Here is a 57,671-nt window from a genome sequence, read left to right on the forward strand (position 1 = left end):
CGGTGTGTGCGAAGGCACGATAGCACGTGCCATGCCGTCATGCGCAGCAGTCGCCATCCTGGTTGCCTGTGCTTGTGTCAGTAAAGCGTCAGTTGCGATGATTGCAATTGTTGTGCTTTCGCCAAGTTTGGCTTCTGGTCTGGGTTCAATGCTGGGATCAAAGTTTTGCACCACCCCAAACCCGCCAAATTCATTATTCATCTCAAAGGGTCCTGCCCAAAACTGCGGCCGGTTGCCAACAGTTGCACTGCCCAGAGCATTGACCGCGACGAGCGCACCAACAGTTACACCACTTTCCAACACCAGCGAAGCAGAGCCAAGCCCGCCTTTCAAAGTCTGGGTGGTTGCCCCGGTACCCGCACCCACTGTTCCAAGCTCAAAGTCCGTGTCAGCCGCTTCAAAAGCTGCATGGCCGAGTGATGAATAGGGGTTTGCAGACCAGTTCTTGTCGCCGCCATTCAGTAGGTCGAACAGGATTGCTGCGGGTACAATCGGCACCTTCTGACCACCCACATCAAAACCCCTGCCTTGCTTGCGCAAGCTATCGACAACGCCCGAAGCCGCATCAAGACCAAAGGCTGAGCCGCCTGAAAGAACAAGCGCATCCACCTCTTGTACCAGCTTGTCGGGTTCAAGAAGGGCCGCCTCTCGTGTGCCAGGGGCGCCCCCCATGATGTGAACGCCTGCGGTAAAGGGTTTGTCGCCCAGCAAAACCGTACAGCCGGTCTTGATTTTCACATCGCTCGCATTGCCAACGCGCAGGCCAGCAACATCGGTGATCAGATTTCTTGCACCGGGCAGAATAACGAAACTCCTTTTTGTTCCTTGTAACTGTTCCAAACTGATGGTGCCCTGTCCAACAAAACCAGTTGATAGGTAGTGTATTTTTTATTCAGTTTCCTAGGTATAACGACGCTTTACCCGTTAACGCGTCTTAAAAAAGCCGCTAGAGATACTCATATCACTCTGAATTCATTTACCAACGAGGAGCAACATGGCCGATTTCGATAACCAAATTCGCGAGTCTCAGGACCAAGTCGCCGAAGCCCAGCAGAAAATCTCGGACCTCACCAGCAGGATCGAAGTTGCCCGCGCCAAGTTGAAATCAGGCGATGATATAACAATCGATATCGAAAATGCCTCGCTCGAAGATGTTCATGCCCACACCGAAGCGATGAACGCCAATATTGCTGAACTCATTATGGGTTTGGATGATGTGACGGCTGGTTTTTCCAAAGATTTTGATGAGATGCGCAACAAAACCGGGATGGAAAGCTTCATTGGCATTTTCTCTGATGTGAAATCTGAATCGATGCGTCAGGAACGGATGCGCAGCGCCAGTGTCGACGACAAATTGCAGGACCTGATTGGTAAGTCCGACGTTATCGTTCAGCTTCTTGAAGGCCAACTCGCAATTCTGAATGAACAAAAGGACAAGGTTGAAGAAAACCTTACAGATACGCTTGATGAACGGGAAATGACGGTGTCAGAACTCGAGGCTATGAAAGCAGATATTCAGGCTCTTGATCCCAAGATTATCGAACTTGAGAACAAGATCAGCGTCGAACAGGATGCCGCAGCGCGTACCAAACTGGAAACCGAACTGGCAGAGCTAAACGCGCGTTACAACGAGATGGTTCAACAGGAACAGGTGCATCTGGCAAAAAGTCAGACACTGGAACGTTATATTGAAAAGGGCAAAACCTGGGTTGACTCTTTGCAAAACCAGGCGGCGACACAGATGGTACTCATCAACAAGCTGCAAACAGATACAAAGCAGCGTGTGGTTTTATATGATGCGCTGACCAAATCTTTGAAGACCGCGCAGCAACAGGATGTGGCTCACCGCATCAACGAGATTGGTGTTGAGACGGATCAGGAAGCGCAAACCGCAATGGCGGCAATCGGCACGGCAACGAACAAGCGGATGGCCGATATGATGGAAGCACACGAGGACCATATGGTTTTCGCGCGCAAAGTGCTGGAGCAGAAAGCAAAGGCCGATGAAAGATTCGCCAGACGCTTTGGAAAGATCATCGAGAAGCATGACAAAAACCTGTATGGCGCCTAAATGAAAGAAGCCCTGACACGGGATCATGCGGAGCTATCAGATGCCCGTCTTGCGCGACGTTACTTCGCGAAGTTTGAGGCGATCACAGGCCATTTGGGCCGCGTCGCTGCGGAAATGCACGAAGAACGCCGGTTTTCCAAGGCGGATATGACAATTGTCGGGCGCTATCTGCAGGGTATTTCGTGGACATTTCAGGCGCTGGCGAACAAGTACTTGTTAAAAGGTCGAGTCGAAGGCCTCCTTGGCGGAGAACTTACCATCGACCGGGTGGAATCCGGGTTTCCGGTGCATGGTGAACTTCTGATAATGGCAAATGACGCGCAGCAAGCCGAACGGCATTTGCGCAATATGCCTGAGGCGTCAGAGTTGAAAGATCATATGATCCGGCAAATTCTGAGCGAACTGACGATACCGACAAAGCTGCAATTTGCGATGTCGCAGCGGCTTTACTACGAGGAACTTCTAACCGGAGAGCTGTTTTGGGCTCAAAACGACCCAGAGGCGCTTTGGCAAGGAACAGTCGGCGACGAACGGCGACATTTTCTTGTTCATTGGGCGGTCTATGATAGCCAGGTTAACCTGCCGACGATTTACCTTATGGATGTTGAAGATTCCGGCCGGACGGCACTACCAAAAGATCAGCGGCGGTGGCCGGAAGCGCAGCGCCATCTGATGGCGCAGGGGATGGGTGGGCTGAAACTTCTGACCATTGCGAAGGGTTTTGATCAAGACTTTGATGATCTGCACCCCAAACGCCTGCGCCGTATTCATATTGGCCCGATGTATTCTTCGACCTTCACCAGCCAATCAGGCCCCATTCGTGAAGTTCTTGAAAAAGCGAACGCGCCTGTGGGGGATGACTGGGCACTGGCCTGGACTGTGGAGGAACTCGAAAGTGAACGCGTCACCGAAGAGCGCAGCGGATGGTTTGGGACGGTTGAACGCGAGATATTTGCACTTGATCCTTTTTCAGGTCGTGGCGTGGATACGGGCGCTACCCGTACTGAACGCGCGATTATCCTTCCGCAACGCCCCTACCAGGTGCTTGATGAAATGTCGCCGCCCGGGTTCCGAAGTGTTCGTAAGTTTGTTGTCAGTCCAAATGGACGGGTGTTGAGCTACAGGTGATCATGTACTTTACCAGTTTCCATAAATATCCCCGCCGGAGGCAAGAAAGTTTTTATGCCTCCGGCGGGGATATTTAGCGGATAAAGAATGAGGAAAAACAATGAGCCTTTCGTCGGATCAGATGGAACTGCGGGAAGAGGATATTCGCAAGCATTATGATGCGGCGGCCTTGATGCTGGAAGGTTTCGATCACACGCCGCGCATTGCGAAACCGAAAGTGGTTTCTGCGTCACCGGAACGATCACCAGGAATTGGGTCGCGCAGACGGTTTCGCAGCACGACGCCGGGGCTGGTAACCCGCTCCACAGCGCGGCCTGAAGGGGTGCGCCTGATTGACCGGATCGAAAGCGCGGATGGGAAAGACCCACTGACGTCTCCCTTGCAGGCAAGTATTTTGCAGGGGTTGCGTCGTGCGCTCGCGATTGCGCTGGCAGTTGGTGAAAACTACGCCGAGCAAACCGGGCTTGCCGCGCTAAAGCGCGAGAACCTGAATGGAAGCCTTGCGAAGTCAAAGTCTGCCGAGTTTAGCGAGATGTTGAGCGGTGAGGCGCTTGTCACCGCCCATGTTTTTGCAAACGGTCTGGTGTTTCTTCTGTCGCCGTATCTTGGCGAAACGAGCGCCGAGATTGGCGAAGTGGAAGAAGTGCTCACTGACAACGGTCAATTGGCGCTGCATGGCGCACTCTGGGAGCTTGATCAGGAAATCGCAACATTCGCGAAAGACGAGCCTACGCTGATTGCAGTGGTAATGGCCTACGGCGAACAGTTGATGGAGAAGGTCGCGTTGCGCGCACAAAACGCCGGGCGTCTGGCGCCATTCAGTGGCGTGAGTTACCGAGTCGAGGCGGATGATTTCACCATTTCCGGCTTCACCCCCGCACGGCGGGGAAAGAGCACGACCCTGACAATGACCTTCAAAAAACCAAACGAGGTCGTGGGGAACCACATCGCCAAATATCAGGCTATGAAGCTTAGCAAAATGATCATGGCCTATGACTTTGAGCGCAAGCTGAACCCTTTTGCTGAAATGGGCGGCTTTATCTTCACCTTCATGGGCGATGGAGCACCGGGCACCGGGAAGACCACGCTGATCCAGATGATGGCCGGCCTGATCAACGCGTATTGTCAGAACGCAGGGTACCCGTTTCGCTATCAGAACCTCAGTACGGACAATATCGACAGCTATCAGGGCAAGTCCGGGCAAAACGCCAAGGCATTTATCAACAACATCATTGATCCCAATGTGATCGGCTTTGGCACGATTGATGACATCGATCAGTTGGCAGGCAAGCGCGGCGACCGCCAGTCAAGCGCAGGACAACTGGAAATCACGGCTGTTCTGATGGAGAGTTTTGCCGGGGCCAACACGGTGGTGCGTGGCAATTGCACTTTTGGGATGTTCTCGAACTATCCTGAGAACGTGGATGACGCGCTGCGCCAAAGGGCCGGGGCACGTTTTCTGGTTGATGGCCCGCAGACCCGGGACGACTATATCGACATTCTGTACCTGCTGATGGGCAAGAACCACGACATCCCTGTTGGCAAGCATGATCTGTTTGCAGCGCAAGAGATCAAAAAGGCGGTTGCGGCAAGCTTTGAGGCGCATGGACGGCCACATGAAGAAGGACTTTTGAAAGTCTTTGAAAAAGTGCATCAAGAAATTGGGACGCTTGATACGATTACCAAGCTCGGTACGTACCTAAGGGGTATTCAGGAGGCTGATCCGCGGTTCACTGGCCGCGCGATCAAGAACATCACAGACGCCGTAAAGGTGCGCGCGATGGATTTTGAATTGCCGGATGAATGGATGGAAAACCCGGACCTGTTTTTGTTCAAACCCTATGACGAAAAGCTGGGTATGATTAACGATATGCGCCAGCCGATAACGGTTGAGATGGTGATACAAGAGATCAACCGCTACGCGGATTCCGAGTTCCGTTATGCAGATAAATCGGATGAGGTTGCAATTGAGAACGCCGTTCGGGAAATGGGCCGAATGGAAGAGGCCAAGCGGCGGTATCTGGAGGGGAAGAGTGGATAAAAAAGCCTTAGTCCATTTGGATGAGATAAGCCTCTCTTGGGAGGAATTGAAAGAATTGCCGAACGATCATCTGGCCGCAATAGCAGTTCTTAGTTATGCAGTGAGCGAAACGAACGCATTGTCTCGCATATATCTTTGCCAATCTCACGAGTATTTGGGCGAAAAGGCGATTGACAGTGCTTCTAACGTACATCGATTCATGATCATTCGTAGCTGGAGTTCACGCCTATTTGAAATCGAACAATTCTTGAGGTTTGGTGGAAAGAAACCTGAGACTTCAGATGAACTGTTGAAAGAGTTAGCTGACGCGGCTCTCGAAAGACTCAAAGAGATTAGCGTCGGTGAAGGATTTGAGGTGGCGCGTGATATTCGGAACGAAGCGACCAATCATTATTCCTTCAAGGCAGCAAAAAAGAACCTTTCTAGTGTTCATAACTCTGCTGACTGTAAAATGTATCTTCACCGGCAAAATGGAAATTGTTTTTACCCCTTTGGCGAAGAGGTCATGTTTCATGCTCGCCTAAACAGAAGGTGGAAGCAAATCTCCACAAAACAGGAGCGAGATCGACTGTTCGGACAATGGCTCGATTGGAACATTGCTGCGAACCGCTGGTTAGCTGAGACGCATGCAAACTTCACAAATTCTCTTGTTTTCAAGCCGCTTGATCGTAACGAGGCAAGAAAGAGAGTTTACTGGGTTCCAATTGAATTCGTCGGCAACTACAGCGAAAGATTAACACCTATTTTTTTTGAAAGCCCTGAAAGCAAATGAAACGCCTCATCGAAAAGGGTCTAATGTTCGGCAACCTCGTTGAGGTGACGTCGCCTGCTTTGGTGGAGCGGTACAACCGCGCGCTCGAAAGCCTGACGGGAAAGCGCACAAAGCTGGTCGACTTTCACATCGATATCTCCGGTTATTCGCCGGAAGTCGGGGATGAGTTGGGCGATCATCTTTACCTCAATCAAGGCGGCTGCAACCGGCAGTTCATTTTACTGACGACGGAGCAGAAAACGGCGCCACTGCTCAATGCGCAATTCTCTACCTCGCGTGGGATATTGCGACAGTTTATTGAAGATAATCAGCCACAGCTATTTGCACTGACGGCACGTGACGCGGTTGCAGGGGAATTGTTGAACTCTGTCTATGACGTCTCTGAACCTGCAAAACTGTTTGATATTCGCCAGATTGCGATTGAGGCGGATACCACCAAGGCACATGTTGCTGGTGCGAAAAAGCTGACCAAACTGATTGAGCGATTCAGGCGCGAAGACGAGGCATGGTGGGACGATCTGCTGATTGCCGAGATGATCGGGCTTGCCAAGAAAACGGGTGACGTAACACGCCAACCGATCCGCCTGAAGTCAGTAACATTTCGGCAGGATAATTTCTGGACCAAACATTTTGGCGGGCTATATGTTTTTCGCGCTGTTGAGCATCCGGCGGCAATTGCTGCGGGGAAAAAAGCGGAACTTGGAAAGTTACCGATCGACTATGTTTTCAGCTTTGAAGACCGGAACCAGATTGCCAGATTTCTTGAAATCAATGAATTGGTTGAACCAATTGTAAAGGCGCCGGGAATCAACGCCGCCGCGATTTTGCAGCAAAAGATGGATTTTATCATTGTCGCTGTCGCGTCCGAAAAGGGCGAAGACCTGAACCGCGCCAGCCGCCGTGATTTGCGCGCCCTTGCGCGCGCCTACAGTAAAGACCTGCCAGAGGAGTTTCATGGATTGGCAGCCCTTCAGCGCTGGGCAGAGGGCGGAGGGAAATGGCCGCGCATTAATTCTGCCCATCCGGCATATTTCTATACGCTCCGGGCAAAGCCGCATGCGGACCGTGATCTTGTGAACCGGTTGCTTGCGGATTTGTCGCCTTTGGATGTCCGGCAATTGTTTATCTGCCACAAGGAGAAATTTTACTCGGCTTATGCTGACTGGTCTGACGCCAAGAAAACCTATGTCGCGAATTTTCTGGAAACGGAGTATCAGGTAGATAAGGCGGGTGCGCGCGAGGCATTGTTCGGCACCGACGCCACGATGGAAGAGGAACAGCCAACGGTTGATGTTGTAGATCTGGTCGGTCCTTGGGGCGCAGTGATGAAAGAGAGACGCTGATGTTTTTTCAAATCGCCCGTCTGGCGTTTTTCGGCTTTATCGTTCTGACGGTGCTTTATGTGATCCTATCGTGGTACTCGCGGTCTATCCGGCGCGGAAAGCTGGAGACGGAATTTGATGAAGAGGTTAAAACCGGCGACCGGGATGCTTTTATCAAAGAAGGGTTGGCGCGATACGATAGTTCGCTTCGGCGCAAGCTGATCCTTGGGGTTTACGTCGTGCCTGTTATCGTTGTCGCGGCCCTTATCTACGTTACGAATTTTATGTGAGGATATGATGCGATATATTAAATGGGGTATATTCCTCCTTCTGGCGTTACTGACGTTCGGCTTCTTTCACTACACCCTGCCACAACATGACGTCGTGCGGATTGTTGATACCGAGGTCCGGCGCGTGGATTTTGGTGAAAACTCGATTTTCTGGGCCTCACCTGACACTGGTACGGATACGGCTGCGAACCGTGATGTGCGTTTTATCAATGCTGTCTATGAAAATGGCCGGGTCATGGTCTACCGGAATGAAGATACCGGTTGGGGATGGCCACCCTACTTTAAGCTCGACAGCAGCAATTTGCAGACCGAGGCAAGGGATTTGGCTTCGACGTCGGCTGCGCCGCAGTGGGTTGTAATCAGACACTACGGCTGGCGAAATGAATTTATGACGATCTACCCAAATGCAGTCTCTGTTCGTGCCATTGCTGGGCCGGATGTGCAGATTATTCCGTGGCTCAACATAATAATTCTAACGCTTTTGGTGTTGTTCATATTCTGGCTGTGGCGTGTCTGGCGGCGTTTCAAGGAAAGGCGTATTGATCCGGTTCTTGATGACGCGGCTGAGGCTTGGGATTCCGTTGATGAACGGGCAGACGCAGCTCGGGATAGCGCACGTGGGTTCTGGGGCAGGATGATGGCGTGGATCGGAACATGGCGCTCAAAACCACGCGAGTAAGATTTTAGTCTGAGATACCGCCAAGCCCGGCAGAGAGTTCTGCTGCAGCAATGCGCACCAGTTCCCCGATATGCGCGATCTGGTCTTTTGTCATGCGGCTTGTGGGGCCGGAAACGGATATTCCGGCAATCGCTTCGCCTGACGCGTCGATGATTGGGGCCGCAATACATCGCATACCACTTGTGCGTTCTTCGTCGTCAAAGGAAAATCCCTGCGCACGAATGCACGCGAGTTCTTCCAACAGACCTTCCTGGGTTGTGATGGTTTGGGGCGTGAAACGCTCAAGCGTACTGTTACGTAGTATCTTTTGCATTTGCTGGTCGCTGTACTGGCTCAACAGGGCTTTGCCGATGCCTGAAGCATGAAAAGGCGAACGGGTGCCCGGTGGGAAAAACGCGCGGATGGTTTCGTTCGTCTCGACCTGACTGACAAATAAAATGCTGTTTTCCCGCGCAATCCCCAGATTTGCGGTTTCTCCTGTCGCTTCCATCAAACTGCGCATAACCGGGCGGCTCCGCTCAACAAGGCCAGTGCGTCTCAGGAATGCAGAACCAAGCCGAAACGCGGTTGGCCCGATGTGCCACGTCTGCGTATTAGCGTCGGCTTCGACAACGCCGCGTTTTTCCAGTGTCATCAGCACGCGGTAGGCCGTAGCGGGCGACTGATCCAGATCGTTCGCAATTTCGGTAAGCGTCAGCCCGGAGGAGCGTGCAAGCAGCTCCAGAATATCCAACGCGCGATCAAGCGACTGAATGGTGGATTGGGTCTTTGGTTCGTTGAAACCACGTGGGCGCCCACGCGCGCGTTTTTCTGCCATTTTTGATGATTCCTCCGAGAAATTTTATTTCTGCTAAATTAATTGAAAAATTATTTCTCACAACGAAAAAAGATAAATATCTGAATTATATTAATAAAATAAGATAAAGACAATTTTGAAAAACTATTTCAAAAAAATTGTTATATCAGCAGGCCGCGCTTATGGTTGTGACAGCCTAATAGATAGGAGGGCGCGATATGAGCTTCCAGAACCCTGTTTTCATTCCCGGTCCAACCAATATGCCAGAAGTTCTGCGTAAAGCAGTTGATATGCCGACGCTTGACCACCGGTCGTCGCTGTTTGGAGAAATTCTGCATCCGGCACTCAAGGGTGTAAAAAAAATCCTGAAAAGTGAAACTGCTGAAGTTTTCATTTTCCCGTCGTCAGGGACCGGAGGTTGGGAAACAGCGATCAGCAATACGCTGTCGGCGGGTGACAAAGTTCTTGCCGCACGCAATGGCATGTTCAGCCAGCGTTGGATTGATATGTGTCAGCGTCACAATCTGGATGTCGAGATTGTCGAAACGCCTTGGGGCGAGGGTCTGCCAGCAGATCGCTACGAAGAGATTTTAACGGCGGATAAAGCCCACGAAATAAAAGTTGTTCTGGCAACACACAATGAAACCGCGACTGGGGTTCGCTCTGACATAGCTGCGGTACGCCGCGCACTTGATGCTGCAGGCCACCCGGCAATGCTGTTTGTTGATGGTGTCAGTTCGATCGCATCAATGGACTTCCGGATGGAAGAATGGGGCGTAGATGTCGCAATTACGGGCAGCCAAAAGGGTTTCATGCTGCCTGCGGGACTCGCAATTGTTGGTTTTAGCCCACGTGCGATGGCTGCACTGGAAACGGCAACCTTACCAAGAACATTCTTTGACGTTCGCGATATGCGTAAAGGCTATGCCAACAATGGATATCCCTACACGCCATCTGTAGGTCTATTGAACGGCCTGAAACTTTCAACCGAAATGTTGTTAGGCGAAGGGCTAGAAGCAGTTTTCGCGCGCCACAACCGGATTGCGAACGGGGTGCGTGCTGCGGTTAACGCGTGGGGCCTGGATTTGTGTGCCGCAAGCCCAGACCTCTATTCTGATACGGTCAGTGCAATCCGGACCCCCGAAGGCTTTGACTCAACCCGGATTGTTACTCATGCTGCTGACGAATACGGCGTCGCCTTCGGCGTTGGTCTGGGTGAGGTCGCGGGCAAGGTTTTCCGTATCGGCCACTTGGGCAGCCTGACTGATGTTATGATGCTCTCCGGTTTGGCAACAGCCGAAATGTGCATGGCCGATTTGGGTTTGGGTATCGAGCTTGGCTCAGGCGTTGCAGCGGCTCAAGAGGTTTTCCGCAGCAGCAAAGGCAATGCCGCGAAGGCAGCAGCGTGATGAAGGATCTGGATCAGATGTATATTCCCACGATTGACGACATGCTGACCGCACACGAGCGGATCAAACCCTACATTCACCGCACACCTGTGCTGACATCATCTTTTTTGAATGATCTCACAGGAGCGGAATTGTTCTTTAAGTGTGAAAACTTTCAGAAAGCTGGTGCATTCAAAGTGCGCGGTGCATCGAACGCGGTGTTTGGTCTTTCAGACGACATGCTTGAAAAAGGCGTTGCCTCGCATTCATCGGGCAACCACGCTTTGAGTTTGTCTTACGCAGCAGGCCGACGGGGAATACCCTGTACTGTGGTTATGCCGCGCACCGCACCGCAGGCGAAAAAAGATGCGGTTATCGGCTATGGCGGACGGATTGTAGAATGTGAACCATCGACTTCCAGCCGCGAGGCGACTTTTGCCGAAGTGGTCAAGGAAACCGGGGCAGAATTTGTACACCCATATAACGATCCGCGCGTTATTGCTGGGCAGGGTACTTGTTCCCGGGAGTTGACGGAACAAGTGCACGGCCTTGACGCAGTGATCGCACCAATAGGTGGTGGGGGTATGATATCCGGCACCTGTTTAACGCTGTCGAACATTGCGCCAGAGGTGAAAATTTATGCGGCGGAACCCGAGCAAGCAGATGACGCCTATCGCAGTCTCAAAGCTGGCCACATCATCGCTGATGATGCTCCGGAAACGGTAGCGGATGGCTTGAAGGTGCCACTCAAGGAACTGACCTGGCACTTCGTTTCTAACCACGTCACCGACATTTTGACAGCGAGCGAGCAGGAAATTGTCGATGCAATGAAACTTATCTGGAAGCGAATGAAAATCGTTATGGAACCCAGCAGCGCTGTGCCGCTGGCGACCATCCTGAAAAATAATGACACCTTCGCGGGGAAACGTGTGGGCGTCATCATTACCGGTGGAAATGTCGATCTCGACAATTTGCCCTGGATGAACAGCTGAATAGGGAGAGATCAAATGAACGCGCCTACAAATTTCAAAGACCTTGAGGTTGGTTTTGACGTTCCCGCCCTTCCGGGCATGGATGAAGCAGATATTCAGACGCCTTGTCTGGTGGTCGACCTCGACGCACTTGAACGCAACATCAAAAAGATGGGGCAGTTCGCCAAGGAAATGGGTGTGCGGCACCGTGTTCATGGGAAAATGCACAAATCGGTGGATATCGCGAAGCTGCAGGAAAAGCTGGGCAATTCTTGCGGTGTTTGTTGCCAAAAAGTGTCAGAGGCAGAGGTGTTCGCCCGTGGCGGTATCAAGGACATATTGGTAAGCAATCAGGTGCGTGATCCTGCAAAGATTGATCGTTTGGCGCGGATGCCAAAGCTCGGTGCACGTACCATTTGCTGTGTCGATGATTTGGCAAATGTCGCGGATCTGTCAGCGGCAGCGCAAAAACATGGTACCCAAATTGAATGCCTTGTTGAAATTGACTGTGGTGCAGGTCGCTGTGGCGTGCAGGCAGGTCAGCCAGTGGTCGATCTGGCAAAAGCAATTGACGCTGCACCGGGCCTTAAGTTTTCGGGCATTCAGGCCTATCAGGGCGCAATGCAACACATGCAAAACTTTGAGGACCGGAAAGCGAAGATCGACATCGCAGTTGATATGGTGCGCCGATCTGTAGGCATGCTGAAAGCCGAGGGACTGGAGTGTGACATTGTCGGCGGTGGTGGTACCGGTAGTTACTATTTCGAAGGTACCTCAGGCGTTTTTAACGAACTTCAGTGTGGCTCTTACGCGTTCATGGACGCGGATTATCAAACGATCCACGACGAAAACGGGGAGCGGATTTCAGAATTTGAAAACGCACTTTTTATTCTGACAAGCGTGATGAGCCACGCAAAAGCGGACAAGGCAATATGTGACGCTGGTCTGAAAGCGCAATCCGTAGATAGCGGGCTGCCCTACATCTATGGCCGCGATGATGTGGAATACATTAAATGCTCGGACGAACATGGCGTGATTTCGGACCCGAACGGAGCGCTCAAAGTCAATGACAAGCTGAAACTCGTACCCGGTCACTGTGATCCAACCTGCAATGTGCATGACTGGTATGTTGGCGTGCGTGACGGGAAGGTCGAGGTGCTCTGGCCAGTTTCTGCGCGTGGAAAAGCATATTAAGAAGTCTCCCGGATTGGCGGGGCAGAGCGATCTGGCCTCGCCGATTTTCCTTCGATGAAAAGAGAAACCAAATGATTATTGTTCCAGAGAAAGAAATTGCTGGTCTACTTGGCAGGGCCGAAGCTTTTGATGCGGTAGAAGCGGTCTTTGCTGCAATGTCACGCGGAGACGCTTACAACTTTCCGGTCATCCGAGAAGCCATAGGTCATGCCGATGCGCTTTACGGTTTTAAATCCGGCTTTGACCGGGCCGGGTTGTCCCTGGGTCTTAAATCTGGCGGATATTGGCCGGGAAACGAAGCCAAGGGTCTGACAAATCACCAATCGACCGTGTTTTTGTTTGATGCCGACACCGGGCAAGCAAAAGCGGTTGTTGGTGGTAATCTTTTAACAGCGTTGCGCACGGCAGCCGCGTCGTCAGTGTCGATCAAACATCTGGCGCGTGCCGATGCCAAGGTTTTGGGGATGATCGGTGCAGGTCACCAATCGGCCTTTCAGATGCGCGCAGCGGTAGAGCAACGTAATTTTGAAAAGGTGATAGGCTGGAACCTGCATCCTGAAATGCTGTCACGTCTTGCGGAAACAGCAACAGAGTTAGACCTGCCCTTTGAAGCTGTTGATCTGAACAGACTAGGAGCGGAAGCGGATGTCATCATTTCAATTACCTCAAGCTTTGACGCAATCCTGATGGATGCTCAGGTCACACCAGGAACGCACATCGCCTGCATGGGGACCGACACCAAAGGCAAGCAAGAGGTCGAGGCAGCACTTGTCGCACGTGCCACGGTTTTCACTGATGAGATTGCGCAGGCAGTGACAATTGGAGAGTGTCAGCACGCTGTTTCTGCGGGGACGAAAAGTGAAGGTGATATTGTCGAAATTGGTGCGGTGATCAACGGTACCCATCCGGGCCGATCATCACAGGATGAAGTGACCTTGTTTGACGGAACTGGTGTTGGGTTGCAGGACCTCGCCGTTGCGTCCAAGGTTGTTGATCTTGCGGTTGAGAAGGGCGTTGCCACTGTCGTTGATTTTTAATTCTGGATCTGTGTGCATTTTGCGCTGGTAATGCCCTGAAGAATCCCGTGAATTGCGGCGAAGACCGAGACCAGCAAAGAAGGCAGGCCCAGAATGGCGCAGCGGCTACGCATTGCGATAAACGGATTTGGCCGGATTGGCCGGACCATTTTGCGAATTGTCGAACAAGGCAAGGCAGGGCAGGACTTTGAAGTTGTTTGCATTAACGAACTCGAGCCGTTGGATATTTGCGCATATCTGTTTCAATACGATAGCGTTTTTGGTCCCTTTGACGGAACGGTAAGTTCCGAGCCGGGTGTTTTGTGTGTGAATGGCCGTGCGATCCCGTTCCGCGCGGAATCAGACATCAGCAAACTTGACCTGACTGGTGTTGATCTTGTGCTGGAATGCACAGGCATGGCCAATACACGTGAGGTTGCCGAACGCGGTCTTAAAGCAGGCGCTAAGACCGTTCTGATTTCCGGACCCTCTGATGCCGCGGACCGAACTGTTGTTCTTGGCGCAAACGAAGGTCAGATTGGTGACCACAAGATCATTTCAAACGCATCCTGCACAACAAATGCGCTCGCGCCGCTTATGAAAATTCTGGATGAAGCATTTGGCATTGTTAGTGGTCATATGACGACTATCCATTGTTACACCGGAAGCCAGCCGACAATTGATAAACCACGCGGCGACCTTGCGCGAAGCCGCGCTGGCGCGTTGTCCATGGTGCCAACAACGACGAGTGCGCAGCGTCTGATCGATGAAGTTTTGCCGCATCTCGCCGGACGTCTGGAGGGGCGTGCCGTTCGGGTGCCGACAGCCAGTGTTTCCGCGATTGACCTGACGATTCAAACCCGCGAACCAGCAAGTGTTGCAGCGGTGAATAAGCTGCTTTCCGAGGCGGCACAAAACTCTGAAATCATCGGATGGATCGAGCAACCTTTAGTCTCGACCGATTTGCGTGCAAGACCTGAATCGATTGTCATGTCAGGACTTGAAACGTCTGTTTCAGTCGGCGGGCTGCTCCGGGTCTTTGGTTGGTATGACAACGAATGGGGTTTTTCCACCCGAATGCTTGATATGGCGCGGCTAATGGGCGGGCAATAGAAAGTCCTGATATCAAAGTTGGGACTTTCAGGGGCTCTGTCACACAATTGCATTTGTCAAAGAACACGCAGAAACGGGATTTCAAAAATCCTGTTGCAACCTTCTAAGTATTTCCCTTAAACAATCTTAAGTAGTAATTGAGATTAGATTGTTTTAATCGATTTTTGAGAGGTTGCAGAGAGAACCAATCCAAAGTCCACGGACACTATTACCGTCTTTTCGATTGGAAAACTTTCGCGCTCAGATATCGAAGATGTTTTGATCTTCACCTGGAAACCAATTTATTATGGAGCCCGATGAATGATGGGATACAAATTTCTAGCCCTGCTAATTTTCGCGAGTCTTGTATCAGGTTGCGGAATGTCAGAAGAAGAAATTGAAGCTTGGAATAACCGTTTTAAAGGGCAGACAGTTGCCGAGGTTTCCAAACATATTGGACCACCCGTTTCACGAACCAGAGATAGCGCAGTTTGGGAACACCGAAGCTCTTTCATTAGTAGACGATCACGAAAACAATATTCTTCTTATACAGGTGGCCAGGTTTCAACTGGCTATACCGCAGAAAGTGATGGCGGTAATTGTACCTTCAGAGCTGCACTTGTTGGTGGTCGTGTCGATACAAGTGTTTTTGAGGGGTCTGGATGTGATTTTGTAGCGCCTCGCCGATAGTGGTTGTAAGGTTTCCTTTTTTGTCGTTTTGGATGTCTCCTAGATTCTGTGCGTCAACCAGAGTCCCTATCTCTTTTTAGTATTCGAGATCCCGTTCACTTTAGAAATCATCTAAAACGTGTGTTAAGTTTCAAATAAAAAAATATTAATAATAAATATTAAACGCTTGTCAAAATCTTCTACATAGGCGAATTGAGTTGATATCAGCTTAAAGAAGAAAAAGGGTGGGTTTAACAATATGAAAATTTTTTCGCGACGTGCCATGCTTGGTTTTGTTTGTGCATTTGCCTTGTCTAGTTGCGGCGCCGCGCAAGAGACGGGAGCAGAACCGGAGCCAGAGCCAAAGGCCTTTACGATCAATGATGTTCAGTTGACTGTAATTGAAGGTGCTGCTCAAGGTCGATTTGAAGAGGACGATACTCGAATTGCAGCTTTGGAAGCGGAACTTGAGAAAACTTTGGGCGCTGTTCAGGGTGGTGATATTTCAGCTACCGCACTTATAAGTATTTCGTCAATGCGTCTCAAAACCGCAGGTGCTCGTACATTCGGAGGCAGTAACCAAATCGAAGCTACGGTGCGTATTGTTGACGCCAGTGGAAACTTACTTCAACCAAACGGATCTGTCGGTTACTGGGATCAGGCTAAGAACACGGAATTTTCTATTGGTGGTAACCCAATAATTGGAAACCTTATAAGTTTAGGCCGAAATGCCGCGCATTCGGAAAACGGAAAAGACGTGGGCCAGCTCCTGAGTGGATTTTCGGATGCAATGGTAGATTGGCTGAAAAGTTAGGATCGAAATATCTAACCAAATCTGGCCACTGTAATTCAAGCCCCGCAAAGGAAACTTTGCGGGGCTTCGCTTTCATTCACTCCAGAGTAGATTCAATCATGGGGCGAAAATTTACAGGTTTCAAAACCTTATTCCCCCAAAGACCCTTCTCCATGACCGGTCATGCCGCCGGAGACTTCCTCTGTCGCTTCATCTGACAGGTGTTCTGGCAAGATGAGGTTCAGGATGATCGCGATCAGCGCCGCTGGAAGGATGCCCGAGGCCCCCAGAATGCGGATGGCATCCGGAAGTTGTTGCAGCGCATTCGGCGCGCCCGGCGCAAGGTTCATCGCTTCAAGCTGAAAGCCAAGGCCGATCGAAATTGCGACTGCAAAGATAACCATATTGCGGCGGTTCCAGTGAACGTCAGACAACATCGAAATACCGGCTGCAACCACCATGCCAAACATGACTATCACACCACCACCTAACACCTCGATCGGAACAGTCAGGATCAACGCGCCAACCTTGGGGATCAGCCCGCAGATGATCAGGAAGAAAGCACCGATTGTCACAACCGTGCGGCTCATCACGCCGGTCATGGCAATCAGGCCAACATTCTGGCTGAACGAAGTGTTCGGAAGACCGCTAAAAATACCGGCAAACGCAGTGCCGAAACCGTCAGCATAGGTAGCGCCCTGTATTTCCCTATCTGTTGCCTCGCGTCCGGCGCCACCTTTGGTGATCCCGGAAACGTCGCCTACGGTTTCAATGGCAGAGACAAACGCCATGAGGCAGAACCCGATGATCGCCGCAAACGAAAACTCGAACCCGTATTTGAAAGGGCTGGGGAATGCGATTGCCTGCGCGTGCCCCCATGATGTGGAAATACCCTCAAAGGTCACCATGCCCATCATAAGCGCATAGAGGTAGCCGATGAAGATACCAATCAGCACCGCTGACACGGCGAGCATTCCGCGTGCGTAGAATTTGAGGGCCAGCGTTACAAAGATAACAACGCTGGCAGCGCTCCAATTCAGCAGGCTGCCATACTCGGGCTTGTCAAACTGTTTGGCAGGTACGCCGCCTGCTGCATATTCGATGCCAACTTTTACCAGGGCCAGACCAATCATCATAACGACAAGGCCCGTCACAAGCGGAGGCAGCGCAAAGCGGATTTTACCGATGACCGTGCCTAGCATTGCGTGAAACAGCCCTCCGACGACAACCCCTCCAAATAGCGCGGCAAGCCCTTCCGTACCTTTCCCCGCAACAAGTGGGATCATGATGGGAATAAAGGCAAAGGACGTTCCCTGAACAATGGGCAAAGCAGCACCAACAGGCCCCAGAGTGATGGTCTGCAACAGGGTCGCTATGCCCGCAAACAGCATCGACATCTGGATCAGATAGGTCATGTCCGGAAAGCCGAGCGCGCCAGCGTCTGAACCATAACCAAAACCGGCGAAGCCCGAGATTATGATCGCAGGTGTGACGTTTGAAACAAACATCGCCAGCACATGCTGAATACCCAGAGGTATCGCTTTTATAAGTGGTGGGGTGTAGTTCGGGTCGCGTAGCTGTGCTGCGGTTCCGAGTGACGTGTCAGCCATTGGTTTTCCTCCCTATAGACTGTCCCTTTTTCCTGCCGCTTCTTGTTCTGGCGGCTCGGATCTATCGTTCAACAAGCCAGGGCTTTTCGAACCAGTGTTCCTGTAGGTTTGCGCCATCTCCAATTCTGTCGACGACAGCAAACAAACCAGGCTCAGACAACGGGGTCAGGACCCCATGCCAGATGTTTCGGTGAATATTCACACCCTGACCGGGTGCCGTGATAAAAGCGCGGGGGGTGCCGGGTTTGTCGCCCTCGTCAGGTGCAACGATAACCAAGAACGGGTCAAGACTCATGGGCAGGAATGCCTGTGAACCCTCAGGGTGGCGTTCAACCACATCAAGCAGATGGGGCAGGCTGCGCGGGTTTGCCTTAAACACACTGATACCGGCGCGGCCATTTAAAATATCAAGCTGTGCCCGGTCATGATAGCGCCCGCAGTTGCCTTGATTGATTACTATATCGGCTTCGCCCGAAGCGTCCAGAACATCACCAAATTTGGCAAATGCCTTTTGCGTAAGACGCTCTGTTCGAAGAGTTTGGTGTACGGCGTTCATTCTGGATACAGCGACTTCAGACGCAGCAGCGCAATCCGTTCGACCTGTTTGCACGCTTCTGCAAATTCGGTTTCGCTATCGTTTCCCAAGCGGCGCTTAAAAGCTGCAAGGATGCTCGCCTTGGTATTGTCGCGGACCGCGATGATGAAGGGAAACCCATGTTTCGATGTATACGCGTTGTTCAATTCGGTGAAGGTTGCTTTTTCCTCATCGGTCAGCATGTTTAAACCGGCCCCGGCTTGTTCCTCGGTTGACTCTTCAGTCAGGCGTCTTGCTTCGGCCAGTTTACCGGCAAGGTCAGGATGGGCTTTCAAAACGCCAAGGCGTTCAGTGTCACTGGCGGATCGGAACATGCGTGCAAGCGCACTGTGTATGCCTACCGCGGTGTCGTGGGCCGGGCCAAGTTCCAGATCATGGGCACGTTCTGCAATCCACGGGGAATGCTCAAAGATACTCCCAAAAGCGGTGACAAAGGAGTTACGATCCATGTCCGACGGGCGTGTGATGGGGGTGGGTGCCGGGTGGTGGGTATGCCAATGCTGCGCAATATCGAGGCGGCGTGCGAACCAGACATCGGTGTGACCCTTGACATAGTCGATAAATTTTCTCAGTGCCTGAATGCGGCCTGGTCGGCCCAACAGTCGACAATGGATACCAACAGATAACATCTTTGCTTGACCGGCTTCGCCTTCGGCATAAAGAGCATCGAAACTGTCGCACAGATAGGCAAAGAACTGATCGCCAGAGTTGAAGCCCTGTGGTGTCGCGAACCGCATGTCATTGGTATCAAGGGTATAGGGGACGATAAGCTGATCCCGCTCGCCGACACGTACCCAATAGGGCAGGTCATCTGCATAGCTGTCGGCGATGTAGTCGAACCCACCTTCCTCGGCAACGATATCCACGGTGTTGATCGAACAGCGGCCAGTGTACCAACCGTGTGGGCGCTCTCCGGTCACTTCGGTATGAAGGCGTATCGCCTCTATCATATCTGCCCGTTCTACTTCGGGACTCGCATCTTTGTATTCGATCCATTTTAAACCGTGGCTGGCAATTTCCCAACCGGCGTCCTGCATCGCAGCGACCTGCGCGGGAGAGCGGGCAAGCGCGCTTGCAACACCGTAAACAGTTACCGGAATCGCCGTCTCGGTGAACAGGCGGTGAAGACGCCAGAATCCGGCACGTGCACCGTATTCGTAGATGGATTCCATGTTCCAGTGGCGCTGTCCGGGCCATGGGGCTGCGCCGACAATTTCAGAAAGGAACGCCTCGGAGGCAGGATCGTCATGAAGGATGTTGTTCTCTCCGCCCTCTTCATAGTTCACAACAAACTGGACAGCGATTTTTGCGCCATCAGGCCATTTCGGGTCTGGTGGGGTTTGGCCATAGCCATGCATGTCACGCGGGTATCTGTTCACTCGGTTTGTCCCCAATGCGGAGTTAGATATTTATTTCTCTATATATCAAAAGAATAACCCTGATCTTCAAAAAATACACTAAACAGTTTCCGCATTTCATGGCTTTCCGAAAGCTACTGACTTAGACAAAAAACAATGATGATGAGTTCAGAAATGGCGAGGTCGGAATGTCAGGCTATTTGACAACACATGTTTTGGATACTGCACTTGGGTGTCCGGCGGCGGGGATGAAGATTGAACTTTATCACATCGAAGGCGAGGCGCGTTCTTTGTTGAAGTCCGTCGTAACAAATGACGACGGGCGCACCGATAGTCAGATTTTGCCAGCTGATGAGTTCCAAAAAGGTACCTATGAACTGGTGTTCCACGCAGGTGCATATCTGGATGCCTGTGGCACGCCCCCGGAAAACCCGCGGTTTCTTGATCTGATCCCAATTCGGTTTGGCATGTCAGAAGCCGCGCACTACCACGTGCCGCTATTGCTTTCGCCTTTCAGTTTCTCAACCTATCGCGGCAGTTAACTAGACAGCGTGCGCGTGTTCTATTCGCCGTAGGGTATCCAGACGTTCTTAACGTCGGTAGCCTGTCGCAGGAATTCACGCCCTTCACCGTCAGTGCTGAACCAATCTCGTGCTTGGCCATTGTTGACCCAAGTGCGTTTCAGGTTGCCCGCTGAGCGTTTTTCAATATCGGCTGAAAGATCGGTCGAGGAAAAGCTCCAGACTGCATCGACATCCAGATGATCAGAGAGCGTTTTGGAAAGCTCTACATGGTCGCCAGTTAAAATGCTTACGACTCCGTCTGGTACATCCGATGTTTCCAAAACCTGATAGAAATCTGTTGATGCTAGTGGAAAAGGTTGTGATGCAACCAGCACCGATGTGTTGCCCATGGCCATAGCTGGCGCCATGGCGGAAATCAGGCCCAGCAAGGGTGTTTCGTCTGCGCATAGTGCACCGATGACCCCTACGGGTTCATGCATCGCCAATGCGACCCCCCGGATCGGAACGCCATGTACCTGACCATCGTATTTATCGGCCCAGGCAGCATAGGTGAACAGACGGCTGATAGAAGCCTCAACTTCTTTGTTACCGCTACGTTTACCGGTCATTGCGTCGATCCGGTCAGCAAATTCTTTTGCACGAGCCGAGAGATTCTCAGCGATGTAGTAAAGGATTTGCGCTCGTAGATGCCCCGTTGTCTTTCCCCATCCGCTGGCCTTGTGCGCGGCTTCGACCGCGTTTCGCACATCTTTCCGGTTGGCGATACCTACGTGACCCAGAAGCCCGCCTTGCCGTGTCCAGATTGCTTGCATATAGCCGCCGTCAGGCCGGGCCTGTTTGCCGCCGATGAAGAGTTTTGCTGTTCGGTCTAGACCATCGGAAGGTGCTAAATCCTTACCCTCAGCAAAAGGTGAAATAGGAGCGAGGGTCTTCGTTTTTGTCTTCGGACGGGTGTAAGCCGTAAGGCCTTCCCAGCCACCTTCGCGACCAAAGCCGCTTTCACGAACCCCGCCAAAACCTGCAGCAGCGTCAAACAGATTGGTCGCGTTCACCCAGACAACGCCAGCGGCAAGTTTTGGGGCGATATCAAGCGCGAGGTTTATATTCTCGGTCCAGACAGTCGCGGCAAGGCCGTAGCGGGTGTTGTTGGCCAATTCGACAGCTTCTTTCGGCGTTCTGAAAGTTGTGCCGACCAATACAGGCCCAAATATTTCCTCCTGCATAAGCCACGCTGAGGTGTGAAGCCCGGTAATCAGTGTTGGACGGTAGAAACACCCCGTTTCAGGAAGGGCACTGTTGGCGTGATACACCTCGCCCTCACCCCCGTGTTCATCGACCAGTCTGGTAATTGTCTCAAGCTGGATCGGATCAACGATCGCACCGATGTCGATACATTTATCAAGCGGGTCACCAATGCGAAGCCCATCCATACGGGTCTTCAACTTTGCATAGAATCGGTCAGCGATTCCTTCCTGCACCAAAAGGCGTGATCCGGCGCAACAAACCTGTCCCTGATTAAACCAAATCGCATCAACCAACCCTTCAATAGCAGAGTCGATGTCGGCGTCGTCAAAAACGATGTAGGGTGATTTACCACCAAGCTCTAACGTCAACGCCTTGCCAGACCCGGCTGTCGCCTCGCGAATTTTGCGCCCAACAGAGGTGGAGCCGGTAAAGGCGATTTTGTCGATGTCGGGATGATTGACAATCATTTCGCCAACAGCACCGTCACCGGTTACGACATTGACAACACCTTTTGGTAGCCCGGCCTCCTGACAGATTTCAGCAAACAACAGCGCTGTGAGCGAGGTATATTCAGCCGGCTTCAGCACAACCGTGTTGCCCATTGCAATCGCTGGAGCAATTTTCCACGACAGCATCAGCAACGGGAAGTTCCACGGAATGATCTGGCCGCACACACCAAGCGGTTCGGCATCGGGCAGTTCGGCCTCCATCAATTGGGCCATGCCCGCATGGTAATAGAAATGCCGCGCGACCAGCGGAATGTCGATGTCGCGGCTTTCACGGATTGGCTTGCCGTTGTCCAGCGTTTCCAAAACGGCAAACAGGCGGCTGTATTTTTGCACGAGCCGCGCAATTGCATAGAGGTAGCGCGCGCGTTCATGCCCCGAAAGCCGCGTCCATTTTCTCTGTGCTTTGCGGGCGGCAGAAACGGCGGCATCAACGTCATCGGCACTTGCCTGCGATAGCATGGCAAGTGTTTCACCTGTCGCCGGATTGCGGCTTTCAAACCCTTTGCCAGGCGCGGTCCACGAACCGTTGATGAAATGGCCAAAGGTATCGCCACGATCTACCAGCCATGCCAGCGCTTCACCTGCTGCTTCGGGGGCAGGGCCGTAGTCCATGCTTTCGAAAATATCCTGAATGCTCATGTGATTATCCAATCGCGTGGCGGTGGGCTGCGGAATAGCGGCCGGTGGCAAAGTGTTCGAGCTGGCGTTCGATATCACCAAGAAGCGACGAGGCCCCAAATCTAAAAAGATCGGGCTGCAACCAGCGAGTTCCGAGCTCGTCCTTAATAAGGGTCAGGTAGGTCACTGCGTCCTTGGCTTTTGAAATGCCGCCTGCAGGTTTGTAACCGACGCGAAAACCCGTGCGGTCAAAATAGTCCCGGATCGCGCGGATCATAACAAGGCTGACAGGCAGGGTGGCATTGACGCTTTCCTTGCCGGTTGAGGTTTTGATGAAATCAGCGCCGGCCATCATGCAGACGAGCGAGGCGCGCACGACATTGCGCAATGTGCCAAGCTCACCCGTCGCCAAAATGGCTTTGACATGCGCGTTTCCACAAGCTTGGCGAAATGTGCGCATCTCATCGTAAAGCGCCTGCCAGTTTCCGGTCAGCACATGCCGACGCGAAATCACAATATCGATCTCTGCCGCCCCGGCCTTAACGCTCTCTTCAATTTCGGCGACGCGCAGGTGAAAGGGCGACAGTCCTGCGGGAAATCCGGTAGAGACCGCAGCAACCGGAATGCCGGATCCCTTAAGCGCCTTAACCGCTGTTTCGATCATTTCGTGATAAACGCATACTGCGCCTGTCGTGATGGGTTCAACACCAAGCCTTTTGACTATTTCGGCGCTTAAAGGTTGGCGCGCTTTTGCACATAGTCTGCGAACGCGCCCTTTTGTATCGTCGCCAGAGAGCGTCGTGAGGTCTATCAAAGAAATCGCCTTCAGCAACCATGCGGCCTGATATTCTTTTTTGACCGAGCGGCGGCCGGGTAATGTTTTTGCGCGTCTTTCGATCGCAGATGTGTTAATCTGAACGCTAGAAACCCAATCCAGATCAAGTGCTGTGCCTGGATTGCGTGGTTCTTGAACCTGCGGCAGTTGTGTAGTGCCCTCATGCGCCACATCTGCTTGGGTATTCAGGTTTGCCGAGCCGGGTTGGGTTTCGCTATTCATCGCAGCTCTCCGTTGCGGGAAACCAAAAGGTCTCATGGGTTTTGTGCTATTGCAAGTTTGATCAAACGGTCAAGTACGATAAGTTTCGTGTAGAAGAGGTTTTCAATAGCTTTGAACCGCGTTAACAGGGCTCATCTGCCAAGGAGAGCTGCGCCATGTCCTTTGATCGTTCCATTAAGATAGCCCCGTCAATCCTTTCTGCTGACTTTGCGAACTTCGGTTTGGAGTGTGAAGCCATCGAAGCCGAAGGTGCCGATTGGGTGCATGTTGATGTTATGGACGGGCATTTTGTACCGAATATCACCTTTGGCCCATCAACCTGCAAGGCGATCCGCCCACATGTTAAGGGCGTCATGGATGTTCATCTGATGATTGCGCCGGTTGACCCATATATCGAAGCATTTGCCGAGGCAGGTGCCGATGTGATTTCAGCGCATATCGAAGCCGGTCCGCATATTCACAGAACGGTTCAGGCCATTCGTGCAGCAGGTGCAAAAGCAGGTGTTGCGCTAAACCCGGGCACGCCAGCAGAATCGGTCGAGTATCTGCTTGATATGGTCGATCTGATCTGCGTAATGACAGTGAACCCCGGATTTGGCGGGCAGAAATTTATTCACTCGCAGGTCGAAAAAGTCCGCAAGCTTCGGGCGATGATTGGGGATCGACCTATTCACATTGAAATTGACGGTGGTGTCACCCCCGAAACCGCACCATTGGTTGTCAAAGCTGGTGCAGATGTGCTTGTTGCCGGGTCAGCCGTTTTCAAAGGCGGATCGGTCCAGAACCCAGCGCCCTATGGTGAAAACATCAGGGCGATCCGGGCTGCTGTCAGCTAACTGCTTAGGATCTTTGGGTATCGTTTGTTTGTCATACTCACCTGATTTTTTGACGACTGCACTGTTACCAGCTCCCGGTTGGAACATCGCCTATACATACTGCTGGCAAAGCGGTAAAAGCGGGCAAAATCCATCGTGTCTGGGGAATATTCAATGTCCAAATCTTCTGCCCTTGCTCAATTGCGAGAAATGACCACCGTCGTTGGCGATACCGGCGATATCGCGGCGATCCGGCGGCTTTCGCCAATTGACGCCACGACAAATCCCTCACTCATCCTTAAAGCGGCGCAAATGCCCGAATACGCAGACATGATCAAAGCTGCGATTGCAAGGGTGGACCGCTCGGGCAAATCTGATGCTGAGGTTATAGATGATGTTGTCGATCAGATCAGTGTCGGGTTTGGCAGCGAGATTGTGAAACTGGTTCCCGGTCGTGTCTCGATCGAGGTGGATGCGCGGTTGTCTTTTGATACGGAAGCATCAATTGCGAAGGCCCGCAAGATCATCAGCCTGTTCAAAGAAGCAGGTGTTGAAAAAGAACGGCTGCTCATCAAAGTCGCGGCTACCTGGGAAGGCATCCGGGCGGCGGAAGTTTTGGAAGCTGAAGGTATAAACTGTAACCTGACCCTGATTTTCGGATTTGCGCAGGCGCGCGCCTGCGCCGAGGCTGGAGTGTTTCTGATTTCGCCTTTCGTTGGACGTATTCTTGATTGGTACAAGAAGGCCAATCCGGGCACTGAATATACCGCCGAGACTGATCCAGGCGTATTGTCTGTGACGAGCATCTACAACTATTTCAAAGATCATGGCTTCAAGACTGTGGTTATGGGAGCAAGCTTTCGGAATACCGGAGAGATTAAAGCGTTGGCAGGGTGTGATCGGCTTACGATCAGCCCAGCACTGCTTGATGAACTAGCAGCCGATATGATTAACCTGCCACGTAAACTTGAAGATAAAGGTGCGACGCAAAACCAAGAGCCAAAGCTTGATGAGAAAGCTTTTCGCTGGGATATGAATGCCGATGCAATGGCCACGGAAAAGCTCGCAGAAGGTATTCGTGGGTTTGCTGCGGATAGCGAAAAACTCGAAGCAATCTTGCGCGATATGATCTGCAAGCAAGACTTTGCAGATTTTTAGAGGCGCTGTTGTTACAGCGCCTTTTTTCTGGGTCTAGTGTCTGAACGTGACTCAGCCTTCGCTCTGGAACCCTTCGCGCCCGATTGTGGCGAAATGTGTAAACCCTGCATTTTTCACGTCTTTCGTGCTGTATATATTGCGCAAATCTGCCATTCGCGGTTGTGCCATTCGTTTGGCAAGCCGTTTCAGATCGAGTGCGCGAAATTCGTTCCATTCTGTCAACAAAACCAGCGCGTCTGCGTTTTGGGCAGCTTTATACGCGTCGTCGCACCAGTTTACACCGGGTAGAAGCTTTGTGCCTTCGTGTTTGCCTTGAGGGTCGACAACGCGCACTTTGGCCCCGCCACCGACAAGGGCTGGCACAATCGTGAGCGAAGGCGCATCACGCATGTCGTCAGTATTTGGCTTGAACGTAACGCCCAGTATCGCGATAGTTTTTCCATTCACAGAGCCATCGCAAAGGTCCATTACCTTGTCGATCATCCGGCGCTTGATCTCTTCGTTCACCTTTATAACGGCCTCGGTGATTTGCATGGGCATAGCGTGTTCCTGGCCAATGCGTGCCAGCGCTTTGGTATCTTTCGGGAAACACGATCCGCCGTAACCCGGACCGGCGTGCAAGAACTTGTTGCCGATCCGCCCATCCAGACCGATACCTTTTGAGACTTGCTTAACGTCAGCGCCGACCTTTTCGCAAAGTGCGGCGATCTCGTTGATAAAAGTGATCTTGGTCGCAAGAAATGCATTGGCTGCGTATTTGATCATTTCCGCGGACTCGAGGTCTGTCACTACCACCGGAAAATCGCGCAGAAAAAGTGGGCGGTAGACGTCGGCCATAACATCTTCGGCCCTGTCGGATTGCACACCGACAACAACTCTGTCGGGGCGCATGAAGTCGTCAATCGCCGCCCCTTCACGGAGGAATTCAGGATTGGAGGCGACATCAAAATCAGCGTCCGGATTTGTTTTGCGGATGATTTGCTTAACTTGCCGGTTAGTGCCCAGAGGTACAGTCGATTTGGTTACGACAACCGTGTAATCTTGCAGCGCGCCGGCAATTTCCTCAGCGGCGGCATAAACATACGTTAGATCTGCGTGACCATCGCCCCGCCGTGTTGGTGTTCCAACTGCTATGAATACCGCATCGGCGTCACCAACGGCATTTGCAAGATCACCGGTAAAACTTAGCCGCCCTGCGGCGACATTTTTTGCCATTAAATCTTCTAAGCCGGGCTCGTAGATCGGAATGTTACCCGCTTCGAGCATCGAAATTTTTCCAGGGTCTTTGTCGACACAAACAACCTCGTGACCAAAATCAGAAAAGCAAACCCCTGAGACGAGGCCGACATATCCTGTGCCAATCATAGCTATCTTCAAATGACCGTCCTCGGTTTGTGCCAATGTTTCCAAAGGCATGCGGCATCACACCCGTGTTGTCAACGAAACGCTCCATCAGAGCGTCATTTTTAGAAAAGGTTACATGAAAACCGCGTGTTATCGTAGTTTGGCTTTCAACAAACCTCACTTTAGATGCGGATTGTTTTTCAGGACTTTCAAATAATGCCACTAGATGCTGTGTGAATTTACGAACGCATTAACCATTGGGTTTTGAGGCCTGGCCGGGTTTGATAGAGGCGTAATTCTACCGGTTATAAAGGATTCGAAAATGCCAAAAAGCCGCTACTTCGCGCCAACCGGAGGCTTGCCTGCACAAACAGATCTTCTGACAGATCGCGCCGTTTTTACAAATGCTTATGCGGTCATACCCAAGGGTACGATGCGTGATATCGTGACGAGTTTCCTCCCATTTTGGGATGCCACACGGGTCTGGGTGATTGCGCGTCCTCTAAGCGGGTTTGCAGAAACATTTTCTCACTACATCATGGAAGTTTCCACTGGTGGTGGCAGCGATAAGCCAGAACTCGACCCATCGGCCGAAGGTGTTCTGTTTGTTGTGGAAGGCCAGATAAATCTGTGTTTTGAGGGGGCGGATCATGCCTTGCAAGAAGGTGGGTATGCCTATCTTCCACCGGGTTCAAAGTGGACTGTTAAAAACAACGAACAGTCGCCAGCGCGATTCCATTGGATTCGTAAAACTTATGAAACTGTCGAAGGGATTGAGGCACCATCCTTTTTTGTCACCAGTGATCAGGATGTTTTACCAACCGCGATGCCGGGGACAGAAGGGAAATGGGCAACAACCCGGTTCGTGGACCCTGCGGATATGCGCCATGATATGCACGTTACCATAGTAACATTTGAACCCGGGGCCGTTATCCCGTTTGCCGAGACGCATGTGATGGAACACGGGCTATATGTTTTAGAAGGAAAAGCTGTCTACCGGCTCAACCAAGACTGGGTTGAAGTCGAAGCTGGCGACTATATGTGGCTACGCGCCTTTTGCCCACAAGCGTGTTACGCGGGCGGGCCGGGAAAGTTTCGCTATCTGCTCTATAAAGACGTGAACCGGCATATGAATTTGAGCCTCCGATAATATTCGAGACTTGCAACATTCAAGGTTTTTGACGGTTTTGCTTTAACACTCTTTAAGAGCGGCAGACATTTTTGCAGCCATAAAGTCGATGAACAGCCGTGTTTTCGGGTCCTGATGGCGGCGATGTGCGTAAAGGCAAACAAGCTGAACGGGCAAGGGCGGGGTGTCTTCGGCAACCGGGACTAACGCACCGGATCGCAGGTGTTCTGCAACCTCAAACATCGGTTTTAAAATGACACCCTGACCATCCAGTGCCCAGGCGGTCAGAACGTCACCATCATCGCTTTCAAACGGACCTTCGACGGCATAACGTTTGGGCCCGTCCTCTGTCATAAGCTCCCATTGAAACTCGGGCGCACCGGGGAATCTCAGAGCCAGGCAATCATGCTTTTTAGCAACAAGCTCTGCGCCGGACATCGGGTGCCCGCGACGGGAAATATAAGAAGGAGACGCACAAACGACACGTTCGCAGGTCGTTATCTTGCGCATTTTCAGGTTGCTGTCTTCTGGATTGCCAAGAAAAAATGCAACATCCAAACCTTCAGCCGTCAGGTCGATTTTGCGGTCCGACAACCGCAATCTAACGTCAACTTCAGGGTATTCCTTTTTAAAGCTGGGTAAGGTCGGCGCGACAAATCTTCGCCCAATGCCAAGTGGTGCCGCAACAAAAAGCGACCCGCGCGGATTATCCGTAATGTCGCTGACCCCCGCTTCCGCCGCCTCGACGGCTTCTATTACACGGCAAGCGCCTTCATAAAAAATTCGCCCTTGCTCCGTGGGCTGAAGCGATCTTGTTGTTCTGATAAACAGTCGAACGTCCAGATGGGATTCAAGCTGAGATATCCGCGAAGATGCAACCGCCGGGGAAATACGCTGGTCCCGCGCTGCTGCAGACATGCTTCCCAGTTCAAAAACACGTACAAAGGTGCGAATGTTGTCGAGATAAGACATGACGGACCCTCATCTTACGGTTTTATTTGAAAGTTCTTGGTTCATTTCGGTAATACAAGAAAAAGGGGTAATCGGCTAGCCTGTCGTCAAATCGGCTTAAGGGAAGAATACAATGCAGGATCTTGCAATAATGTGGGACTGGCTGGCATTCGCGGTAAGGTGGTTACACGTCATTACCGCGATCGCCTGGATCGGATCATCGTTCTATTTTATCGCGCTTGATCTGGGGCTGCGTAAAGCGCCAGACCTGCCCGCCGGTGCGCATGGCGAGGAATGGCAGGTTCACGGCGGCGGGTTCTACCATATTCGCAAATATCTGGTCGCACCTGAAGCGATGCCAGAGCATCTGACATGGTTTAAATGGGAAAGTTACGCAACGTGGCTTAGTGGTGTTGCCTTGCTGATGATCGTTTACTGGGCCGGGGCAGAGTTATTTCTGATTGATCCGAACAAAGCCGATCTTGCAGTCTGGCAGGCGATTTTGATTTCCGCCGGATCGCTGACAATTGGCTGGCTGGTTTACGACACGCTGTGCAAGTCGGGCTTGGGCGAGAAACCAACCTTTCTGATGGTGTTGCTGTTCATCTTGCTGGTGGCAATGGCCTGGGGCTACAATCAGGTCTTTTCAGGTCGGGCAATGATGCTTCACCTTGGTGCGTTTACCGCGACGATCATGACGGCGAATGTGTTCCTTATTATCATGCCGAACCAGCGTATCGTTGTAAAAGACTTGCAGGAAGGCCGGGTGCCGGATGCGAAATATGGCAAGATTGCCAAGCTACGTTCAACTCACAACAACTACCTGACATTGCCGGTGTTGTTTCTGATGCTGTCGAACCATTACCCGCTGGCATTTGCGACAGAATACAACTGGATCATCGCAGGTCTTGTGTTCCTGATGGGTGTCACGATCCGTCACTATTTCAACAGCGTGCACGCGAGGAAAGGTAACCCAACGTGGACATGGGCGCTAACGACTATTCTGTTCATCTTTATCATGTGGCTTTCAACGGCACCTCTGATGCAAGACACGCTGGAAGAATCCGAAGCGCGCCGGTTGAGCGAAACAGAGCAGGTTTTTGCAAACACCGCTGGTTTTGAAGACGTAACGAGTGTTGTTCTTGGCCGCTGTTCGATGTGTCATGCACGCGAGCCGTTTTGGGACGGGATTCATCGTGCCCCAAAAGGCATCCACCTTGAAACGCCTGCGGATATCGCGCGAAGTGCGCGTCAGATTTATCTGCAATCAGGGGTCACCCACGCCATGCCGCCTGCAAATGTGAGCTGGATGGAAGAAAGCGAACGGGCAACCATTGTACGATGGTACCGGGCCGCGGCAGAGGAGCTGCCGTTCAGGCTGGCCAGCGGAGACTGACATACTCGCCTCTTGCGCCCGGCCTGAAACTCGTCAGGATGCGGCCGAGTGGTTGAGGGAACGGCACGATGCCAGAAACGCATTGCATCCTGCAAATTTCAATAGAATTTCAGGACTTCCATGAGCGTTGAATTTCGCATTTGGCTTAGTGCAATCCTGACGCTTGTTCTGGGTGCTGGTGGGGCGGGTTTGTTCAACATCCTAGGTTTTCCAGCCGCGTTCCTGACCGGGCCAGCCTTGGTTGTGACATTTGCCAGCTTGTTAGGGTTGCCCGCTGTCGTGCCCAATTTGCTGCGCAATACCAGTTTTTTGGTTCTTGGGTTGGGAATTGGGGCCGGAGTGACGCCTGAAGTGCTGGAGACCGCCGCGCGCTGGCCTGTCAGTTTTGTTGCACTATTGATTACGTCAGTTGCCACAATCTATTTTTGCGCACTTGTTTTGCGCAGATCGTTCGGTTTCGACAGGGCGTCCGCGATGCTTGCTGCCATTCCGGGGTTGCTCAGCTATGTTCTGAGCCTCGGCACCGAAAAGAATGTGGATCTTGTTCGCGTCAGCGTGGTGCAAAGTTTACGGGTTTTGTTGTTGACGCTGCTGGTGCCGCTTGCGATGGGTTTGTTTGAGATCAAGACCCAGATGTTGCCGCGCGCCGCCACATTGATGACGCCTGAATTGTTGTTACTAGTCGGCGTCACAAGTGTTGTCGCTGGCTTTGTTTTGATCCGGCTGCGTGCCCCGGCTGCATTTTTTCTGGCTGGAATGGCTGTTTCCACAATCGGGCATCTGAGTGGACTGACACCAGGTCAACTGCCCCGCTGGATGACGTTGGTTGCGTTTGTTGTTGTTGGCTCACTTATCGGAAGCAGGTTTCGGGGGCAGACATTGGCAACACTTGGTGCGTCCTTTCTGGCGGGCGTCGGAAGCACGGCTGTTGCAATGCTAATTGCCGTTGCTGGCGCTGCATTTGCGTCTTGGATGATCGGGTTGCCTATGGCGCTGTTGGTCATTGCCTTTGCGCCCGGCGCGCTTGAGGTAATGATTGCGATGTCGGTTCAGATGGGTGTTGATTCCACGTTCGTCGCCGCGCATCACGTTGCGCGACTATTGATCCTTATCGCTGTTGTACCTTTGATGATGGCCAGAAAGCCGACCTCGGGTCAGGACCTGTAAACCTAAAAAGAAATTAGGTTAGCTACGCGGGACTTTCTGGTTATTCGCAACAATCGCCTATCGCGTCTCCTCGATAAACGGTTATCATCTCTCAAATGCTTGATATCCGTAGGGGTAATATGGAAAGAGGATCCTTTGATGATCCGTTTTACAAACGTTTGCTTACATTTCTTCACGCATCGAATAGTGAAACGGATAGAGACCGCGCTCTTGTTGCTGCTTCATTGATAGAAGAAATGCTTGATGAGGTTACGCGGGTTTCTGTTGGAAAATGCCGCCACGAAGAACCTTTTTGACAAGCCAAACGCCCCGTTTTGGTCATTCTCAGCAAAAGCCTCTGCAAGCCGCGCTCTCGAGTTGATTTCCTTTGCGGAATTTCGAGATGTTGAGTTAGTTTGAAATATCCGCAACGCTTTCGCACACAGTGTAATGTGTTCTTTTGATGATGAAAAAATCAGGAGTTGGGCGTCTGCGCTCGAGGTAGGGATGTCCGATCTCGATGCGTTGGAAAAGGGATATAAGTCCCGAGTGGATGCCCCTAAACAACGATTTGTAATGGTAACGACGAGCTTAGTCACCTCGCTTTATAACCGCGCCCACTATGTAAAGAGAGAAAGATTGATGGAACGCAACTGGCCGCAATAGTCGGAGAAACAGCGCCAACGAATAGCCAAATGGCCGCTCATAGCTGTCATCTGTCTCTTTCAATCAGTCTATAGGCTCTGACCCTAGGCTCTGACCAGAGTGTTCTCAGGGTCATAGAGGCAAGGCTGTGTCACTTTAGACGGGACAGCGGTGCCAATCACATCTACAAAAAGTTCGTTTCCTTCAACCGCAAATTCGGGCTCCACAAACCCCATTGCAATATTTTTGCCAATCCTGTGGCCCCAATCGGCCGAGGTGACAGTGCCAACGACTTTTCCATCTTTCAAGATACTGGCACCGGCATGCGCAGGGGCATGCGTGCAATTAAGAACCAATGAAACAAACAGGCGGCGGGGTTCGGATTTTATTGCTTCGACCAGCGCATCTTTGCCCAAAAACTCTGCCTTATCGAGTTTCACAAACCGGTCCAGCGCGGATTCAAACGGGTTATATTCGGTGATCAGATCGGACTTCCAATGACGGTAACCTTTTTCGAGCCGCATCGATTCAACGGCGCGGCTTCCGAACAACCGCATTCCATGCGCCTCGCCCGCCTGCCGCAACGCCAAATACGCGGCGTAGAGTTGATTGTTTGGAACGTGAATTTCATAAGCCAATTCGCCGGAGAAACTGACAGACATCACAATAGCCGGGGCGATACCGATGAATGCATCGCGAACTGACAGCCAAGGGAAGGCTTCGGATGACCAGTCTTCACGCGAAACCGAACTCAAAACATCACGCGCGCGCGGGCCTGCGAGAACCAAAATTGTGTGATCGTTCGTCAGGGATCGGACGCTGACGGACCCATCGTCTGGAAGATGCGAACGCAGCCAATCCATATCATGGAACTCAGCCGCAGCAGCAGAGCCATACCAGATACGCCCATCCGGCAGATTAGCAATCGTAGCTTCGCCTTTCACATTTCCTGTGTGGTTCAGGAGGTAACCCAAACCAACTTTTCCAGTCTTGCGGGTAACTCGCCCGCAGAACATTTTATCAAGCCAGTCCTTTGCGCTGACGCCTGAAATCTCATACCGGTTGAAACCATCTACTTCGGCCAGGCCGACGGCGTTTTGCACGGCGTCAACTTCTGCAGCGATAACATCAAAGGTTTCGTTGAACCGGAAGCTGTGGGTTTCGGTGAAATCCGGTGAAGGCTTTATGTACGCCATGCGTTCCCAGCCGTTCACAACATCAAACTTGGCCCCTTCAGCGACCAGAATTGGTGTCAGTGGCGTTGTCTTGGCTGGTCGACCTGCCGGGCGGTGTTCGTGCGGGAAATGAAAGCGGAATTCGTTTTGATAGTCTTCGATGGCTTTTAGCGCTGTCAGCTCCACGTTGCCGTGGCCCGCGAAACGACGTGGATCCAGACACCAGGTGTCATAACAAGCCTCGCCCTGCACGATCTGCTGTGCGAGCAGCCAGCCGTGACCACCGCCTTCGCCAAGCCCTGCACGCAGGCCGATAATGCAAAACGCGTTCCGCTTTCCGGGTATCCGCCCGACCAATGGCGCGCCGTCGATCGTGTATGTAATGGGTCCGTTAACAACCGTATGAATGCCAACATCCATCAATACAGGCATACGCTCAAAGGCCCCTTCCAGAACATCGGTGATCCGGTCCAGGTCATCCGGGCAAAGCGCGTTCACAAAGTTCGGGTCGATCCCGTCCATGCCCCATGTTTTGCAATCCTGCTCGTAAAATCCGACGAGCAGACCCTGCTTTTCCTGACGGCAGTAATAGTCGCTGATCGGGCAGCGGAGCAGCGGCATTCTGTGGCCAGCTTCAACAATTTGCTGGATTGGCTCGGTCAGCATGTACTGGTGTTCCATCGACATGACAGGGTGATGTACCCCCATCATCGCGCCAACCTCGTTCACGCGGTACCCACAGGCGTTTACGACGATTTCGCAATTGATGTCACCTTTTTCGGTGTGAACGGTCCAACTGTCGTCTTTTTGTTGGGTGAGGCCGGTAACGGGCGTGTTGCGATAAACCTCTGCCCCCGCTTTGCGCGCGCGCCGCGCCAGCGCCTGACACAACTGGGCCGGGTCAATATCGCCATCAAGCGGGTCCCACAGCCCGCCAAGCAGGTTTTCGGTTGAAATGAGCGGGTGCCGCCGCGCGCATTCTGCGGCATCAATTACCTCAAATTCCACTCCCATGCCTCGTGCCACGGAGGTGAAGTGGCGGTAACCTTCCAACTGTTCTTCGGTATTGGCAAGACGAATGCCACCGTCCGCATGGTGGTAGTTGATGGGATAGTCCGGATCTTCTGAAAGTTCCTTGTAAAGCGCGATGGAATGGCTTTTCAGGCCGACCATCGTCTGGTTCATGCCAAAGTTCGTGACCTGCGCTGCTGAATGCCAGGTCGTGCCGCTGGTCAATTCATTCCGCTCGACCAATACAACATCGCTCCAGCCTTCTTGGGTCAGATGATACAGAGTCGAACATCCGGCAATCCCGCCGCCAATAACCACTACCTTTGTTTGGCTCTTCATAACATTATCCGATCATTTTTCGCATAGGGAGACAAGCATTCGCATGGGTCAAGTTAAAGTCACGACCTTCCATTTTTTGAAATTGAAAGTGCGCTTTTAATAAATACCGATAGATTAAATTGCGCGCCCTATTGTGTTTGGGTCAACTGCGTCGAAAAACTGGAGCGAAACGAAGTGACTAGGGTAAAATCAAAACGACGCATGGGCGGACGAGCCGAAAGGGTTGCTGCGCGATCAGCGCCGCCGGTGATAAACCCGTGCCCGCCGGGGCAGGTTGGTGGGCAATATAGGCCGCTTAGCGAATCCGAAATTCGCGCGATTTACGGGACGGCTTTGCGATTGCTGGAAGATTTGGGAATGGGTGACGTTCCCGAAATTCTAGAGAAACAACTGATCGCCCATGGAGCAAAGAAAAATGATCGTGGACGTATCGTGTTTCCGGCATCCATGGTTGAGGGCATCATAACGAACGCGGCCATGATTTTTACGCTTCACGGGCGTGATCCGGCACGTTCAATCGAAGTTGGTGGTGACAAGGTGTATTTCGGAACCGGCGGTGCAGCGGTTCAGACACTTGACCTCGACATGCAGGTTTACCGGCCATCGACGCTGCGTGACCTTTATGACTTCACGCGATTGCAGGACACACTGACCAATGTCAGCTGGTTCACGCGCTGCTGTGTCGCGACCGACGTCCCCAGAGTGATCGATCTTGATGTAAACACGGCCTATGCCTTGCTGCGCGGTACAACGAAACCCGTGGCGACCTCTTTCACTGTTGCCGAAACCATTGCCCCGATTGTTAAGATGTTCGACATGGCGCTGGGTGCAGACGGGGCGTTTTCCAAGCGACCCTTCGTTAAGGCCCATATCAGCCCTGTGATTTCACCAATGCGCTTTGGCGAAGATGCGGTGGAGGTTGCGCTTGAATGCATGAAGCACAACATTCCGATTTCATGCATCACGGCGGCGCAATCCGGGGCAACGGCCCCGGCGACGCTTGCCGGATTTCTGGCGCAGTCACTGGCCGAAACGCTGGGCAGTCTGATCATGGTCAATGTGTTTGAGCCGGGCTACCCGATGGTGTTTTCGAACTGGCCCCTGGTGATTGACCTGCGCAGCGGCGCTTTCTGCGGCGGCGGTGGCGAAATTTCGGTACTAAATGCCGCGTCGGCGCAAATATCAAACTGGCTTGGTTTGCCATCGGGTGTAGCCAGTTCGATGACAGACGCCAAGGCGATTGATGCGCAATATGGAATGGAAAAGGGAATTTCCGCGCTTGCTGCGGGGTTGGCGGGCGGCAATCTGATCTATGAAAGCTCTGGTATGACAGCGTCGCTGCTTGGCGTGTCCTTCGAGGCGTTTTTACTGGATGACGAAATGCATTCGCATATTTATCGGGTACTACGCGGTGTTGAGGTGAGTGACGAAACACTTGGCTATGACACAATTTGTGCGGCAGTGCTGGGCGTGGGGCATTTCCTGGGTGAGAAAAATACACTCGGTGCGATGGAGCGGGACTATTTCTATCCTAGTCTGGCTGATCGCGACGACCCTAGGACCTGGGCCGAAAAGGGCGGCACTGATGCATGGAGCAGGGCGCGGGAACGGGTGCGCGATATTTTGGCAAACCATGAGCCTGAATATGTTGAAGCGTCCGTCGACAGAGATATTCGCGAGGCCTTTAACATCCTTCTTTAATCAGGCAGCATCCGGAGGTTTTCGCCCAGCCAAGGCAGTTTCTTGTGGCCCGCGTCTATAATTTGAGTGTCAATTAACACCCTTAAGGTTGCCGCAATGTCAAAGCTTGCTGCATCTTGCCAGTCTTTCTGCGTAAACAGTGAAATGCGACGGGCAAAAGGTGTAAAGGGCAGGGGATGCACAGTCACATCCCTATGAAACCTTTGAGCGCGAAGATACCCCAGCGGCGTTGTGATCGCCCAGCCAAGGCCGCCAGCAACGAGCGCCATAAGGGCTTGCTGACTGCCGATTTCGTAACGCGCTGGTAGATCAAGTTTCAACCGGGACAGATGGGCATCTATCTGGCGCCTAATGATCATGTCACGTTCGTAACGGATCATCGGAAGGCTTGTCAGCGCTGTAAGTTCAATTTGAGCAGGCAACTCCATTGCGGCAGGGGCGACAAGCAAGAATGGATCACGCAGCAATGGGTGTTCCGTTACTTCGGCGGGTGGTTCACCCGTCGAAGCGGCGATCCCAAGATCAAGCTTGCGGTTTTTGAGCATTTGCAGAATCTCACGGCTTGGCGCGGTAATCAGACGAAAGTGGCATTTCGACAGATTCTGGGCGAGCGCAGTCACAAACTGCGGTGTTACATCATTTTCGAAATCGTCAATCATACCAAGTTGCAGATCGGCGAGATGCGACAGATCCAAGGCTGTCAGTTCGGTTTGCGCCTGACGTAGCTGGCTTAGCGCTTCTTTGGTCCGGGTAAGAAACCTGACTCCGGCTGGGGTCAATGTCATCGGACGTTTGCCGTGATTGAGAAGTTCGGCTCCAAGTCCGTCTTCCAAATTGCGAAGCTGCTGAGACACGGCGGGCTGGCTCATCCCCAAATGACGCGCACTGTCGGCGACAGAGCCCGTTCTGGCTAGCGTTTCAAAAACTTCGAGACCGCGCAATGTCAGAGGTTTCTGCTTCAAGCTCACAACTCCAGCGATACCCAAAGAACCAACGCATCTGCCTCGCTCAGGGAAATACAGCAATGTCCCATGCCGCTATCATAATAAACCGAGTCACCTTTGGTCAGGGTTAGTGGACGATAGTGCTCCGTATGTAATTCGAGCGTTCCTTCCAGAACATACATGAACTCTTCACCGCTATGACGAATCCACTCGTCATACTCTGTCATATCGCGGGCTTTGATGTGGCTGATGTAGGGGACCATGGCTTTGCTGGTGAGTTCCGTGCAGAGCAATTCATGATCATACGTTTTGGTGGATCGTGGCTCACCCTTTCCTTTGAAGGTCACATCACGCCGACCTGTCACACCCCGGTTTCGGGATTGAATGAATAGCTGCGGCGTCTGTAAGTCCAATGCTTGGGTGAGGCGGCGGATAATATCGAACCCGGCCTTGGTCTGATCATTTTCGATTTTCGACAGGGTTGATCGACCAATGCCGGCGCGCTGGGCTGTTTCCTCTAGCGTCCAGTTCTTTTTGCGCCGCGCTTCTCGGATCAGCTTTGCAAGAGAGGAGCTGTCTTGCGCCTCTGGTGGCAGACTTTCCGCTGTAAGCGGTTGAAGTTCTTCCATTTCAGCCATCAGGAACCTCCGTAGCCGCGTTCTTGCGGTCAACTTGGCGCGAATTTGGTCCTATCATCCACGCAAAGTTTACCAGTTCACAGCAAGAATCTGTTGATTTAGCGATATTATACGCATATTAGAGAAAAATGACACTAAAGGAAAATAGTTTCTTATAAGAAACATTGCCGAAAAGGGGGAATCAGACGTATGGTGAAATTTAACCTGCCCTTCGCGAAAAGCGTTACTGCCCAAGCTTCCCCTCATACTTGTTCAGCTGCCATCGAAACCTTTTTTAAACGGATTACGCATCATGTCTGACACAGAATCCACTGCTCCGCGCCGAACCCCGCTTTATGACCTGCACGTCGAACTTGGCGGTAAGATGGTTGATTTCGCCGGTTGGGAAATGCCGGTTCAGTATTCAGCTGGCATTATGGCAGAGCATGCACAATGCCGCGAAAAGGCCGGTGTCTTTGATGTGTCTCACATGGGGCAGGTCGAACTGCGTGGGGAAGGTGCTGCCCGGAAGCTTGAAAGCATCGTACCAGCTAGCATTGAACCCTTGGCTGAGGGCAAGGCGCGCTACACCTTTTTTACCAATCCCGAAGGCGGGATCATGGATGATCTGATCGTATCAAACGCAGGGGACCACCTATTTTTAGTGGTGAATGCTTCGATGCGGGATCAGGATATCGGTCATATGCGCGCCAATCTTGATGGGGTCGACATTGTGGAACTTACCGATCGCGCATTGGTGGCTGTGCAGGGCCCTAAGGCGGTCGAAGTTGTTGGTGCGTTGTGCCCAGACGCCATTGAGATGAAATTCATGGAAACGATCGTCGCGGATATTATGGGTGCTTCTTGTCGTATTTCCCGTTTGGGATATACCGGCGAAGATGGCTATGAAATCTCGATTCCCGACGAACATGCTGTTTCGATCACACGTGCCTTTCTGGCGCATGATGACTGCGATGTCGCGGGTCTCGGGGCGCGTGACAGCCTTCGGCTTGAGGCAGGTTTGTGTCTCTATGGAAATGACATCGACAATGACACCTCGCCAATTGAAGCGCAGTTGAACTGGGCAATCCAGAAACGCCGTCGCGAAGAGGGTGGCTTTCCAGGCGCAGACCGGATTTTGCGCGAATTGGCTGATGGGCCGTCGCGAAAATTGGTCGGAATTAAACCACAAGGTCGTGCGCCAGCACGACAAGGCGTTGAAATCCAGGATACTGACGGTAATACTCTTGGTCATATCACATCTGGCGGGTTTGGGCCTACGGTCCAAGGCCCGGTTTCGATGGGGTATGTCGCGGTGAACCATGCCAATGTTGGCGAAGTGGTAAACCTAATCGTGCGTGGCAAGGCCCTGCCCGCAGAAATAATCGCTCTGCCTTTCGTGCAGCAAAACTACAAACGCTAACCGGAGCTTCTAACATGACCACCTATTATTCCGAAGACCACGAATGGATCACCGTTGACGGCGATACCGCAACCATTGGCATTACCGCGCACGCTGCAGACCAACTTGGCGAAGTTGTTTTCATTGAGCTGAAAGATGTAGAGGACGAATTTGAAAAAGGCGACGAAATTGGCGTGATTGAATCCGTCAAAGCCGCTTCAGAAATTTATGCGCCTGTAGATTGTGAAATCATCGAAGCCAACAATATGTTGGAAGGCGCGCCTGGTAGCATGAACGAATTCGCTGAAACTGACGCCTGGATTTACAAAATCAAAATCACGGACGCCAAGCAGCTTGAAGACCTGCTGGACGAAGAAGGTTACAAAGCGTTTATCGGCTAGGGGGCCCGCAAATGGGATTTAAACTCACGGACTACGAGGCCTATGATTTTGCCAACAGGCGCCACATAGGTCCAACGACACGCGAAATGGCGGATATGCTCAAGGTGATCGGTTTTAAAAAACTTGATGAGCTGATTGATGATACCGTCCCCGAGGCGATCCGGCAAAAAACGCCGCTCGACTGGGGTCCGGCGATGACAGAGCGCGACGCGCTGTATCATATGAAAGAGGTCGCTAAAAAGAACAAGGTTCTGACTTCGCTGATTGGTCAGGGCTATTACGGCACCACGACTCCGCCTGTTATCTTGCGCAATATTCTGGAGAATCCCGCTTGGTATACGGCCTATACACCGTATCAACCTGAAATCTCGCAAGGCCGATTGGAAGCGTTGCTAAACTTCCAGACTATGGTCAGCGATTTGACCGGGCTCGATATTGCGAATGCGTCTCTGCTGGATGAATCCACTGCTGCGGCCGAAGCAATGACGATGGCGAAACGGTCAGCGAAATCAAAATCTGACATTTTCTTTGTAGATGAAAACTGCCACCCACAAAACATCGCTGTTATTCAGACTCGTGCAGAGCCTCTTGGCATCGAAGTGATCGTTGGCGCACCGGATGATCTGGTCGCCGAAGATGTTTTTGGTGCTATATTTCAGTATCCTGGTACGTATGGCCATGTACGCGATTTTACGGATCTGATCGAAAATCTGCATGATGCCAAAGCGCTTGCAGTGGTTGCCGCTGATCCTCTGGCGCTGGCTTTGTTGAAGTCACCCGGTGAAATGGGCGCTGATATTGCGATCGGGTCTACGCAGCGTTTTGGTGTGCCACTGGGATACGGCGGCCCACACGCTGCCTATATGGCAACACGCGATGCGTTCAAACGGTCTATGCCCGGGCGGATTATCGGCGTGTCGATCGATAGCCACGGCAACAAGGCCTACCGTTTGGCATTGCAGACCCGTGAACAGCATATCCGTCGCGAAAAAGCCAATTCGAACGTCTGTACGGCGCAGGCACTGCTTGCGGTTATCGCATCCATGTATGCGGTCTATCATGGCCCGGATGGGATTAAGGCGATCGCACAATCTGTTCATCGGAAAACTGCGCGTTTGGCGAAGGGCCTTGAAAGCCTTGGCTACAAGGTTGAGCCCGAAGTTTTCTTTGACACCATAACGGTCAATGTTGGCCCGCTTCAGGGCGTTGTCATGAATGCCGCTGTCACGGGCGGCATCAACCTTCGTAAGATTGACGATGACCGTGTCGGTATCAGTCTTGATGAACAGACACGTCCGGAAACAATCGAAGCAGTCTGGCGCGCCTTTGGTGGCGATATGGAAGACGACAGCGAGAAAAATCGCGAGTATCGTCTGCCCGAAGCGAACTTGCGAGACAGCGAGTTTCTGACACATCCGATTTTTCATCTCAATCGAGCTGAGGCAGAGATTACACGGTATATGCGTCGACTGGCAGACCGCGACCTTGCGTTGGATCGTGCAATGATCCCGCTTGGGTCTTGCACCATGAAGCTGAACGCGACGATTGAAATGATTCCGGTCACATGGCCCGAGTTCAGCAATCTGCATCCTTTTGTTCCGGCTGACCAGGCCGAGGGCTACACGCAGATGATTGACGATCTGAACGATAAACTCTGCCAGATCACCGGGTATGACGCTATATCTCAGCAGCCAAACTCCGGAGCTCAGGGCGAATATGCCGGATTGCTAACAATTCGCGGCTATCATGCTTCACGCGGGGAAGGGCATCGCAATATCTGCCTGATTCCGACCTCGGCACATGGAACGAACCCTGCTTCGGCTCAAATGGTTGGCTGGAAGGTTGTGCCGGTTCGTGCGGATGAAAACGGCAATATCGATGTTGCTGATTTCCGTGAAAAGGCCGAAACACATAGCGAGAATCTGGCAGCCTGCATGATTACCTATCCTTCGACACATGGCGTGTTCGAGGAAACGGTGAACGAGGTTTGCGAAGTAACGCACAAGCACGGCGGGCAGGTTTACATTGATGGTGCGAATATGAACGCCATGGTGGGCCTTTCGCGTCCCGGTGACATTGGAGGTGACGTCAGCCACCTGAACCTGCATAAAACCTTTTGCATTCCACACGGTGGTGGTGGCCCTGGTATGGGGCCAATTGGTGTGAAAGCGCATCTGGCACCTTACCTGCCAGGCCATCCTGAGCGTGCGCATGTAATGGGCCCTGTTTCATCGGCACCCTTCGGCTCGCCATCAATTCTTCCAGTGAGTTGGGCTTATTGCCTGCTGATGGGGGGGGCTGGTCTCACGCAAGCAACCAAAGTGGCGATCCTGAATGCCAATTACATCGCGGCACGGCTAAAGGGCGCGTTCGATACGCTGTATACGTCAGATCACGGGCGTGTCGCACACGAGTGTATTCTTGACACACGCCCGGTCGCCGAAAGTGCTGGTGTGACTGTTGACGATATCGCCAAGCGCTTGATTGATAACGGCTTTCATGCCCCAACGATGAGCTGGCCTGTCGCCGGAACCCTGATGGTTGAGCCGACAGAATCTGAGCCCAAGGCCGAGATTGACCGTTTTTGCGAGGCGATGCTGTCCATCCGGGCAGAGGCAAAGGATATAGCGGATGGTAAAATCGATGCGGAAAATAACCCATTGAAGAACGCCCCGCACACTGTTGCAGACCTCGTGGGTGACTGGGACCGTCCCTACACCAGAAAAGAGGCTTGCTATCCGCCGGGTGCTTTTGCCGTTGATAAATACTGGCCGCCGGTCAACCGGGTTGATAACGCATATGGCGATAGAAATCTCGTATGCACCTGCCCACCGATGAGCGATTACGTCGACGAATAAATGAACGTTTTCCGGCGGTGGCACCAGTTGCCGTCGGAAAGACCATGCAACGCCTCTGGCCAAGCCCTCCGGTTTCATTTAGCTGCTACTTTCAGCGCGAAATTGGTGCTGCTGGCAAAAAATGAGAGGCCCAGATGTCTGAAACTTCATCAGTTTGTGAATTCTGCAGCGCGTCAGAGGCTCTTTTGGGGCTAGCAGTTGAACCGCGTGACGAGAGTGTGACACTTTGCGTGACCTGTCGCGAGGGTATGACGGGTAACATCAGCGATGCGCCTCACTGGAAATGCCTGTCTGATGCGATCTGGTCAGAGGTGCCTGCGGTTCAGGTACTGGCCTATCGTCAGTTGAAACGACTGGAAAGTGAAGCCTGGGCACGTGATCTACTTGAAATAGCTTATTTGGATCCGGAATTGCTGGAATGGGCTGAGGCAGGATTAAGTACAAGCCGCGCGGGCGATCTGGTTCACAGAGACTGTAATGGTGTTGTACTTGCCGCCGGAGATACGGTTACCCTTATCAAGGACCTCAACGTAAAAGGGGCAGGGTTCACAGCGAAACGAGGTACCGCAGTGCGCGGCATTTCTCTGGTCGCTGATAACGAAGGCCACATCGAAGGCCGGGTAAACGGCCAACGGATTGTTATCTTAACTGAGTTTGCAAAGAAATCAGGCTGAACGACGCTCTGAACTTTCTTTATTCCTAAAATATCCCCGCCGGAGGCATTTAGTTTTCTTGCCTCCGGCGGGGATATTTAGAGGAAAAAGAAAACCCAATCGGGGGTTAAACCTCCAGCCAAATCGTGACCGGGCCGTCATTGACAAGCGCGACCGACATATCGGCCCCGAAGCGCCCCATGGCGACCTCTATCCCTAATTTGCGTATCTCAGCGGCGAAGTGTTCATAAAGTATTTCACCCTGTTCTGGTTTCGCGGCGGATGAAAACCCGGGTCTGTTGCCGCGCGAAGTATCTGCAGCCAGAGTGAACTGGCTGACAACCAGTGCCGCGCCGCTCGTGTCGAGGAGTGATTTGTTCATTTTGCCTGTGTCGTCTTTGAAGATGCGCAGTTTGCTGATCTTCGCAGCAAGCCGGTTTGCCTGAATTTCGCTGTCACCTTCCATGGCGCAAACAAGAATCAAAAGGCCGGTACCAATTTCTCCGACGATTGAATCATCAACGGTTACAGAGGCGGCTTTTACGCGTTGTATCAAGGCGCGCATCAGGGCAATTCCTTTCTCCAGGGTGGGTTAGCACCCGCTCGGGATACGGTGATAGCTGCGGCGAGTACACCAAGCGTTAGTGCAGCTTCTATTTCCGCGGGTTTTAGATTGGCGATGTTCTTTTTCGTCAACGCGCCGGAAGATTGCAGTTCGGCAAGCATACCAGCATTAAAAGTATCGCCGGCGCCAACCGTGTCTGCAACCGCAACATTCTGGGAAGGTACATGAATTTTTCCGTTTTTTCTGTAGGCTGTTACGCCTTTGTCGCCTTGTGTGAGGCAGACAAGTTCTGGGCCTTTTTCAAGCAGGGATCTTGCAAAAATTTCGCTGTCGGTATTGTCGTCCAGCCATTGCAGGTCTTCGTCAGATACTTTCACTATGTCAGCCATAGAGACCATGCGGTCGATACGCATTCGATAGGCGTGTTCATCCTGAATAAACGAAGGTCGTATGTTTAGATCAATCATCGTGACATGGCGTGAAGATTCGTGTTGCATCAAGGCTTCGAATGTTGACCCACAAGGTTCTTCGACGAGCGAAATGCCACCCAACAATAGGGCATCCACATCATTCAAATTTGGTAGATTATCTGGTGCTAGCATACGGCCTGCCGTGTTTTCATCGTAGAAGGCGTATTGCGCGTTACCGTTTGATAGTTCCACGAATGCAAGGGTTGTGGGCCTGTCAGAGCGCACGAGGTAATTCTGAGTGACGTGGCTATCATCTAGTGCGCAGGTCAACTTTTTACCAAAAAGGTCGTTTGAAACTCCGGCAAACAAACCAACTGTGGCGCCAAGTCGCCCGAGCGCGATGGCTGTATTCAAGGCGGCCCCACCTGGATGAGCCGCAAAGCCGATGTTTCCGTCTGCCAGAGCACCGGGCAGCATGTCGATCAGCGCTTCACCGCAGCATAAAATCATAGGACCTCGGAACGTGACGTTACTGATTACTGGCTATTACATACCCGACAGCACCAAAAACAACAGCGCCAACGATGATCGCGATCGCGATTTTCCAGGCCGACCAAGGGCGTTCCCCCTGCACACGACCTGACTGGCCGTTTACGACGAAGCGGTAGGTTTTGCCCCGGTATTTGTAGGCGGCAAGCCAGACAGGCAGCAGGATGTGTTTAAAGGTTATGTCCTTAACTGCTGTATCGATCGACTGTATGCGCTGCCGGTCACCCCCGATGTCAAACTTTACATCACGCTCAATAACCCGGTTCATGCGCACGCGTGCTTCGCTATACCCTTCATCTAGTTCAACTGTGTATGCTTCGGCCCGAAAACCCGCCAGGTATTCAGGTTGGTAAGGTATCATTTCCGAAAGATCCCACGGTTCGAGCGCGTCAGTATAGCGTTTGGGTAGGGACCGGGACGCCAGAACAAGTACATCATCGAACCAACGCACAACGCGACCAGAAACTGACGCCCAGCGAACTTTCTGAACTTGGCGTGTCTCGGTTTTGCCATTCACCCTAACGGTGTGTGTTTCGTAATAAACGGTACCGCGTTGGCCGCTGTACTTGCTCTTGGTATCTGCGTCAAAAGTCCAGTAGGGTACGTAGATTCCCTGCATTATCCTGCCCTTACGGGCGTAGTCCTGCAGGCCGTTAGGTGCGAACCACAATCGTCCAAGCCATTTGGACATCGCATTGCGCGCTTCCGTTTCTTCCAGCACGAAAGGCAAAACACCTTTGGGTTTGATAAGTCGGTGGGCACCTGTGTCTGTCACAACCGGCGTTGCGCAGAACGGGCATTCAGCTGCATGACTTGTCTGATCAAATTCGACCTGCGCCCCGCAATTCGGGCATGTCAGAGTGCGAATTTCTTCAATTTCAGCTTCAGGCAACTGCGCGTCAAGCGCGCGCCTGAAATCCAGTTCCCGGATTGCAGCAGTTTTGCTTTCGAGGGGGCCCAGCGGTTGGGTGTTGCCACAGTGATCGCAAACCAACTGTTTAGAGTCCGGCGCAAACCGAAGGTCGGATCCGCAGGTTTCACAAGGGAAACGATGCTCTTCAATCTGCTTTGTCATGGTCGGGACATTTTGTTTACGTGTGAAGCGAGACTATTACACCTTGTCAGAAGCGGGTGGCGGTGGGGGTAACACTGTGAAAAGTTGGGCCAATTCACTGATGTCTTCGGCTTTTTGCCAGCCGTCCTGCCCGGCGGTCCAGACGTAGGTTTCCCGGCTTAAGCTACCCGCACCAACCATGCGGCCAAGCGCTGCCCGCGAAAACGGTCCTTTGGTTTCACCGTCTTCAGCAATATGCCAGACCTTTTCAACAGGTGGTGGTGGTGGCGGCGAGGCGGGTTGTTGTTGCGCACCCCAAGGGCCAGCCTGTGCCATCTGCCCTGCCATCGCTATGCCCATTCCCATTCCTAACCCAGCGCCCATTCCACCTCCGCCAGAAGGGTTGCGCGCGGCTGCAGTCATGGCTTCGGCCGCTGAATATTGTGTGAATTTGCCAAGATCGCCCGCAAGCCCCATTGACGAACGTTTATCAAGCGCCTCTTCAACGGAGGCAGGCAGGCTGATGTTTTCGATGTAAAGCTCGGGCATCGACAGGCCGTAGTTTTCCAGCGTTCCCGATATTTCTGCGGCGACCAGTTTGCCGAGGTCCGCAGTGTTTGCGGCCATGTCGAGAACCGGGATACCGGATGACGCAATCACGCGCGAAAATTCCTGAACGATAATATTGCGGATCTGGTAGCTGATTTCATCCATGGTGAATTCACCGTCCGTCCCAACGATTTCAGTCAGAAACTTTGCCGGGTCCGAGACACGAATTGTATAGGTGCCATATGAACGAATTCGCACGGGTCCAAATTCAGGATCACGCAGAATTATCGGATTCTTTGTGCCCCATTTCAGGTCGTTAAACCGGGTGGTGTTGACGTAGTAGATTTCGGATTTAAACGGGGATTGAAAGCCATGATCCCAGTGGTTCAGCGTTGTAAGAATTGGCATATTGTTGGTCTCTAACATGTAAAGACCGGGGGTAAAGACGTCAGCAATTTGGCCTTCGTGAACAAAGACAGCTGCTTGCCCTTCGCGAACCGTTAGCTTTGCGCCATACTTTATTTCGTGTTCTTCGCGCTCAAAACGCCAGACCATCGTATCGCGGGTATCATCGACCCAATGGATTACATCGATGAATTCGCCGATCAGAAAATCAAGAATTCCCATGGTTATCTCCGTCTTTGTACTAAGTATTTCCGCCCATTAACTTTGCCGCGATGGTTTCAACTGTTTCGCGGGCTTCGTCTGGTGTCATCCCGGTGCGAAGCCGGGGGTCGTATAAAATCTTAAGCAAAAGTTCATCATGTCGCGTCAGCAAAGCAAACTCTTCGTCATCGTTGAAAATTGAAGGACGTGCGTCGCGGCTATCATTGGCGAGCCCAAGACCCTGCGCAATTTCCTCGTGAATGCACGCCAGACGCGTCAGGTCAGGATGTTCCCCTCTGATAACGGCAACTGCCGTGTTGTATATGTTATCGCCTGCACCACCTGAAAATGCGAATACATGGCAAAGTGTCGGGCGTGGCATTGTCAGGATAGATGTGATGATCCGGTCGCTCGTTCCGGGGATAAGAGCTTTTAGTTGGGGCGCATAACTTTTTCGCTCATCCTCGTTCAGGATCAAGACGTGGAAATTGGCGTCTTCTGCGATGCGAATGGAATGGCCACTGACCCTGGAAAGACGCTGGGAATAACGGTCTATGCTTGACTGGTCTTTTTCAAGTTGTGCGGCAGGAATGCTTGCGCCGAAGTGAAGGCCAATCCGAACCTGTGCTTCCCAACGGCGCAGGCGGCTGGCGGATTCTCGGGCAATCAGGCGCCCGTTTGTAAAAACATACTCATCGTAGAGAGCGATCCGCAGGAAGTTTTCAACGAGATCTTCTTGAGTGAAGCGCGCATCCGGGCCGCCACCATCTGTTCGCATTAACCCCTGTGCAAGCAAATCGTTCTGCAGGTATGCATAGTGACGAACGAGCCGCTCACTTTCTTCGGATCGTTCGGGTATGCCCTCACCCGTCTCGTCAGGTCTGGGTAAAGGCAAGGGAGATGACTGCACCCCTAATGGTTGACAACCCATCAGACCTAACAGGCCGATTGTCAAAAGCGCGGCTAGCAAGGGGCGCAGTTGCATCAAGTATCCTTAGGAAGGCACGGCAGAGCCGGCGTTGTGGCCCACACCATCGCCGCGTGCTTTCGCAGAGGCAAGGGTGTCGCGCAATTCTGCTTCCATCTTTTTCAGATCCTCTTCTGCGGCGACACGTCGTGCCTTGCCTTCATCGGCGATTTGCAGGCTTTCCTCGATCGTTGCAATCAACTCTGCATTGGCTGTTTTTACTGCTTCTATGTCAAATACACCACGTTCCATTTCTTCGCGCACAGCTTTGTTCGCAATCCGAAGGTTTTTCGCGTTTGCGGTTAATAATTCATTAGTAAGATCATTGGCACCGCGAACAGCTTCCGCAGCTTCTGAAGACCGCTGTATCGTGACCGCTTGCGCCAATTGGGTTTCCCACAATGGCACGGTGTTAACGAGTGTCGAGTTGATCTTGGTAACCAGAGATTTATCGTTTTCCTGCACCAGACGGATCGAAGGCAGCGATTGCATCGTCACCTGACGCGTCAGTTTTAGGTCATGCACACGGCGTTCCAGATCATCGCGTGCAGCACGCAGGTCGCGCAATTGTTGTGCAACCATCACCTGATCTTTCTCAAGTGCTGCTTTGACTTCCTTTTCCTTGGCAGGGATTGTTGTTTCGTCCAAATCGCGCAGTTTTTCTTCGCCAGCCGCAATGTAAAGCGCAAGCTCGTCGTAGAAATCCAGTGTCTTTTCGTAAAGTTGGTCGAGCGATTTTATGTCTTTCAACAGCTTGTGCTCGTGGTTCAAAAGCGTGTCGGTGATCTTATCAATCTGCCCCTGAACTTTTTCAAACCGCGCAAGAAACTTGGCAAAAGGTGCAGTTCGCCCCAAAAGCCTTTCCCACCAGCTTGCTTTACGCCGCACGTCCAGTTCCGAAACTGAAAAGCCGCGAATAGTTGTTACCATGTCGCGCAAGCCGTCGCCTGCCGGACCAACGTCTTTGTTGCGAACATCTGTCAACATCGCCTGGCTGATCTGTTGTAGTTCCGCTTGCGCGCCCGAACCAAAACGAACGATAGAACCGGTATCTGTCATGTCGATTTCTGCCATGCGCTTCTTGATTTGCGCAGCGACAGGTTTCTTGGCCTCACTGATTGGCACAATCGCTGTCGACGGTTCAGGCAGGATAACCGCGGTGACTTCTTCAATCTCACGCAGTGTTTGTTCAGCCTTCTGGCGTATGGTCTCGGACATTAACAATTCTCCCTCACTACAGGTAAACAGGGTGGCTCTCAGGCGCGTATGCCTTCGCGGGCCAGTCGTTCGCGCAGCACTTCAATTTCTACATCAAGATCGCTGCGGTCATCGAGCAATAGTGCGCGTGTGCGCGCGGCGAAATTTTCTTCAAGATCGGTAAGTAAAGCCTCGTAGTCAGCGCGGGCTTTCATATCACTGGAACGGGCGTAAATATCCGCAAATTTGGCAGTCGCATCGCGCGCACCCAGCAGGTAGACGCCCAAATATTTGCGGGCTGCTGTCAGGTCTCGGGGGTCTTCTTCGACTGTCCGAAACATGTCGCGTGCGGTTGCCTGAAATTGCGCGACACGGGCTTCAAGCTCGCGATCACCTGCGCGTTTTATCGCGTCAGACATAGCGGCCAGATGTTTTTCGGCACCCTCGATGACACGTGCGACGCGGTCAGACTGAAAGGTATCGATCCCCTCCATTCCTTTGTCGCGTAGCGGGTCAATACCGAATGAAAACCCGTGCAACAATGTTCCGACAATCGCCAACAACATCGGGCTGGCTATGCTGCCCGTTCCTGCATACCCAGTGATAAACAAGCCGATGCCAGTCAGAGCAGAGCCAAACATTTTTCGAGGGATGGCTGGTCGGCGTGCAATTTTACGCGCTTCATAGGCTTCTTGTGCCAAGAGCCCGTCGCGCGTTAGCCACGCCGCGAGGATCAACGTGCCAAAAGCCAATAAATTAAGCGCAAGCCCTGTCGGATCCTGAAAAAAGGCGCGAAATGCCAGGGGAAGTGGTGCAAGAAATAGAAAATTGACCCGCCCACCTACACGGCTTCTGCGTTGGCCGTGAAATGGGGATTTCTGCGGGGCGCCGGAAATATCCGGCGCGTCATCAGGGCTGTATTTTCCACCAAACCGTTGTGCCACTAAACGCCTCCCGTAACAGAGACATAGAGGATCAACGCAACAAGCAGAACAAATGCAAGTTTTTGCAAACCAGTTCCGCTCATAAAACAACCTCCCCTACAATAAATCAGGCGCTAACAAGCTATAGGCCATGCGTTAGATTCGATCCAGCGTTACGCTGCGGGGAATTATCACCGGGAAGCAGCAGAGCGCTCTGCTGCAAGCTTGCGAGAATAGCCCGATTGCACAACCTCAACTGCAACAAGAACGATGATCGCAAAATAGAAGGTCGATTTTGACATCGGGATTATTGCTTGGCCAAATACTTTTATCTGCAAAGTATCATCATGCATCGCATGGGCGGCTGCGGGACCAGATTCACCCAAAAGCACAACGCCGACGATGAGCAATATAAACAGACCCAGAACCTCGTACATTCGGTTCTTTTCAAGAAATTTTGTAACGCCGTCAGCCAATACCAGCATTGCAAAACCAGATGCAAGAATTGCACAGGCCAGAACCGGAAAAACATCTGTAATCGCCAGTGATGAAAGGATTGAATCAAAACTGAACATGAGATTCATCATCACGATTACAGCAATCACCTGCGCTGCAGATTTACCGCGCTTATGCTCTACATCTGTATCAAGGCGGTCAATCGTCAGCATATGGCCGATTTCTTTTACGGCGGTATAGATGATGAACACGCCGCCCAATATGAACACCAGGGTAGCAAAATTAACACCACCTTCAAGGACACCAGTCCAGTCGAAAACAAAAAACGGTTCAGACATCGAGTCGATTAGCTGGATCATCGTGAAAAGCAGAACAACGCGCAGCAAAACTGCGATTATGATACCCCAAAAACGCACGGCTTTCTGATGTTCAATCGGTGCGCGCTGGCTTTCGATTGTGATGTAGAGAAGGTTGTCAAACCCAAGCACTGCCTGAAGAAAGCAAAGAACTAATAGGTTACTAAGGTTTTCAATCGTTAAAATATCTGCCATCGCGCATGCCCCAACTGAATTTTCTGGGGCTTAGAACTAGCGAAGCGGCGCGCAAGGTCAAGCTTTCGCGGGATTCGCTTTATTGTCGGCGGCGGGTGGGTTGGCCTTTACGCTGCACTGTCGGTTTTGGATTTTCACGCAGACCTAGCTGGTCGCGTACCACCCGTTGCTTGACCTCTTCAACCGCGCCGGCCTCTAGATTTCCAAGTTGAAACGGCCCATAGCTGATGCGGATCAGACGGTTTACGTCCAGTTGCACTGCATCCATCGCGCGGCGAACCTCGCGGTTCTTTCCTTCGCGTATTGCAACTGTCAGCCAGGCATTGGCGCCTTGCTGGCGGTCGATTGTTACTTCCATTGGCTGGAAGCGTTCGCCGTCTATCACGATGCCCTTTCTTAGCGGCGCAAGCATATCATCTGTTGGTCTGCCTTTGATCCGCACCCGGTAACGCCGCAGCCAACCTGTTGAAGGTAGCTCCATTTTTCGCTTCATTTCGCCATCGTTCGTCAGCAGAAGCAGACCTTCGGAATTTATATCGAGCCGACCAACACTCAGCACCCGGGGCATGTTGTCCGGCAAAGATTCAAAAACCGTTTTGCGGCCTTTTTCGTCGCGCTCCGTTGTCACAAGGCCTAACGGCTTATGGTACAGCCAAACACGCGGTGGCTCAGGCTCACCAACAGATTTGCCATCGACAGTAACTTTGTCCGCTGTTGTAATGTTCAGCGCAGGGCTGCTGATCTTTTTTCCGTTAACAGTAACACGACCAGATTCGATCATGCGTTCAACTTCGCGCCGCGAGGCTATGCCCGCACGGGCCAGAACTTTTGCAATGCGTTCGCCGGGTCTTGCGACGTCTTTTTGGGGTTCTTTGCTCATGAAATAGGCTCTAGCCTGTCTTAGCTAAAAGGGAAAGCGACTTGGCAATTCAATATTCGCAGGGCAGAGAGAGCATATGAGCGATTTTACAAGTCACATGAGCCTTGCGCTGGAGGAAGCCTGTGCTGCTGGCGAAAGAGGTGAGGTTCCTGTTGGCGCCGTGCTGGTGGACGCAAAAGGACATGTGATTGCCAAAGCAGGAAACCGAACACGTGAATTGTCCGATCCAACAGCGCATGCCGAAATTCTGGTGATCCGTGAAGCCTGCAAAGACGCAGACACCGAGCGCCTGATGGGCTACAGCCTTTATGTAACGTTGGAGCCATGTCCCATGTGCGCAATGGCAATTTCTGCGGCACGTATCGCGCGTTTGTATTATGGTGCCGCGGACCCAAAATCAGGCGGAATAGCGCAGGGTCCAAGAATCTTTGACCATTCCCAGGCGCATCACGTACCAGAGGTTTACGATGGTATATCCGCCAGGGAATCAGAATCCTTGCTGAAGGGGTTTTTCGCGAACCGGCGTTAGTTTTTCCAGGCTCTGCAAATATCCCCGCCGGAGACATTAAACTTTCTTGCCTCCGGCGGGGATATTTTTGGAAAAAGATTAAGCGGAATCAAAGGGTAATGGCTTTCATGACCTCGGGTTCCAATACGTCAACGCCCGTGAGGGACTTTGCAAGCACGTCTGCCGACTGCTCAAGCAGCGGGAAGGTTCTGTAGTGGCAGGGAATCACGATTTTGAAATTGAAGAATGTTTTTGCAGCATAGGCCGCGCGCTTCATATCCATTGTAAAATGCCCACCCGCGCAAAGAATCCCGATATCAGGTGCGTGCAGATCGTTGAATATTTTCATGTCGGCCATCACGTCAGTGTCGCCGCTAAAATAGATGGTTTTCCCTTCACCCGATATGATGAAACCAGCTTCAGCGCCGGCGTATGTTGGTTTTCCGTCAACCAGAAAAGAAGAGGAATGTGTCGCGTTAACAAGTGTGACGTCAACATCGCCAAGCGCGACGGTGCCCCCTTTGTTGAAGCCAACGACATTAATTTCTTCCGCTTCTTCCCAGTAGCTCATCAAATCGTAGGTTCCGACGCTGGGAATGCCCAGTTCTTTAGAAATGGCGACGGCGTCGGCGGAATGATCACCATGTCCGTGAGACACGAGAATATGTGTGGCTCCCGCAATTGCGTCAGCGCGTTCACTTTCTTCAAACATCGGGTTTCCGGTGAGCCAGGGATCGATCAGCAATATCTGATCACCGATCTCTATGCGAAAGCCCGAGTGTCCAAGCCAGATGATTTTCATAGCGTCCTCCGTTTTCTAGCAAAAATCTTAGCAGGATTGGCGCCTATGTCACCTGCGAGGTTCCCCATAGTCTTGCGGCTAGGAGGACAGGACGCTAAAGGCTAATCAACAAATCACGGAGACCCCGATGTCGATTGACAAGGATACCGCGCGCCGCGTCGCGCATCTGGCGCGCATCAGAGTGGAAGAGGATGCTCTTCCTGCACTGGCAGAAGAATTCAATGCCATCCTCGGATTCATCGAACAATTGAATGAAGTGGATATCGAAGGTGTTGAACCTATGACCTCTGTCACACCGATGCCTCTGAAGCGTAGGGCTGATGTGGTGACCGACGGGGGTCAGCAAGACAAGATTCTGAAAAACGCACCCGATGCGCGCGAAGGATTTTTTGCTGTGCCTAAAGTTGTGGAATAAGCGATGTCTGAACTGAACAAACTCACAATTTCTGATGCGCGCGCGAAACTGCGTGCGGGCGATGTGACTTCGGTTGAACTGACCGAGGCCTGTCTGAAGACAATTGAAGACGCAGGTACGTTGAACGCGTTTGTGCACCATACGCCGGAAATTGCCTTAGATCAGGCCAAGGCCGCCGATGCGCGTATTGCAGCCGGAAATGCACCAGATATGTGCGGCATTCCGCTGGGTATCAAAGACCTGTTTTGCACCAAGGGTGTTCCTAGCCAGGCAGGCTCTGCGATTCTGAGTGGTTTCAGACCTGAGTATGAATCAACCATTACCCTGCAACTCTGGGATTCGGGGTCCATTATGTTGGGCAAGCTCAACATGGACGAATTCGCCATGGGTAGCTCAAACGAGACTTCGACCTATGGAAATGTCGTAAACCCCTGGCGTCGTGGCAATGACGACGCCGCTCTGACACCGGGAGGGTCTTCTGGTGGATCGGCGTCAGCAGTTGCCGCTGATCTTTGCCTTGCGGCAACCGGAACAGACACAGGCGGTTCGATCCGTCAGCCAGCCGCTTTCGTTGGAATAACAGGTATAAAGCCGACCTACGGGCGGTGCTCTCGCTGGGGTGTTGTCGCTTTTGCCTCATCGCTTGATCAGGCTGGCCCGATGACAAAATCTGTACGGGATGCAGCGATCATGCTTGCGGCGATGTCGGGGCACGACCCGAAAGACTCAACAAGTGCTGATCTTGCCGTCCCAGATTTTGAAGCGGCGCTGACCGGCGATATCCGAGGTAAGAAAATCGGTATTCCAAAGGAATATCGGATGGATGGAATGCCTGACGAGATTGAAAAGCTTTGGGCGGATGGTACGGCAATGCTGCGTGATGCCGGGGCCGAAATTGTTGATATTTCGCTACCCCACACGAAGTATGCGCTGCCTGCATACTATGTGATTGCACCTGCTGAAGCGTCCTCAAACCTCGCCCGGTATGATGGCGTGCGCTATGGCCACCGGGCCAAGCTCGCCAAAGGCGAGGGTATTGATGACATGTACGAAAAAACCCGTGCTGAAGGGTTTGGCCCAGAGGTGCAGCGCCGGGTGATGATCGGGACCTATGTGCTTTCTGCCGGCTTCTACGATGCGTATTACCGCCGGGCGCAAAGGGTGCGTACGCTGATCAAGAAAGACTTCGAAAATGTCTTTGATGCTGGGATCGAGGCAATTTTGACACCGGCGACGCCGTCAGCGGCTTTCGGCCTTGGTGAAATGGCGGATGCCGATCCAGTGCAGATGTATCTGAATGATGTTTTTACTGTCACCGTCAACCTGGCTGGATTGCCGGGTATTGCGGTTCCGGCCGGTCTCGACAAGCAAGGTCTTCCCCTTGGGCTACAACTGATCGGGCGGCCATGGGAAGAAGGTGATCTGCTAAATTCTGCTTATGTTTTGGAGCAGGCCGCCGGTTTTGTTTCCAAACCGGGCAAATGGTGGTAAAAACGCGCCAAAATAACAAAGGCAGGTAAATAGGTAATGCGGATTTTTGTCCCCGTTTCGTTGCTCATCATGACTTTTGCGCTTGTTGCATGTGCGCCAGCCGTGCCTGATAGCGCAGCCGGTGTTGGCTTTGGTGACTATGAAGACTACGAACGCCAGCGCGCGGCGCGTGAAGCCGCTATACGAGGCTCTGCCATGCCAGACCCAGGTGTAATTTCGTCCGAGGCACCAACTGGATACAATGCAGATGTCGTTGTTGCGGGGAACGATACCTCGCCACAAACCAGAGCTGATGCAACGAGCTCGACCCGGCGCAACTCCGGTATTTCTGACGAGCAGGAATTCGACGCTGTCGCCGAACGTGAAACGATTGAAAGTGACCGGGAACGTCTTGCTGCCAACAGACAGCAATATGTCGAAATTGCCCCGACTGCTGTGCCAACACGTTCAGGTTCTAACCGACCCAATATTGTTGAGTTTGCATTAAAGACAACCAACAACGTAGGGCAGGGAATTTATAGCCGCTCTGTCGTTTTTGCTGAAAGCCGGTTTCAGCGGAATTGTGCGAACTATGCGTCGTCTGATCTTGCGCAAGAGGCATTTCTGGACGCAGGCGGGCCGAGGCACGACAGGCGCGGCCTTGACCCGGATGGAGACGGGTTCGCATGTTACTGGGATCCGGCACCGTTTCGCAACGCACGCAGGCAAGTGCAGCGGAGCAATTCAACAGCGCAACCGACCGAGAACTAGATGCGGCTAAGACAGGTTTCTTCACCAAACTTTGGCGAACGCCGGGGTGGTGCGAAACCTGATATGGTTGTGATCCATTACACAGCAATGGAAAGCGCAGATGCCGCGTGCGCGCGTCTTTGCGACCCGCAGTATGAAGTATCAGCACATTATTTGATTGATGAGTTTGGTGAAGTTTCGCAACTCGTTGCTGAAGAAATGCGCGCTTGGCACGCCGGCTCTGGAAGTTGGGGGGCGGTTTCAGACGTAAACTCGCGCTCTATAGGGATAGAGCTTGCCAATTCGGGGTTTGCCCCATTTTCAGAAGGGCAGATGCAATCGTTAGAAAATGTGCTTACGGGCGTTATGGCGCGGTGGAGCATTCCGCCAGAACGCATCATTGGCCATTCTGATATGTCACCCGAACGCAAAAATGATCCGGGCAGGCGTTTTGATTGGCGGCGGTTTGCGCGATTGGGTCTTTCAGTCTGGCCAGATGAAGAAGAATGTAACTCACCAAGCGAAAGCGCGTTCGTTTCTGCATTGCAGGGCTTTGGCTATCCCGATGTTGAGTTTGGTCCGTTGTGCACGGCCTTCCGTATGCGGTTTCGCCCCTGGGTGACGGGTGCGCTTACGGCTGAGGATGTTGGTGCGGCATTGAACCTCGCCCGGCGCTTCCCCGTTGACCGCGCACCACAGACCACCTAACTACCCAATTGCGCGGATGGCTGGATGGCTGCACGGGATTTGGCGAAAGCCTTCTTCGTGAGGAAAGTCCGGACTCCGAGAAGTGACGGTGCCGGGTAACGCCCGGCCGGGGCAACCCGAGGGAAAGCGCCACAGAGAACAAACCGCCAGTCGCCGGGTCGGGCAACCGAAACCAGCAGCAGGTAAGGGTGAAACGGTGGAGTAAGAGCCCACCGCGGCCTTGGCAACAAGGCTGGCACGGCAAGCCCCACCGGGAGCAATGCCGAATAGGGACCGCGTGCGGCGCTTGCGTCGCGGGGTGACTTCGCTCCAGCAGGTCCGGGTAGGCAGCATCAGCGCGCCGGTAACGGCGCGCGCAGAAGAATGGTCATCCATGGATGGGGAAACCCATCCGGGACAGAATCCGGCTTACAGGCCATCCGCGCAATCATAACCTGTCTTATTCAATAACCGCAGCATTTCCGTTTGGCTGCGCCTCAGTTCTTTTTCTGGCAAAAAGCCAGACGAGCGCAGTTGTTGTGATCATCTGCGCGAGAATTACCAATGCGAAGATAGTGTCCTGTCCGGTGAGTAAAGATTCCCCGGCATTTATCATGTTTGAATAAAGTGGAAGGGCTGTGATCTCTAATGTCACGATCAGGGCCAAGAGCCCCCAACTGCCCCGGAAAATCCACCAGCATAGAATTCCCCAAACTGTTTCCAGTGCGAGGGCTAACAGAGGTTGGTTTGTATAAAGCCCGGTGCCAAGTTTTGACGGGTTAAAAAAGGGGAAAACCGCGATATCGGGGGCGTGTACGATCAAATCAAGCACGATATGAGAAAAAACGCCAAGTGATAATGCAAGGGCGATTGCTTTCGCTGCTTTACCACCATGCCAAAATACTATCA

The 57,671-nt window shown here is 52.3% G+C and carries 54 protein-coding genes and 1 other RNA gene (2 of these 55 cut by a window edge); 32 read left to right on the forward strand and 23 right to left on the reverse strand.

Going from position 1 to position 57,671, the window contains the following annotated elements; translation table 11 throughout:
* Window positions 1–804, reverse strand: the 5' portion of a protein-coding gene (locus J4E70_RS01735; protein WP_213887758.1) for a P1 family peptidase. The gene continues 192 nt to the left of window position 1, outside the view; 804 of the gene's 996 nt are visible here — the first part of the coding sequence; its start codon is at window positions 802–804; its stop codon lies beyond the left edge, outside the window.
* A gap of 190 nt (window positions 805–994) precedes the next feature.
* On the opposite strand from J4E70_RS01735, the gene J4E70_RS01740 reads away from it, so the two are divergent.
* From J4E70_RS01740 to J4E70_RS01770, 7 genes are all read left to right on the forward strand, one after another.
* Window positions 995–2,071, forward strand: a complete 1,077-nt coding sequence (locus J4E70_RS01740) for a hypothetical protein (RefSeq protein WP_213887333.1) — start codon at window positions 995–997, stop codon at window positions 2,069–2,071.
* Window positions 2,072–3,199 (forward strand): hypothetical protein, encoded by a 1,128-nt coding sequence (locus J4E70_RS01745; RefSeq protein ID WP_213887334.1) that lies wholly within the window; start codon window positions 2,072–2,074, stop codon window positions 3,197–3,199.
* Window positions 3,200–3,299: 100 nt separating this feature from the next.
* Window positions 3,300–5,240: an ATP-binding protein gene (locus J4E70_RS01750; protein ID WP_213887335.1), complete on the forward strand. Its 1,941-nt coding sequence runs from the start codon at window positions 3,300–3,302 to the stop codon at window positions 5,238–5,240.
* Window positions 5,233–6,012, forward strand: coding sequence for a hypothetical protein (locus tag J4E70_RS01755; RefSeq protein WP_213887336.1), 780 nt, complete (start codon window positions 5,233–5,235; stop codon window positions 6,010–6,012). The genes J4E70_RS01750 and J4E70_RS01755 overlap by 8 nt, the downstream gene beginning before the upstream one ends.
* Entirely contained in the window at window positions 6,009–7,355 is a 1,347-nt protein-coding gene (locus J4E70_RS01760; protein WP_213887337.1) for a DUF6638 family protein, read from the forward strand. Before J4E70_RS01755 ends, J4E70_RS01760 begins: the two co-directional genes overlap by 4 nt.
* Window positions 7,355–7,624 (forward strand): hypothetical protein, encoded by a 270-nt coding sequence (locus tag J4E70_RS01765; protein ID WP_213887338.1) that lies wholly within the window; start codon window positions 7,355–7,357, stop codon window positions 7,622–7,624. Before J4E70_RS01760 ends, J4E70_RS01765 begins: the two co-directional genes overlap by 1 nt.
* A 7-nt stretch (window positions 7,625–7,631) precedes the next feature.
* Window positions 7,632–8,303: a DUF1523 family protein gene (locus J4E70_RS01770; protein WP_213887759.1), complete on the forward strand. Its 672-nt coding sequence runs from the start codon at window positions 7,632–7,634 to the stop codon at window positions 8,301–8,303.
* Window positions 8,304–8,307: 4 nt separating this feature from the next.
* Here J4E70_RS01770 and bhcR read toward each other — a convergent pair whose 3' ends face one another.
* Window positions 8,308–9,120: an HTH-type transcriptional regulator BhcR gene (bhcR, locus tag J4E70_RS01775; protein WP_213887339.1), complete on the reverse strand. Its 813-nt coding sequence runs from the start codon at window positions 9,118–9,120 to the stop codon at window positions 8,308–8,310.
* Window positions 9,121–9,317: 197 nt separating this feature from the next.
* Between bhcR and bhcA the strand changes: the two genes are divergently transcribed.
* From bhcA to J4E70_RS01810, 7 genes are all read left to right on the forward strand, one after another.
* Window positions 9,318–10,508, forward strand: coding sequence for an L-aspartate--glyoxylate aminotransferase BhcA (gene bhcA / locus J4E70_RS01780; RefSeq protein ID WP_213887340.1), 1,191 nt, complete (start codon window positions 9,318–9,320; stop codon window positions 10,506–10,508).
* Window positions 10,508–11,479 carry a beta-hydroxyaspartate dehydratase BhcB gene (gene bhcB / locus J4E70_RS01785; RefSeq protein ID WP_213887341.1) on the forward strand — a complete coding sequence of 324 codons (972 nt, stop codon included), beginning with the start codon at window positions 10,508–10,510 and terminating at the stop codon, window positions 11,477–11,479. The genes bhcA and bhcB overlap by 1 nt, the downstream gene beginning before the upstream one ends.
* Window positions 11,480–11,494: 15 nt before the next feature.
* Window positions 11,495–12,652 carry a 3-hydroxy-D-aspartate aldolase BhcC gene (bhcC, locus tag J4E70_RS01790; protein ID WP_213887342.1) on the forward strand — a complete coding sequence of 386 codons (1,158 nt, stop codon included), beginning with the start codon at window positions 11,495–11,497 and terminating at the stop codon, window positions 12,650–12,652.
* A gap of 71 nt (window positions 12,653–12,723) precedes the next feature.
* Complete coding sequence (bhcD, locus tag J4E70_RS01795) at window positions 12,724–13,689, forward strand: iminosuccinate reductase BhcD (RefSeq protein WP_213887343.1); 966 nt, start codon at window positions 12,724–12,726, stop codon at window positions 13,687–13,689.
* Between the two features lie 93 nt (window positions 13,690–13,782).
* Complete coding sequence (locus J4E70_RS01800) at window positions 13,783–14,781, forward strand: type I glyceraldehyde-3-phosphate dehydrogenase (protein ID WP_213887344.1); 999 nt, start codon at window positions 13,783–13,785, stop codon at window positions 14,779–14,781.
* 300 nt (window positions 14,782–15,081) lie between these two features.
* A complete protein-coding gene (locus J4E70_RS01805) occupies window positions 15,082–15,450 on the forward strand; it encodes a hypothetical protein (protein WP_213887345.1) in 369 nt (122 codons plus the stop codon).
* 262 nt (window positions 15,451–15,712) lie between these two features.
* Window positions 15,713–16,243 (forward strand): hypothetical protein, encoded by a 531-nt coding sequence (locus J4E70_RS01810; protein WP_213887346.1) that lies wholly within the window; start codon window positions 15,713–15,715, stop codon window positions 16,241–16,243.
* Between the two features lie 128 nt (window positions 16,244–16,371).
* Here J4E70_RS01810 and J4E70_RS01815 read toward each other — a convergent pair whose 3' ends face one another.
* From J4E70_RS01815 to puuE, 3 genes are all read right to left on the reverse strand, one after another.
* Window positions 16,372–17,832 (reverse strand): uracil-xanthine permease family protein, encoded by a 1,461-nt coding sequence (locus J4E70_RS01815; protein ID WP_213887347.1) that lies wholly within the window; start codon window positions 17,830–17,832, stop codon window positions 16,372–16,374.
* 61 nt (window positions 17,833–17,893) lie between these two features.
* Window positions 17,894–18,388, reverse strand: a complete 495-nt coding sequence (locus J4E70_RS01820) for an ureidoglycolate lyase (RefSeq protein WP_213887348.1) — start codon at window positions 18,386–18,388, stop codon at window positions 17,894–17,896.
* On the reverse strand, window positions 18,385–19,806 hold the full coding sequence (gene puuE, locus J4E70_RS01825; RefSeq protein ID WP_213887349.1) for an allantoinase PuuE: 1,422 nt from the start codon (window positions 19,804–19,806) through the stop codon (window positions 18,385–18,387). The genes J4E70_RS01820 and puuE overlap by 4 nt, the downstream gene beginning before the upstream one ends.
* Window positions 19,807–19,973: 167 nt before the next feature.
* Between puuE and uraH the strand changes: the two genes are divergently transcribed.
* Entirely contained in the window at window positions 19,974–20,327 is a 354-nt protein-coding gene (gene uraH / locus J4E70_RS01830; RefSeq protein ID WP_213887350.1) for a hydroxyisourate hydrolase, read from the forward strand.
* 20 nt (window positions 20,328–20,347) lie between these two features.
* On the opposite strand, the gene J4E70_RS01835 is transcribed toward uraH, so the two are convergent.
* On the reverse strand, window positions 20,348–22,702 hold the full coding sequence (locus tag J4E70_RS01835) for an aldehyde dehydrogenase family protein (RefSeq protein ID WP_213887351.1): 2,355 nt from the start codon (window positions 22,700–22,702) through the stop codon (window positions 20,348–20,350).
* A gap of 4 nt (window positions 22,703–22,706) precedes the next feature.
* On the reverse strand, window positions 22,707–23,738 hold the full coding sequence (gene deoC / locus J4E70_RS01840) for a deoxyribose-phosphate aldolase (RefSeq protein ID WP_213887352.1): 1,032 nt from the start codon (window positions 23,736–23,738) through the stop codon (window positions 22,707–22,709).
* A gap of 155 nt (window positions 23,739–23,893) precedes the next feature.
* Between deoC and rpe the strand changes: the two genes are divergently transcribed.
* Together rpe and tal are read left to right on the forward strand one after the other, a co-directional pair.
* Entirely contained in the window at window positions 23,894–24,574 is a 681-nt protein-coding gene (rpe, locus tag J4E70_RS01845; protein WP_213887353.1) for a ribulose-phosphate 3-epimerase, read from the forward strand.
* Between the two features lie 153 nt (window positions 24,575–24,727).
* A complete protein-coding gene (tal, locus tag J4E70_RS01850; protein ID WP_213887354.1) occupies window positions 24,728–25,711 on the forward strand; it encodes a transaldolase in 984 nt (327 codons plus the stop codon).
* Window positions 25,712–25,762: 51 nt separating this feature from the next.
* Here tal and J4E70_RS01855 read toward each other — a convergent pair whose 3' ends face one another.
* Window positions 25,763–27,088, reverse strand: a complete 1,326-nt coding sequence (locus J4E70_RS01855) for a UDP-glucose dehydrogenase family protein (protein ID WP_213887760.1) — start codon at window positions 27,086–27,088, stop codon at window positions 25,763–25,765.
* 289 nt (window positions 27,089–27,377) lie between these two features.
* Here J4E70_RS01855 and J4E70_RS01860 point away from each other — a divergent pair, with 289 nt between their 5' ends.
* Window positions 27,378–28,205, forward strand: a complete 828-nt coding sequence (locus J4E70_RS01860) for a bifunctional allantoicase/(S)-ureidoglycine aminohydrolase (RefSeq protein WP_213887355.1) — start codon at window positions 27,378–27,380, stop codon at window positions 28,203–28,205.
* A gap of 42 nt (window positions 28,206–28,247) precedes the next feature.
* Here J4E70_RS01860 and J4E70_RS01865 read toward each other — a convergent pair whose 3' ends face one another.
* On the reverse strand, window positions 28,248–29,156 hold the full coding sequence (locus J4E70_RS01865; RefSeq protein WP_213887356.1) for a LysR family transcriptional regulator: 909 nt from the start codon (window positions 29,154–29,156) through the stop codon (window positions 28,248–28,250).
* 112 nt (window positions 29,157–29,268) lie between these two features.
* Between J4E70_RS01865 and J4E70_RS01870 the strand changes: the two genes are divergently transcribed.
* The 3 genes from J4E70_RS01870 (at window position 29,269) to J4E70_RS01880 (ending at window position 31,994) form a co-directional block, all read left to right on the forward strand.
* Window positions 29,269–30,531, forward strand: coding sequence for a urate hydroxylase PuuD (locus J4E70_RS01870; protein WP_213887357.1), 1,263 nt, complete (start codon window positions 29,269–29,271; stop codon window positions 30,529–30,531).
* A gap of 120 nt (window positions 30,532–30,651) precedes the next feature.
* Entirely contained in the window at window positions 30,652–31,698 is a 1,047-nt protein-coding gene (locus J4E70_RS01875; protein WP_213887358.1) for an AbrB family transcriptional regulator, read from the forward strand.
* 119 nt (window positions 31,699–31,817) lie between these two features.
* Complete coding sequence (locus J4E70_RS01880; RefSeq protein ID WP_213887359.1) at window positions 31,818–31,994, forward strand: hypothetical protein; 177 nt, start codon at window positions 31,818–31,820, stop codon at window positions 31,992–31,994.
* 432 nt (window positions 31,995–32,426) lie between these two features.
* Here the strand turns inward: J4E70_RS01880 and J4E70_RS01885 are convergent, their stop codons facing one another.
* The gene (locus J4E70_RS01885) at window positions 32,427–34,847 is read right to left on the reverse strand and encodes a GcvT family protein (protein ID WP_213887360.1); all 2,421 of its coding nucleotides are present in this window, start codon (window positions 34,845–34,847) and stop codon (window positions 32,427–32,429) included.
* A 174-nt stretch (window positions 34,848–35,021) separates the two neighbouring features.
* Between J4E70_RS01885 and J4E70_RS01890 the strand changes: the two genes are divergently transcribed.
* Window positions 35,022–36,548: a trimethylamine methyltransferase family protein gene (locus tag J4E70_RS01890; RefSeq protein ID WP_425516536.1), complete on the forward strand. Its 1,527-nt coding sequence runs from the start codon at window positions 35,022–35,024 to the stop codon at window positions 36,546–36,548.
* Here the strand turns inward: J4E70_RS01890 and J4E70_RS01895 are convergent.
* Window positions 36,545–37,516, reverse strand: a complete 972-nt coding sequence (locus J4E70_RS01895; RefSeq protein WP_343229436.1) for a LysR family transcriptional regulator — start codon at window positions 37,514–37,516, stop codon at window positions 36,545–36,547. The genes J4E70_RS01890 and J4E70_RS01895 overlap by 4 nt on opposite strands.
* The gene (locus tag J4E70_RS01900; RefSeq protein ID WP_246531562.1) at window positions 37,513–38,130 is read right to left on the reverse strand and encodes a helix-turn-helix domain-containing protein; all 618 of its coding nucleotides are present in this window, start codon (window positions 38,128–38,130) and stop codon (window positions 37,513–37,515) included. Before J4E70_RS01900 ends, J4E70_RS01895 begins: the two co-directional genes overlap by 4 nt.
* Before the next feature lie 292 nt (window positions 38,131–38,422).
* Between J4E70_RS01900 and gcvT the strand changes: the two genes are divergently transcribed.
* The 4 genes from gcvT to J4E70_RS01920 all read left to right on the forward strand — a co-directional run bounded on the left by gcvT (window position 38,423) and on the right by J4E70_RS01920 (window position 43,444).
* Window positions 38,423–39,532: a glycine cleavage system aminomethyltransferase GcvT gene (gene gcvT, locus J4E70_RS01905; protein ID WP_213887362.1), complete on the forward strand. Its 1,110-nt coding sequence runs from the start codon at window positions 38,423–38,425 to the stop codon at window positions 39,530–39,532.
* A gap of 14 nt (window positions 39,533–39,546) precedes the next feature.
* A complete protein-coding gene (gcvH, locus tag J4E70_RS01910) occupies window positions 39,547–39,912 on the forward strand; it encodes a glycine cleavage system protein GcvH (RefSeq protein ID WP_213887363.1) in 366 nt (121 codons plus the stop codon).
* 11 nt (window positions 39,913–39,923) lie between these two features.
* Window positions 39,924–42,770, forward strand: coding sequence for an aminomethyl-transferring glycine dehydrogenase (gene gcvP / locus J4E70_RS01915; RefSeq protein WP_213887364.1), 2,847 nt, complete (start codon window positions 39,924–39,926; stop codon window positions 42,768–42,770).
* A gap of 134 nt (window positions 42,771–42,904) precedes the next feature.
* Window positions 42,905–43,444 (forward strand): alkylphosphonate utilization protein, encoded by a 540-nt coding sequence (locus tag J4E70_RS01920; protein WP_213887365.1) that lies wholly within the window; start codon window positions 42,905–42,907, stop codon window positions 43,442–43,444.
* 106 nt (window positions 43,445–43,550) lie between these two features.
* Here the strand turns inward: J4E70_RS01920 and dtd are convergent, their stop codons facing one another.
* The 9 genes from dtd to J4E70_RS01965 form a co-directional block, all read right to left on the reverse strand.
* Window positions 43,551–43,988, reverse strand: coding sequence for a D-aminoacyl-tRNA deacylase (dtd, locus tag J4E70_RS01925; RefSeq protein WP_213887366.1), 438 nt, complete (start codon window positions 43,986–43,988; stop codon window positions 43,551–43,553).
* On the reverse strand, window positions 43,988–44,908 hold the full coding sequence (locus tag J4E70_RS01930; protein ID WP_213887367.1) for a carbohydrate kinase family protein: 921 nt from the start codon (window positions 44,906–44,908) through the stop codon (window positions 43,988–43,990). Before J4E70_RS01930 ends, dtd begins: the two co-directional genes overlap by 1 nt.
* A gap of 19 nt (window positions 44,909–44,927) precedes the next feature.
* Entirely contained in the window at window positions 44,928–46,022 is a 1,095-nt protein-coding gene (locus J4E70_RS01935; RefSeq protein WP_213887368.1) for a primosomal protein N' (replication factor Y) - superfamily II helicase, read from the reverse strand.
* A 36-nt stretch (window positions 46,023–46,058) separates the two neighbouring features.
* Window positions 46,059–47,177 (reverse strand): SPFH domain-containing protein, encoded by a 1,119-nt coding sequence (locus J4E70_RS01940; RefSeq protein ID WP_213887369.1) that lies wholly within the window; start codon window positions 47,175–47,177, stop codon window positions 46,059–46,061.
* Between the two features lie 19 nt (window positions 47,178–47,196).
* Complete coding sequence (locus tag J4E70_RS01945) at window positions 47,197–48,141, reverse strand: DUF2927 domain-containing protein (RefSeq protein WP_213887370.1); 945 nt, start codon at window positions 48,139–48,141, stop codon at window positions 47,197–47,199.
* A gap of 9 nt (window positions 48,142–48,150) precedes the next feature.
* Complete coding sequence (locus J4E70_RS01950) at window positions 48,151–49,341, reverse strand: toxic anion resistance protein (RefSeq protein ID WP_213887371.1); 1,191 nt, start codon at window positions 49,339–49,341, stop codon at window positions 48,151–48,153.
* A gap of 38 nt (window positions 49,342–49,379) precedes the next feature.
* Entirely contained in the window at window positions 49,380–50,264 is an 885-nt protein-coding gene (locus tag J4E70_RS01955) for a 5-bromo-4-chloroindolyl phosphate hydrolysis family protein (protein ID WP_213887372.1), read from the reverse strand.
* A gap of 170 nt (window positions 50,265–50,434) precedes the next feature.
* The gene (locus tag J4E70_RS01960; protein ID WP_213887373.1) at window positions 50,435–51,250 is read right to left on the reverse strand and encodes a TerC family protein; all 816 of its coding nucleotides are present in this window, start codon (window positions 51,248–51,250) and stop codon (window positions 50,435–50,437) included.
* Window positions 51,251–51,329: 79 nt separating this feature from the next.
* The gene (locus J4E70_RS01965; protein WP_213887374.1) at window positions 51,330–52,130 is read right to left on the reverse strand and encodes a pseudouridine synthase; all 801 of its coding nucleotides are present in this window, start codon (window positions 52,128–52,130) and stop codon (window positions 51,330–51,332) included.
* A gap of 76 nt (window positions 52,131–52,206) precedes the next feature.
* Here J4E70_RS01965 and J4E70_RS01970 point away from each other — a divergent pair, with 76 nt between their 5' ends.
* The gene (locus J4E70_RS01970) at window positions 52,207–52,659 is read left to right on the forward strand and encodes a nucleoside deaminase (RefSeq protein WP_213887375.1); all 453 of its coding nucleotides are present in this window, start codon (window positions 52,207–52,209) and stop codon (window positions 52,657–52,659) included.
* Between the two features lie 88 nt (window positions 52,660–52,747).
* Here J4E70_RS01970 and J4E70_RS01975 read toward each other — a convergent pair whose 3' ends face one another.
* Complete coding sequence (locus J4E70_RS01975) at window positions 52,748–53,440, reverse strand: metal-dependent hydrolase (RefSeq protein ID WP_213887376.1); 693 nt, start codon at window positions 53,438–53,440, stop codon at window positions 52,748–52,750.
* Between the two features lie 127 nt (window positions 53,441–53,567).
* On the opposite strand from J4E70_RS01975, the gene gatC reads away from it, so the two are divergent.
* The 5 genes from gatC (at window position 53,568) to rnpB (ending at window position 57,210) form a co-directional block, all read left to right on the forward strand.
* Window positions 53,568–53,855: an Asp-tRNA(Asn)/Glu-tRNA(Gln) amidotransferase subunit GatC gene (gene gatC / locus J4E70_RS01980; RefSeq protein ID WP_213887377.1), complete on the forward strand. Its 288-nt coding sequence runs from the start codon at window positions 53,568–53,570 to the stop codon at window positions 53,853–53,855.
* A 3-nt stretch (window positions 53,856–53,858) separates the two neighbouring features.
* A complete protein-coding gene (gene gatA, locus J4E70_RS01985) occupies window positions 53,859–55,346 on the forward strand; it encodes an Asp-tRNA(Asn)/Glu-tRNA(Gln) amidotransferase subunit GatA (RefSeq protein ID WP_213887378.1) in 1,488 nt (495 codons plus the stop codon).
* A 36-nt stretch (window positions 55,347–55,382) separates the two neighbouring features.
* A complete protein-coding gene (locus J4E70_RS01990) occupies window positions 55,383–56,096 on the forward strand; it encodes a hypothetical protein (protein ID WP_213887379.1) in 714 nt (237 codons plus the stop codon).
* On the forward strand, window positions 56,097–56,783 hold the full coding sequence (locus J4E70_RS01995; protein WP_213887380.1) for an N-acetylmuramoyl-L-alanine amidase: 687 nt from the start codon (window positions 56,097–56,099) through the stop codon (window positions 56,781–56,783).
* A gap of 12 nt (window positions 56,784–56,795) precedes the next feature.
* An RNA gene (gene rnpB, locus J4E70_RS02000) (RNase P RNA component class A) lies at window positions 56,796–57,210 on the forward strand.
* A 12-nt stretch (window positions 57,211–57,222) separates the two neighbouring features.
* Here rnpB and J4E70_RS02005 read toward each other — a convergent pair.
* On the reverse strand, window positions 57,223–57,671 hold the 3' portion of the coding sequence (locus J4E70_RS02005) for a metal-dependent hydrolase (protein ID WP_213887381.1). Its footprint extends 244 nt past the window's final position; 449 of the gene's 693 nt are visible here — the last part of the coding sequence; the start codon falls outside the window, past its right edge — the gene reads right to left on this strand; its stop codon occupies window positions 57,223–57,225.

It is taken from the genome of Pseudohalocynthiibacter aestuariivivens, from assembly GCF_018457175.1.
Taxonomy (GTDB): domain Bacteria; phylum Pseudomonadota; class Alphaproteobacteria; order Rhodobacterales; family Rhodobacteraceae; genus Pseudohalocynthiibacter; species Pseudohalocynthiibacter aestuariivivens.

Coding starts and splice junctions, on each gene's coding strand:
- J4E70_RS01740 (WP_213887333.1), top strand. CDS start 995: ATGGCCGATTTCGATAACCAAATTCGCGAGTCTCAGGACCAAGTCGCC.
- J4E70_RS01745 (WP_213887334.1), top strand. CDS start 2,072: ATGAAAGAAGCCCTGACACGGGATCATGCGGAGCTATCAGATGCCCGT.
- J4E70_RS01750 (WP_213887335.1), top strand. CDS start 3,300: ATGAGCCTTTCGTCGGATCAGATGGAACTGCGGGAAGAGGATATTCGC.
- J4E70_RS01760 (WP_213887337.1), top strand. CDS start 6,009: ATGAAACGCCTCATCGAAAAGGGTCTAATGTTCGGCAACCTCGTTGAG.
- J4E70_RS01765 (WP_213887338.1), top strand. CDS start 7,355: ATGTTTTTTCAAATCGCCCGTCTGGCGTTTTTCGGCTTTATCGTTCTG.
- J4E70_RS01770 (WP_213887759.1), top strand. CDS start 7,632: ATGCGATATATTAAATGGGGTATATTCCTCCTTCTGGCGTTACTGACG.
- bhcR (WP_213887339.1), bottom strand. CDS start 9,120: ATGGCAGAAAAACGCGCGCGTGGGCGCCCACGTGGTTTCAACGAACCA.
- bhcA (WP_213887340.1), top strand. CDS start 9,318: ATGAGCTTCCAGAACCCTGTTTTCATTCCCGGTCCAACCAATATGCCA.
- bhcB (WP_213887341.1), top strand. CDS start 10,508: ATGAAGGATCTGGATCAGATGTATATTCCCACGATTGACGACATGCTG.
- bhcC (WP_213887342.1), top strand. CDS start 11,495: ATGAACGCGCCTACAAATTTCAAAGACCTTGAGGTTGGTTTTGACGTT.
- bhcD (WP_213887343.1), top strand. CDS start 12,724: ATGATTATTGTTCCAGAGAAAGAAATTGCTGGTCTACTTGGCAGGGCC.
- J4E70_RS01800 (WP_213887344.1), top strand. CDS start 13,783: ATGGCGCAGCGGCTACGCATTGCGATAAACGGATTTGGCCGGATTGGC.
- J4E70_RS01805 (WP_213887345.1), top strand. CDS start 15,082: ATGATGGGATACAAATTTCTAGCCCTGCTAATTTTCGCGAGTCTTGTA.
- J4E70_RS01810 (WP_213887346.1), top strand. CDS start 15,713: ATGCTTGGTTTTGTTTGTGCATTTGCCTTGTCTAGTTGCGGCGCCGCG.
- J4E70_RS01815 (WP_213887347.1), bottom strand. CDS start 17,832: ATGGCTGACACGTCACTCGGAACCGCAGCACAGCTACGCGACCCGAAC.
- J4E70_RS01820 (WP_213887348.1), bottom strand. CDS start 18,388: ATGAACGCCGTACACCAAACTCTTCGAACAGAGCGTCTTACGCAAAAG.
- uraH (WP_213887350.1), top strand. CDS start 19,974: ATGTCAGGCTATTTGACAACACATGTTTTGGATACTGCACTTGGGTGT.
- J4E70_RS01835 (WP_213887351.1), bottom strand. CDS start 22,702: ATGAGCATTCAGGATATTTTCGAAAGCATGGACTACGGCCCTGCCCCC.
- deoC (WP_213887352.1), bottom strand. CDS start 23,738: ATGAATAGCGAAACCCAACCCGGCTCGGCAAACCTGAATACCCAAGCA.
- rpe (WP_213887353.1), top strand. CDS start 23,894: ATGTCCTTTGATCGTTCCATTAAGATAGCCCCGTCAATCCTTTCTGCT.
- tal (WP_213887354.1), top strand. CDS start 24,728: ATGTCCAAATCTTCTGCCCTTGCTCAATTGCGAGAAATGACCACCGTC.
- J4E70_RS01860 (WP_213887355.1), top strand. CDS start 27,378: ATGCCAAAAAGCCGCTACTTCGCGCCAACCGGAGGCTTGCCTGCACAA.
- J4E70_RS01865 (WP_213887356.1), bottom strand. CDS start 29,156: ATGTCTTATCTCGACAACATTCGCACCTTTGTACGTGTTTTTGAACTG.
- J4E70_RS01870 (WP_213887357.1), top strand. CDS start 29,269: ATGCAGGATCTTGCAATAATGTGGGACTGGCTGGCATTCGCGGTAAGG.
- J4E70_RS01875 (WP_213887358.1), top strand. CDS start 30,652: ATGAGCGTTGAATTTCGCATTTGGCTTAGTGCAATCCTGACGCTTGTT.
- J4E70_RS01880 (WP_213887359.1), top strand. CDS start 31,818: ATGGAAAGAGGATCCTTTGATGATCCGTTTTACAAACGTTTGCTTACA.
- J4E70_RS01885 (WP_213887360.1), bottom strand. CDS start 34,847: ATGAAGAGCCAAACAAAGGTAGTGGTTATTGGCGGCGGGATTGCCGGA.
- J4E70_RS01900 (WP_246531562.1), bottom strand. CDS start 38,130: ATGGCTGAAATGGAAGAACTTCAACCGCTTACAGCGGAAAGTCTGCCA.
- gcvT (WP_213887362.1), top strand. CDS start 38,423: ATGTCTGACACAGAATCCACTGCTCCGCGCCGAACCCCGCTTTATGAC.
- gcvH (WP_213887363.1), top strand. CDS start 39,547: ATGACCACCTATTATTCCGAAGACCACGAATGGATCACCGTTGACGGC.
- gcvP (WP_213887364.1), top strand. CDS start 39,924: ATGGGATTTAAACTCACGGACTACGAGGCCTATGATTTTGCCAACAGG.
- J4E70_RS01920 (WP_213887365.1), top strand. CDS start 42,905: ATGTCTGAAACTTCATCAGTTTGTGAATTCTGCAGCGCGTCAGAGGCT.
- dtd (WP_213887366.1), bottom strand. CDS start 43,988: ATGCGCGCCTTGATACAACGCGTAAAAGCCGCCTCTGTAACCGTTGAT.
- J4E70_RS01930 (WP_213887367.1), bottom strand. CDS start 44,908: ATGATTTTATGCTGCGGTGAAGCGCTGATCGACATGCTGCCCGGTGCT.
- J4E70_RS01935 (WP_213887368.1), bottom strand. CDS start 46,022: ATGACAAAGCAGATTGAAGAGCATCGTTTCCCTTGTGAAACCTGCGGA.
- J4E70_RS01940 (WP_213887369.1), bottom strand. CDS start 47,177: ATGGGAATTCTTGATTTTCTGATCGGCGAATTCATCGATGTAATCCAT.
- J4E70_RS01945 (WP_213887370.1), bottom strand. CDS start 48,141: ATGCAACTGCGCCCCTTGCTAGCCGCGCTTTTGACAATCGGCCTGTTA.
- J4E70_RS01950 (WP_213887371.1), bottom strand. CDS start 49,341: ATGTCCGAGACCATACGCCAGAAGGCTGAACAAACACTGCGTGAGATT.
- J4E70_RS01960 (WP_213887373.1), bottom strand. CDS start 51,250: ATGGCAGATATTTTAACGATTGAAAACCTTAGTAACCTATTAGTTCTT.
- J4E70_RS01965 (WP_213887374.1), bottom strand. CDS start 52,130: ATGAGCAAAGAACCCCAAAAAGACGTCGCAAGACCCGGCGAACGCATT.
- J4E70_RS01970 (WP_213887375.1), top strand. CDS start 52,207: ATGAGCGATTTTACAAGTCACATGAGCCTTGCGCTGGAGGAAGCCTGT.
- J4E70_RS01975 (WP_213887376.1), bottom strand. CDS start 53,440: ATGAAAATCATCTGGCTTGGACACTCGGGCTTTCGCATAGAGATCGGT.
- gatC (WP_213887377.1), top strand. CDS start 53,568: ATGTCGATTGACAAGGATACCGCGCGCCGCGTCGCGCATCTGGCGCGC.
- gatA (WP_213887378.1), top strand. CDS start 53,859: ATGTCTGAACTGAACAAACTCACAATTTCTGATGCGCGCGCGAAACTG.
- J4E70_RS01990 (WP_213887379.1), top strand. CDS start 55,383: ATGCGGATTTTTGTCCCCGTTTCGTTGCTCATCATGACTTTTGCGCTT.
- J4E70_RS01995 (WP_213887380.1), top strand. CDS start 56,097: ATGCGGCTAAGACAGGTTTCTTCACCAAACTTTGGCGAACGCCGGGGT.